Genomic DNA, 56,267 nt, shown 5'->3' on the forward strand with positions numbered 1-56,267 from the left:
TGGTCAGCCGCCCGTCGGCGTCCGCGCCGAGCCGTACCCGCTGGATCGTCGGGGTGCGGTAGCCGGTCACCGCGAACATCTGCTGCCGGGTCACCGAGAGCTTGACCGGGCGGCCGACCTGCTTGGCGGCGAGCGCCGCGACCACCACGGACGGCATAGGATTGATCTTGGATCCGAAGCCGCCGCCCACGTGCGGCGAGATCACCCGGAGGTTCTCGGGCGGCAGGCCGAACAGCGGCGCGAGTGTGTCGCGGATCGTCGACGCGCCCTGGGTGGAGTCGTAGAGTGTCAGCCCGTCGCCGTCCCACAGGGCGACCGTGGCGTGCGGTTCCATCGGGTTGTTGTGCTCGGCCGGAGTACTGTACGTCGCGTCCACCACGATCGGGGCGGCGGCGAACGCGGAGTCCGGGTCGCCCATCTCGGTGTCGGTCGGGTAGAACGGATTGACCTGGTCAGGCCGGTACATCCCCGGATGATCGACGCGCAGCTCGACGTCGTGCGGCTCGGCGTCGTACTCCACCCGCAGCCGCCGGGCCGCCTCCCTGGCATCCTGGAGCGTCTCGGCCACCACGACCGCGATGTACTGGCCGCGGTAGGCCACCCGAGGGGACTGCAGCACGGCCAGTTCGGCGTTCTCCGGCGTGGACAGCCGGGGCGCGTTGCCGTGCCAGATGGCGGCGATCACCCCGGGGAGCTGGACCACGGCGTCGATGTCGATCGAGCGGACCTCGCCGCGGGCGATGGTGGCCGGCACCGGTACGGCGTAGGCCAGGTCCTGCGGGGAGTGCTCGAAGGCGTACCGGGCCCGGCCCGTGACCTTCTCCGGGCCCTCGATCCGGTCCATCGTCGAACCGACGTACGGAATGGCCGCGGTGGTCATGATGCCTCCGTGAGATCTATGAGGGTGCGGACCAGGACGTTTCTGGCCAGCGGCACCTTGAACCCGTTGTCCCGCAGCGGTCGCGCCTGGGCCAGTTCGAGATCCGCGGCCCGCGTGAACTCCGTCGCCGTGGCCGCCGAACCGCGCAGCGCCTCCTCGGCGATCTCGGCCCGCCACGGCACGTGGGCGACGCCGCCCAGCGCGATCCGGCAGTCCCGCACCACACCGTCGGCCACGTCGAGCGCCGCCGCCACCGACACCACGGCGAACGCGAACGACGCCCGGTCCCGCACCTTGCGATAGTGCGACCGGGTCGCGAACGACAGCGCGGGCACCTCGACCGCGGTGATCAGATCGCCTGCCTCCAGCACGGTGTCGCGGTCGGGCTCGTCACCGGGCAGCCGGTGGAGCCCGGGCATCGGCACGGTCCGGGATCCCCGCCGTCCCTCCACGTGGACGATCGCCCCGAGCGCGGCGAGCGCGACGGCCATGTCCGACGGATGGGTGGCCACGCAGTCGCTGGAATGGCCGATGATCGCCAGGTTGCGGTGGTCGCCCTCGCGGGCCGGGCAGCCCGAGCCGGGCTGCCTCTTGTTACACGGCTTGGAGATGTCCTGGAAGTAGGAACAGCGGGTGCGCTGCAGCAGGTTGCCGCCGACCGTGGCCATGTTGCGAATCTGGCCCGAGGCTCCCGCGAGCACCGACTCGGCGAGCATCGGGTGGCGCAGCCGCACGAGCGGGTCGCAGGCCAGGTCGCTGTTGCGCACGCCCGCGCCGATCAGCAGGCCGCCGTCCGCGCTCTCCTCGATGGCAGAGGAGGAGATCCTCGTGACGTCCACCAGCATCTCGGGTGAGGCGACGCCCAGGCGCATCAGGTCGACCAGGTTCGTGCCGCCGCCGAGATACATGGCGTCGGGACGCTCGTCCAGCGCGGCCACCGCCGACCGCGCGTCTTCCGCTCTCCTGTAGTCGAAGGGTCTCATCGCGCCACCTGCCCGATGGCCGCGACGATGTTGACGTAGGCGCCGCAGCGGCACAGGTTGCCGCTCATCCGCTCGCGGATCTCCTCGTCGTCGAGCCGGGGCTCGCCGGTCACGTCCGCGGTGACGCTGCTCGGCCACCCGGCCGAGGCCTCGGCCAGCATGCCGACCGCCGAGCAGAGCTGCCCTGGCGTGCAGTACCCGCACTGGAAGGCGTCGTTTTCGATGAACGCGGCCTGCAGGGGGTGCGGTGTGTCGCCGTCGGCCAGTCCCTCGACCGTGGTGATCTCACGATCGTCGAGGGTGACCGTCAGTGCGAGGCAGGCTTTCATCCGCCGCCCGTCCACCAGCACCGTGCAGGCGCCGCACTGTCCGTGATCGCAGCCCTTTTTCGCCCCGGTCAGGTCAAGCCGCTCACGCAGCGTGTCCAGAAGGGTCTCCCGGGTGTCCACGGTGATCGGATAGCTGTCCCGGTTGACCGACAGCCGGAGATCCACCATGACCGGAGCCGAGACCGGGACTTCTTGCCCTGGGGTGTTCGGTTCGCTTTTCACGGGCGCTCTCCTACCCACTCGTCCTTCCGGCTTATCTCCGCTTTCGCCGACGAGCACTTGACCATTCCATGGTCCGTTGTGGGTCTGAGATGCCGAAATATCGTGAGATCAGGGTGCCTGGATCGGGCCGGGAGCAGGGTCGGGACGTTGACTTTCGCCCTGGTCCTGACCTGGGCCACCCGTCCTGGCCAGGACGTGAGGAAGGCCTTTCCCGACCATGGCGTGGTCGGGAAAGGCCTTCCTCACGCTCGGTCCCCGTTTCGCCGGACGAGTTCCGGAGCCCCGGAGTGAGACGGGGCTCCGGACCGCGCGGGGATCGGGGGACCGGGAGCGGCCGCTCCGGTGGCCGCTCCCTATGACGGGGAAGGGCACAGGGCATTCGATGGAGCGGGTCCGTGGAACTAGGGGTAGCTGACGAGGTTGGCGACGTTGGTGCTGGAGTTCGACGGGCCTCCCGTGTTGTTGATGACGTTCCTGATGGTTCCGACGCCGCCCAGCGACACCGTCACCATGTTGTGGAACTTCACGCCGGGGGTGTTCGGCACCTCGAAGGAGTGCGCCTCGACCACGCCCGGGTTGACGTTGAAGTAGGCGTAGCTGCCCAGACCCCAGGCCTCATGGCTGGTGACCGAGTTGGCCACCTTGTAGGCCGCGTAGCCCTGGGTGCCGCCGTTCATCCACGCCGCCTGGTTGGGCGGATCGTAGGGCAGCTCGTTCTGGTAGAAGTAGGTCCGGCCGCCGTTGCCGTTCCAGATCACCTGATACTTCTGGTAGTGCTCGACGAACAGGCCGTACATCGTGACGTTGTTGCCGTTGACGACCAGGCCGGTGTCGGCGGGGTTGGTCGTCCAGCCGACGGTGTTGGGGTGCTGGCTGTCGGAGTGGTCGGCGCGCCACAGCCACATGTGATCACCGATCACGTCGGAGCTGTTGACCTCGAGGCTCCTGGTGGCCTTGCCCGCGATCGGGCCGCCGATGCGGAAGTACACATCGTGCAGCGACGTCGGGTCGGCCGCGTGACTCGCGCTGGAGCCGGTCGGGCCGACCTGCATCAGCAGGGGCGAGTTGGTCGTGCCGGCCTCGATGAGGAGCCCGGCGATCTTGACGCCGTTGACGTCGGCGACCGACATGGCCATGACGCCGTTGTCCGCCTGCAGGGTGGCGAGGCCGAGGCCGAGCACCACGGTGTCGGGACGGGTGACCCTGATCGTGTCGGTGAGGTGGTAGACGCCCGGGGTGAACAGCAGGTTCTTGCCCTGGGTGAGTGCCGCGTTGAGGTCGGCCGCCGTGTTGTTCGGCTTGGCGACGAAGAACTGGTCGATCGGGATCGACGACCCGGCGGGGGCGCCGTTCGCCCAGGTCGTGCCCTGGCTGTTCGTCCGCAGCGCCGGGACGAACACCTGGTAGGCGCCGGCCTGGTTGATGTAGAGGAACGGCTTCTCACGGACCACCGGCACCGTGCCGACCGTGGTGAACGGCGGGTTGGGGAAGCTGTTCGACGGCGCGCCCACGACGCCCGCGAAGACCATGTTCCAGTTGGAGCCGCTCCAGCTGCCGAACTGGGAGCTTCGCGACAGCCATTGCTGCTGCGAGCCCGACCGCACCTGGCCGTCGATCTTGGAGTCGGAGATGAAGCCGCCGCTCGACCAGCCGCCGTCGTCCAGTTGGAGGTTGCCGCGGACGTGCATGCGGCGGTACTGCGCCGCCTGCGAGACCGCCCACCGGTCGGTGCCCGAGGAGGGATTCACCGAGAGGTTCTCGGCGCCGCGCCAGAAGTTCTGGGTCGCGTTGCCCTGGAACCAGTCGGCCTCGGCGTGCACGCCGCCGTTGATGGTGACGTTGTCGGGCGACAGGCCCAGACCCAGCACCTGCGTGTAGAAGCCGACGTTCACGTCGACGTTGTAGGAACCGGGCTTGAACAGCAGCGCGAAGCGGTTGCCGCCGAACTGGTTGGTCTGCTGCTGGCTGAACACCGAGTTCAGCCTGCTCTGGATCGTCGACGCCGGCGTCGAGGGGTCGAAGACGCTGACGTTGGGGCCGAGGTCGGGGGTACCGGCCGGCGGCGGGTCGGTCGGCGGGGTGGTGCCGCCCGACCCCAGGGTGAACGACTGGGCCGCGGTCCCGTTGCAGGCGTACTGCTGGACCCGCGCGCCGTCAGCCGTCGACGCTGCGGCCACGTCCAAGCACTTGCCGCTGTTGCGGTTGACGAAGTGGTAGGAGCCATTGGCCTCCTCCACCGGCTGCCACTGCTGGTTGTTGCCGCTGGAGTAGGTCCACAGCTGGACGGGGGCGCTGTCGGCGGTCGAGACGTCGGTGACGTCCCAGACCTGCGCGGCGTTGTTGTTGTTATTGACGCGGTAGTAGCCGCCGCTGGTCGCCTGGAGTTGCCAGAGCTGGGCCGTCGTGCCGTTGCACGCGTACTGCTGTACGGCGGTGCCGTTCGCGGAGGCCGCGGCCGCCGCGTCCACGCACTTGCCGCTGTTGTTGCTCACCACGGTGGTCCAGCCGGTGGGCAGGGCGGCCGCCTTCGCGCTCGCCATCGGCATTGAGGTCAGGCCCGCCGCGGCCAGCGCCGCCGAGACCAACGTGAGCGTGATGAGCCGCCGGTTGCGGCGTGGTGTGCGGTGGACCACGCCTGTCTCGTTGTGTCCCAGAGTCACGAAACCCTCCTCTGCCGCGGTGCGGCATCGCTGTCCAGTGGTGTAGCCGGTGCGTAGGTGGTGGACTCGTCCCGTCTTCCCGCGCGCGAACGGCACGGGCCGGCCAGGGCGGGCAGGCACGTCGAAGGTCCATCGGCGAGCGGAGCGTCCGTCTCCGGACGGAGACGCCGGTGCGGCCTCTGATGGAAAGGCGCGCCGGTGGACCCGGCTCCGCTTATGCCGGGATGTTCCGGCCCGTGATCGGTGTGCCGGCGACCGGGGATCTCGGTACGTCCACCGAGAGGAAGCTATGACTGTCAAGTTTAGGTGTCAATACTAGGATAAATATAAGACTTAAATTATTCTTAAGGACCGTTCCATAAGCTCATTCGGCCGTCAGAGCAGGGCATTTCCGCGCATGAGGGCGGCGATCGCCGATGCCGGAACCGAATCACAGGGGCTGACTCAAAGGGAAGGCCCCGCGGATTCCTTCCGCGGGGCCTTCGCCGATCGGATCGATCAGGAGGTACGGCCACGGCGCAGGCCGAGCGCGCCGATCACAACGCCGACGAGCCCGACCAGCAGGCCGGCGCCGCCGAGCAGGCGGGCGGTGCCGTCGGAGCTGTCCGCCGCGAGGGCGACCGGGGCCACCGACGGGGCCGTCGTGCTGGTGGAGGCCGCGGGAGCCGTCGCCGGAGTCGCGGAGGCGGCGGGCTCACTCCCCTCGGCGGGCGCGGGGGTGAGCTTCAGCGTCGGGGCGGGGCGCTCGGCCTCCGAGCCGTCGGCCTTGGGCTCATCGGCCCACTTCACGACCTCGCCGCCGCTGTAGGTCTGGGTCGTGGGGAAGACGAGCTGGTCGGTGTCCTTGGGCAGCGCGCCCATGGACACCTCGAACTCCTGGAACTGACCGGCCTCGATCTTCCCGCCCGACCAGGTGATCGTCGTGACGGCCTCGGTGACCTCGCCGTACTCGGTGGTGACCGGCTTGGGCAGCTTGCCCTCGACGACCTTGACCTTCCAGCCGGGAACCGGCTTGACCGAGACGAACGGCAGCGGGTGATCGAGGGGGAAGGAGACCTCGACCTTGTTGGTCGAGGCGTCGTCACGCTCGTTCGGGACCCGGAAGGCGACCTTCGTGAAGCTGCCCTGCACGGCGGTGCCGGGGTTGATGGTGACGTGTGCGAGGGCCGGCAGGGCCAGGCCGAGGGTGAGGGCGGTCACACCGGCGGTGACGGCCACCAGGCGGCGGCAGGCATGGGAAAGCGACATGGGAGTTCTCCACTTCGGTACTTCGGAATCTGGGGATTTTGGGCTTGCGCGATCACGGCAGGCCGGGCCGTCCGGTCTCCCGGCGCTCCGGGAGACCGTGGTCTCCGGGGGGCGGGCAGGGCTGGACGGGGAGGATCAGGCATGCCGGACCGGCGCCGGGCTGTGCGGTGGCGATGGCCGTACGCCGGAGCGCGCGGCGACCGTGACCGTATGCCGGCCCACGGCGGTCACAGCGGTCACAGTGGCGACATCGGTGACAGCGGTGACAGCGGTGACGGAGGTCAGACGGCGGGCAGTGGAGGACCGCGCCGGCTGACGGAGTGACGGAGGAGAACGTCACGCACCGGGACGGGCGTGACGGGGGAGGGCACGGCGCGCGGGAGGGCGACGGCCACGCGCGGGGGCCTCAGCAGCCGGAACATCGCGCTGAGGCGGTGCCGCGCCGAGTGGAGCAGCGCCCACAGGGCGGCCTCGCCGCGGGCCAGCCACCAACCGGTGATCAGCGTGGCGGTGAGGTGCGCGACGAGCATGCCCAGGCTCTCGCCGAAACCCCTGCCGTGTGAGTGCGGGACCAGCGAGACCCCGGCGGGGCCGTCGAGGGCGAACAGTTCGTGCAGGGCCAGCTGCAGGGCGGAGAGCCCGACGCTGATCGTCGCGGTGGAGCGTTCGCGCCCGGCGAGCAGCATCGTCATGAACATGACCGCCGACCCGCCGGCGGCCACCGCCCACGGCGCGGGCCCCGAACCGCCCGCGGCCACGTGGCCGAGGACGGCAAGCGTCACGCAAACGGCCGAGAAAGCGGCCGCACGCATGAGGCGTAGGGGGAGATGGGCGCGCATGGTGACCCATATGCTCTCATGCCTTTTCGACGCCTGCCGTTCTGAGGTTTTTGTCGCTATGGTTGCCGCGACAAGCGCTTCAAGCCCACGACAAGCGCTTCAAGCCGAGGTGGTGGCTATGCGGCACTTCTTTGGGCTGCTCATCGGGTTGGTCATGACAGCCGTGCTGCTGTTCGGCGGCGGATGGGCGGTGCAGGAGGCCGGGGCGAGCCTGACCCCGCTTCCGGTGGAGAGCGGCTCGAAGACCTGGATCGCGCTGGGGGTCATGGCCGTGATCGGGCTCCTGTTCGGCCTGGTGATCGCCGGCCGGGTCTCCCCCCTGGCCGCCTTCATCCCGTCGATGGTCCTGCTCGCGTGGACCGTGGTCTACGCCCTGGACGTCAGGCGGGCCATGGGCCTGATCCCCGACGACCCTGCCTTCCACGAGGAGCTGCTGCAGGCCGGCCGCGGCATGGGCGTGCTCCTCACCACGGGCGTTTACGCCCTCCTCGGCATCGCCCTGTTCCTGCCCGTCCTCATGCCCTCCCGCTGGGCCTCCCGGGTCCGCGCGGATGAGGAAGAGGCGTATGAGGAGCCCGGCAACCAGGGGTACTACTAACCACTGGGCTCCGTCTTCGACCGGATCGCGCCCCGGCGGGAACGACGCGGATGTGACCACGGCTCCGTGGGGGGAACGGATCACCGCACCCGTGCCGGAGATGGGCCTGATGCCGCGCCTGCCGCTGCTGTACGGTTCGCGATGTGAGGTACTACGTCCGCGTCTGCATTGGTTCGCTGATCTCCCTGGTCTGCCTGGGGTTCGCGCTCTACGCGCTGTATGAACTGGTCCGCGGCGGTAGCTGTGCCTCGGGCGGCAACTACGTCTCCGTGCGCCAGTGCGCGCCGGGCTCGGAGAAGTGGGCCTGGGTGCTGCCCGGCTCGATCATCGGCGGGCTCCTCAGCTTCTTCCTGGGCACGTTCAAGGGTTTCGGGCCGCCGCCCACGGCCGACGCGAGCCCCGCCGGGTTCGCGGCCGGGACGGAAGCCCGTACGGCCACCGGTGCGGCGCCGTCTGGCCAGGCTGACCTCTTCGGTGGCAGAGTGGTCGTGATGCGGGGGCAGCTGATCCCCGAGGAGCGGGGAGCTGCGTCGTCGGGGTCCGGCCGGAACGCCGCGTCCGGCGCCGATCCGCTCGACCAGCTCCGGAAGCTTCAGGCGCTGCTCGACGCGGGCGCGTTGTCCCGCGCGGAGTTCGAGCGGGCGAAGGCGAAGATCCTGGCGGAAATGTGATCGCCGGCCGGGGGTGAGACAGGGGCCGCGGCGTCCCGGCGAGGCGCCGATACGGGCGGCCGAGGCACCGGGTGTGTCATGGCGAGACCACGCTGGCCAGGGCTTTTGTCAAAGTAAAGGCTTACCCTGGGAGTGATACGGCCACCTTGTCAACCGATTTCTGACATACCGTAATGAAATGGACAGTGACAATCTCCTCGGTGAGTTCCTGCGTGCGCGGCGTGAGGTCACCACCCCCAGGCAGGTAGGACTGCTGCATTCCGGTCCTCGCCGGACGCCGGGACTGCGCCGGGAAGAGCTGGCGATGCTGGCGGGGGTCAGCACCGACTACTACATCCGCCTGGAGCAGGGGCGTGAGCGCCATCCCTCCGAGCGGGTCCTCGCTTCCCTGGTGCGGGTGCTGGGCCTCGGCCCCGAAGCCGCGGCACACATGTACGAACTCGCTCATCCGAGGCCGCGGCAGCGCAGAGCGGCCGGTGAGGTGGAGCGGGTCAGCCCGGACCTGCTGAGGTTGATGCGCAGCTGGCCGGACACCCCGGCGCTCGTGTTCGGCCGCTGGATGGACGTGCTGGCCACCAATCCGCTGGCCGCGGCACTCTACGACGGGCTGGAGCACGCGGACAACCTGCTCCGGCTGGTCTTCCTGGAGCCGGCCGCGCGCGAGTTCTACCGCGACTGGGAGAAGGTCGCCCGAGGCAAGGTGGCCCACCTGCGCGCCGCCGCCGGAGCGGACCTCGACGACCCGTACCTGACCGAGCTGGTCGACGAACTCTCGTTCAACAGCGCGGACTTCTGCCGGCTCTGGGCCCGCCACGACATATCCGGCAAGACTCGCGAAGCCAAGCGCTTCCATCACCGCGACGTCGGCGACCTGACCCTCATCGGCGAGGTGTTCAACGTCAACAGCGCCCCCGGCCAGCAGCTGCTCATCTTCCAGGCCGAGCCCGCCAGTCCCTCCGAGCAGGCCCTGGCACTGCTGGGCAGCCTCTCCGTCATGACGGCATGACACGCCGTATCCGCACGCCGCGACTCCCGGCTCCCGGCTCGCCCCTGGATCAGACAACTGTTCATTTTGATGCATTGCACATCTTCTACCCCTTTTGGGACTCGTGCGACGAGTGAACATGAAGGTGCCTCCGCGGATCAGGCCTCTGCCGCGCAATGACCTGACCGTGGTGAGCAGCACACATCCTGGAAGGAAGACATAGTGAGGTTCGTGCCGCGCCTGCGTTCGATCCAAGCGCGCTACACGACGACCGCGACCGCGCTCCTGCTGATCGTCCTGATCGCGGTGAGCGCGAGCTCCGACCTGGCCATCCGATACAGAATCCAGGACGACGCCTTCAACGACGCCGAACGGGTCGCCAGCCAGTGGAGCGCGGCGGTGCGCAACGGCAACATGCCGAGCCTGATCCCCACCTCCACGGGCGTCAATCTCATCCAGCTGGTGGATGCCCGCGGCAAGGTCCTCGGAGCCAGCAGGGAGGCGTGGGGCAAGCCGCCGCTGAGCGTGATCCGGCCTCCCGCCGACGATCGGTTCCAGAGGCTGACCGACGGATGTCTCATACTGATGGCCATCCGGGTCTCTCCCACGGCGGACGCTCCGGTCGTCTACGCGGGCATCGAGGAACCGTCCATCCTTCGCAAGCACCGCCTGGAGTACTTCTTCGCCGGAAGCGCCCTCATCCTCCTGATCTTCGCCGCCTGGATGACGTGGGCCGTGGTGGGCCGGACGCTGCGTCCGGTGGCGGCGATCCGCGAGCGGATGTCGGAGATCACGGTGAGCGATCTGAGCCTGCGGGTGCCCATGCCGCCGGGTGAGGACGAGTTCGCGCTGCTGGCCAGCACCGCCAACCAGACCCTGGCCCGGCTGCAGGAGGCGGTGGAGCAGCAGCGTCAGTTCGCCTCCACCACCTCCCACGAGCTCAGGAATCCCATCGCCGGCCTGCGCACGCAGCTGGAGGAGGCGCTGCTCTACCCCGACGACGTCGATTCGCGCGAGACCATCCAGGGGGCGCTGTCGGCGACGGGCCGGCTGGAGGCGATCGTCAACGACCTGCTGCTGCTGGCCCGGCTACGTGTCGCCGACCCGGCGGCGCGCGAGCTGGTCGACATCGGCAAACTCGTGGAGGAGGAGGCGGAGGCCCAGACCAACGGTGTGCCGGTATACGTTCACGCCTCCTCCGGCGTGTGGGTCTGCGGCTCCCAGATCCAGTTGATCCGGGTGGTGGGCAACCTGCTGAGCAACGCGCGGCGTCACGCCGACGTCAGCGTCAGGATCTCCGTGGAGTCCGTCGACGGCCAGGCCGTCGTGGCGGTGGTCGACGACGGCGCCGGCATCGCACCGGCCGATCGCGAACGGGTCTTCGAACGCTTCACCCGTCTGGACGACGGGCGACGCCGCGACTCCGGCGGCAGCGGGCTCGGCCTGGCCATCTCCCGCGACATCGTCCGCTCCCACTACGGCACCCTGCGGATCGAGGACTCGCCGCGAGGCGCCCGGTTCGTTCTCCGGCTGCCGTTGATGGACGCCGAGCGCACCGTTCCGCCTTCTCCGCAGGAGACCTCCCCCCAGGAAACCCCTCCGCGGGAGGCTTCCCCTCAGCACACCCTCCCGCAGGACGCCTCCCCGCCGGGAGCCTCCGTCGAGGATCGCGGCGTTCAGCCGCTGTAGAGGCGCGTGACGACGCCCTCCATGGACTCCTCGTCGGGGGCGGTGGCGCGCAGGTCGTCCAGGGTGCCGTCGAAGGCGAGGTGGCCGTGGTCGATGACCATGACCCTGCGGCAGAGTTTCTCGATGTCGCCCAGATCGTGGGTGGTGAGCAGGACGGTGGTGCCGCGGTCGGCGTTGAGGTGGCGGAGAAACTCGCGCATCGCGGCCTTGCTCACCACGTCGAGGCCGATCGTGGGCTCGTCGAGCACCAGTACGGCGGGGTCGTGGAGGAGAGCGGCGGTGATGTCGCCGCGCATGCGCTGACCGAGACTGAGCTGGCGGACCGGTGTGCTCATGAACTCCGCGAGGCCGAGGAGCTCGGTCAGCTCGGCGAGCCGCCGCCGGAAGTCGATTTGATCTACTTTGTAAAGATGGCGGACCAGTTCGAAGCTGTCCTTGAGCGGAAGATCCCACCACAGGGTCGTCCGCTGCCCGAAGACCACGCCGATCCTGCGGGCCAGCGCCATGCGGCGGCGCGTCGGGTCGAGCCCCGCCACCTGGATGCGGCCCGAGGTCGGCGCCAGGATGCCGGTGAGCATCTTGATGGTGGTGGACTTGCCCGCGCCGTTGGGGCCGAGGTAGCCGACGAACTCCCCGGCCTCCACGGTGAACGACAGATCCCGTACGGCGTGCACGGTCTTCCTGGCCTTGCGGCGGCCGACGGTGAACGAGCGGCCGACCCGGTTGAGTTCGATCATGTTCAACTTCCCGTCGAGCGGTAGCGGCGGATGCCCGCCCGCCAGGCGAGGGCGGCGGCGACGGACAGGACGACGGCCGCCAGGGGCGCGGCGAAGCGGAGCCAGTACGGCAGGCCGAGGGGGTCCGGCCGGTCCAGGACGAACAGGGCGGGCTGCCAGTTCACGAAGGCCAGCGGCACGATGAACGTGACGCCCTTGACGAGTTCGTTGCCGTACACGCTCAGCGGATACTGGGTGAGCGCGCTGCCGCCGTAGGTGAAGGCGTTGGCCACCTCGGGGGCGTCGGTCAGCAGAAACTGCATCGCCCCGCCGAGGGTGAAGATCGAGGCGAAGATGACCGTCCCGCACAGGATCATCACCGGGATCATCCAGGCCCTGCCGGCGGGCAGGCCGAGCTGGGGCAGGGCGATGGCCAGCACGACGGCGGCCTGGGCCAGCCTGCCGAGGCGCTGCACGCTGAAGCGGTCCGTGGCCATCTGGACGAACGCGCCGGCCGGGCGGATCAGCATGGTGTCGAAGGTGCCGGCCTTGATGTGCTGGCTGAGGCGTTCCACGTTGCCGAAGAGGATGTCGCTCAGGGCGAAGGACAGGCCGGCGGCGCCGTACAGGAACATCACCTCGGCCAGGTCGAACCCGCCCAGGGATCCGACGTGCTCGAAGATCACCCAGATCGCCGCCACGTCAAGCCCGCTGACGATGAACGAGCCGATCACCATCATGATCAGCGGGCCGGGGTACTGCGCGGAGGCCCTCAGCCAGGTCCAGGCGAGCAGGAGATACGTTCTGACCATCAGGCGCCCACCCCCGCGGTCTCCGGCTCGGGGACGCTCACGTCGTCAACCACCCTGGACCACGACCTTCCTGCGGGCCGAGCGGGTGACGAGGGCGCCCAGGAGCAGCAGCGCCACCGCCCAGGCGCTCTGGAAGCCGAGGGCCTCGAGGACGTCCCGCTTGCCGAGATAGACGTCGGCGGGGACCTGCACCATCGCCGACCAGGGGAGGGCGGCCGCCACCGTGCCGAGCCGGCCGGGGAACAGGTTCAGCGGCAGGACCATGCCGCTGAAGAAGAACGTCATCACCAGCGACAGGGACTGGACGCCCCGGTCGTCGATGATCCAGCAGGCGGACAGCGCGATCAGGTAGCGCCAGCCGAAGCTGACGATCACTCCCAGTACGAAGCTGGCGAGGAAGAAGGCCCAGGTCGCCGGGTCGATCGGCACGACGAGACCGAACAGCGCGGCGCCGACGATCGTCGGCGGCAGGCTGCGCAGCAGGAACAGGTAGGCGGCCCGGCCGAGATCGTCGGCGAGGCTCCACATCTGCAGTGACGCCGGGCGGATGAGGTCGATGGCGACGTCGCCGGTGCGGACCCGTTCGGAGATCTCCAGGCCGCCGCCGAAGACCTGCATGGGGCCGATGAAGGCCTGGCTGAGGAAGCAGAAGGTGACGGCGTCGGCGATGTCATATCCGGCGAGTCCCGGGCGGGCCTCCCACAGGGCGATCAGGACGTAGGCGCGCAGGATCCCGAAGACGGTGTTGGTGAAGGCTCCGGCGATGGCGGCGGCGCGGTAGGTGGAGTGGCGGCGGAAACCATACGCGGCGATACGCATGTAGAGCAGGAAGACTTCCTCCTGAGGGCGCTAGGACAACCCTCCTATCGTCCTCGGTGCACCTTGCCCGGGCAATGGATTTTTAGGCATCCGGTCGGCTGACGGAGGAGAGGCAAGTTAAAACTGGGGAAGGTTGATATATATCCGTAATCGTCATGAAATGTCCTATTCAGATAGAATCATGTTCTGGCTAGGGAAAACCCTCTGCGGGGGCGCTCATGCACGATGAGATCGATGTGGACGTCTGTCCTGACTATCCGCTCAGCTGGCAGGCTGCGGCGCTCAGCGCGATCATGCGCCGCACCTTCAAGCCGATGTCCGGCATTCTCCTGAGGACCGGTATCGGCGTCATGGCGGTCTCCCGCATCGCCGCGCTCGCGGGAAAGGTGCCGCTCCGCCTGCCCGCCCACGTGAGCGTCGTGCGGGATGAGGTCGGGGCGTGCTCCGGCGAGTGGGTTCGCGCCGGGCAGGAGCTGGACGAGGGCAAGGTGCTGCTCTACTTCCACGGCGGCGGCTACTTCGCCTGCTCCCCGGCGACCCATCGACCGATCACCTGGCGCCTGTCGGCCGCGGCCCGGCGTCCCGTACTGGCCGTCGACTACCGCCAGGGCCCGGTCCACCGGCTGCCCGAGTCCCTTGAGGACGCGGTCGCCGCCTACCTGTGCCTTCTGGAGCGCGGCTACGCCCCCGCAGACATCCTGCTCGCCGGTGACTCCGCCGGTGGCCATCTCACCCTGGCCACGCTCCTGGCGCTCCGCGACCGAGGCCTGCCGCTGCCCGCGGCCGCCGTGTGCCTGTCGCCGTGGACCGACCTCACCGACGTGCCCCACCAGGTCAACAGCCTGCTCGACCCGATGATCTCGGCCGGACGGGTCGACTGGCTCGCCCGCCGCTGGACCGTCGGCCTCGATACCCGCCATCACCTGGTCTCCCCGGTGTTCGGCGACTACACCGGGCTGCCGCCCCTCATGATCGTCACTGGTTCCACCGAGGTCCTCCGCGACGAGGGCCGCCGCGTCGCCGAGCGGGCCCGCTCGGGCGGGGTGCCGGTCACCTACGAGGAGTGGCCCCGCATGCCCCATGCCTTCGCCATCCTCGCCGACGTCGTCCCCGAGGCCCGCCGGGTCTTCCTGCACATCGCCAGGTTCCTCAGCGCGGCCCAGGTCCTCGCCGCGGACGATCCCGGGGTGCGGGATCTCGCCACGTACGACCCCGCCGTCCAGGACCCCGACATGTACGGTCCCCTGGGTCAGGACCTCGCGGGGGAGCCCGTCGCGTACGACCCCGCCGTCCAGGACCCCGCCGCGGACGATCCCGGCGCGCGGTCCGACGCGTCCGCCGTCCAGGATCCGACCGCGCGACCCGGCTCCGCCGCGGCCTGAGGCCGCCTCCGCCGTCCGGTGCGGCGGAATCCCCGAAGTCGGTGAATTTCGCCGATGTCGTGACGGCGACCGGATTTCACCGGTGTGGTGACGGAGGCCGACAGGGGGCTGTCATAGCTGGTCACGGCGTCACATCCCGTACCAGAAAGCACTCTTCGCACCACGGGTGCCTTACCTTGAGGGATCATTCGCCTTACCTGTCATATCCCTTGTGAGCGGTCGGGAGCGAAGGCCCCTCGATTCCCGCCACAGTGTGCTTGCCATAGCTCGCACACGAGAGGCTCAACCAGGATGGCACGTGGCGGAAACGGCCCCATGAACGGCATGCCGCCCGGTGTGCGGCCCCTGACCGTCGGGGACCCGGTCATCATCGGCCGTTACCTTCTGCTCGGCCGCCTCGGGGTCGGCGGGATGGGCATCGTCTACCTGGCCGAACACCCGCAAGGTGGTGTGGTAGCGCTCAAGACGCCACATCCCATGCATCTCAACGATGCCACGCTTCGAGCCCGCTTCGCGGAAGAAGTGGAATTCTCCCGGCGAGTGGTGCCTTTCTGCACCGCGGCGGTGGTGGAGGACGGCACCGACAAGGACCGGCCCTATCTCGTCTCCGAATACATCCGCGGTCCCGCGCTGTCCCAGGTGGTGTCCGCCCACGGTCCCCTCACCCCGGACCTGGCGTACGGCGCCGCCCTGGGGGTGGCCGCCGCGCTGATGGCGGTGCACGAGGCCGGACTGGTTCATCGTGATCTCAAGCCGGGCAACGTGCTGCTGTCCGACACCGGGCCACGGCTGATCGACTTCGGCATCGCCAGGGACGTGGACACCCTCGCCGCGCACACGCAGGCGGGGCAGGTCATGGGCAGCCCCGGCTGGGTCGCCCCCGAGCGGCTCACGGGCGGTCCCGCGCTTCCCGCCTCGGACGTCTTCGCCTGGGGCTGCCTGATCGCCTACGCCTCCACCGGTCACCATCCCTTCGGCGGCGGCGAGTTCGACGCGCTGACCCGGCGCATCCTGGTCGAGCCGCCGCGCGTCGCCTCGGTGCCCGCGCTGCTGCGTCCCGCCGTCGAGGCGTCGCTGGCGAAGAACCCCGGCCACCGGCCCCGGGCCGACGAACTGCTCGGCGCGCTGCTCGCGGCAGGTGGCGTGGGCGACCCCTGGGATCACCGCGTCGCGGTCGCCGAGGTGCTGGCCGAGATCTGGACGCCGGTGCCCTACCCGCCGGGAGCCGGGCACGTGCGACCGGCGGCCGCCGAGTCGGTGCGAGATCAGCTCTCGGTCCCCTCGAAGGTCTCCCGCCGGGCGCCGCGCAGGAGCGCGCACCTGTCGCAGGCGAGCTTCGCGGCGCTGGCCACGGTCTCCATGGCGGCCGTCACCGTGGTCGCCGCCGCGAGCGGGACCGGCACCGACGAGGGCGCGGGCGTTCCCCAGCGGATGCCGATGGTGATCCAGAGCGAGGGCACGACCCCGAGCTCGGTCCTCCGTGGCAACCCTCCGCCGGAGGGCAGGCCGCAGATGCCCCTTCCGGTGACCCCCGCCACGGTCCTGGTCACCACGACCCAGACCGTCTCGGCGCCCACCCCGGACGCTGGTGACCGCGAGGATCTCTCTCCCGGGCAGCCGTACGGACCGGACGGCCGGCCCGACGAGAACGAGGACGAGGGCGGCAACGGCGGCGGCAACGGGGGCGGGGGCGACGACGAGCCGCAGACCTGTGCGGGCGCGAACGCGAAGAACAAGCCCAAGGCCCGGAGAAACGACTGCCCGGCGACGTCGAGCACCCCCCGGCCCTCCTTCACCCAGATCCCGCAGACCGGCGACGGCGAGAGCCCGTCCCCGACGCCGACCACCCCGATTCCCTCGTCGACGGTGATCACGCCGCCGCCGAGCTCCGGCCCCTCGATACAGATAGGAGATTGATCACTTACTCGGGCGGTTCCAGGTGGGACAAACTGGTGCATCCGTTAAAGTGAACGCCGCAGGTCGAGGCGGAGGGGGAGACCGATGGGCGAGCTTGTTCGGGGTCCGGTGGAGCTGAGCGGTGTCGGCGTCCGAGTGGTCGGGCGGACGCTGCTGGACGACATCGACTGGCGGGTGAACTACGGAGAGCACTGGGTGATCCTGGGGCCCAACGGCGCGGGGAAGACCACGCTACTGTCGCTGGTGGCCGCCGTGCGGCATCCCACCGAGGGAGCCGTCACCGTGCTCGGCCAGCGGCTGGGCCGGGTGGATCTGAGGGAGCTCCGCCGCCACATCGGCCTGGTCGCCGCCAGCCAGCGGCTCGTCGACGAGGAGCTGATGGAGGAGGAGGGCGCCACGGCGCACACCGTCGTCCTGACCGGCCACACCGGGACCAGCGCCCCGCTCTGGGGCCGGTACGGCCCCGCAGAGCACGAGCGCGCTCACCGCCTGCTGGCCGACATGGGCTGCAAGGACCTCGCCGACCGGCCCTTTCGCGTCTGCTCCCAGGGCGAGCGGGCCCGGATCCGCATCGCCAGGGCGCTGATGGTCGACCCGGTGATCCTGTTGCTGGACGAGCCGTTCGCCGGGCTCGACCTGCCCGGGCGTGAGGACCTGATCAGCGCGGTGGAGGATCTCGCCACGACTCGCCCGGCGTTGACCACGGTCACCGTCACCCATCACCTGGAGGAGGTCCCGGCCACCACGACCCACGCCCTGCTGATGCGCGACGCCCGCATCCAGGCGAGCGGTCCGGTGACGGAGATCCTGACAGATGAGAGCCTGTCGGAGTGCTTCGGCAGGCCGTTGCGGATCGACGCCCACGACGGCCGCTGGTCCGCCCGTGCGCTACGTGATCGCTAGAGCGTGTCCGATAAGTGATCATGAGATGATCGTTCATGGTAAGTCGCGGTGAGCCGACCGACGGGGCCTGACGGGGATCGGACCGTCAGTCCTTCTTGCGCTGCCGGATGAGACCCATGAACCCGGGGCTCGGCTTGAACTTGGCCGTCCAGGTCTCGGCGATCTCCAGGGGCTCGCCGGTCTGCGGGTTGCGTCCGGTCCGTGCGGGCTTGTGCACGATCTCGAAGGATCCGAAGCCGGGGAGCGCCACCTTGTCCTCGGCCGCCACGGCCGTCTGGATGGTCCCCAGGATCGCTTCGAGAGCCGCGGCGGTCTGCCGCCGGCTGAGCCCCGCCTCGGCCGCGGCCTTCTCGATCAGCTCGCGCTTGTTCATCTGAATCCTTCCGGCATGAAGACCTCAGGATCAGCTTATGGAGGAAACGCGTTGTGATGTCGCACGGCTCGGCGCCGGATTTCAGGCGGGTTCGAGGCGTGTTCCGGGTGGGCGACGATCAGCGGGGAGGTGCGATGCCGGGGCCGTCGTGCTTGGCGAGTGCCTGTCATCTGCGGTGAGGTGACAGGCACTCGCCCTCGTGTTCAGCGGTCGGACTGGGCGGCCAGCCGTTCCGCCTCCGTGTGTAGGGCCTCGACGAGGATGAGCTCCAGACGGAGGTCTTCGTCAACGAGGCCGACCAGAACTTCCATCGAGCCTCCCTGCATACTCGGACGCCCCAAGGAGCTCAGAAGTTCACATGTGTACCGAACAAGCCTCGACAAGACTCAGCCGTGACCCGACTTTGATCGTCCAGGCGGCCGTCTCACGGCGTCTTCACGAGTTCGGCCAGGTCGACGAGCTTGTCGACCTCGCGCACGTCCGCGCAGTAGGCCATCAGAATCCGCTCCCCGCCGATGCGCCGTGTGACCCGCAGACATGGGCCGTCGTCGAAGACGACGGCCTCCACCTCGATGCCTCCCGGCCCCTGCCAGATACCCATGAGCACGAGGCTACGGAGAGACAGGTAAGACGGGGGTAACCAAACGGGCATATCGTGATGCTCTGTACAGGTCCGGCCTTCCCCACAAGCCGGGATGATTAATCGGGTCGCTGTGGGTAACAGAATGCTGTAATTCACGTAATCAGGGAGAAATCAACATGGCTTTGCCCAAGCTAACCCCCGAACAGCGTCAGGCTGCCTTGGCTAAGGCGGCCGAGACCCGTACGGCCCGCGCCAAGCTTCTGGCCGAGGTCAAGGCAGGCGCGCTCAGCCTCGAACAGCTGCTTGGCCGGGACGACGACATCGCCAAGCGCATCAAGGTGTCCCAGGCACTGCGGGCCCTGCCCGGAATCGGCAACGTGAAGGCTGCCCAGCTGATGGAGCAGGCCGACGTGGACGAGGCCCGCCGTCTCGGCGGACTCGGCACGCAGCAGCGCCGCAAGCTGATCGAGGCCGTCACCAGCTGAGATGGCCGGGCACACCGTTCTCGCGGGCCGTGCCCTCGCTCCCGTGACGGGTTCGGGAGCGGCCCGCGGAACACGAGAAGCCCCGCCGGACGGATTCGGAGATCTGAGAATCCGTGGGCGGGGCCTCGGTCACCGGCCGGTCATCGAACTCGCCCGAGGAGTCGCCTCAGGCTCCCCGGGAACGTCCGGTGAGTCTCGGGGTCCGGGAAGGGACTTCGATGGGCCTCAGTGGGCCTCCGCGAACTGCTCCTCCTCGGTGGAGCCTCGCAGGGCCGTCGTGGAGGAGTCCGGTGCGATGGCGGTGCTGACCAGATCGAAGTACCCGGTGCCGACCTCACGCTGGTGGCGGGTGGCGGTGTAGCCGTGCGCCTCGGCGGCGAACTCGGCCTCCTGCAGCTCGACGTAGGCGCTCATCCCCTCCTCGGCGTAGCCGCGGGCAAGGTCGAACATCGAGTGGTTGAGCGAGTGGAAACCCGCCAGCGTGATGAACTGGAACTTGTAGCCCATGTGGCCGAGTTCGCGCTGGAACTTGGCGATGGTGGCGTCGTCCAGGTGCTGCTTCCAGTTGAAGGAGGGTGAGCAGTTGTAGGACAGCATCTGGTCCGGATACTCGGCCTTGATGGCCTCGGCGAACGCGCGGGCCACATCCAGGTCCGGGGTGGAGGTCTCCATCCAGAGCAGCTCGGCGTGGGGCGCGTAGGCCAGGCCCCGGGCGATGCAGGCGTCGACGCCGTTGCGGACGCGGTAGAAGCCCTCCGCGGTGCGGTCGCCGGTGGTGAAGGCCTGGTCGCGGGGATCGACATCGCTGGTCAGCAGGGTCGCGGCCTGTGCGTCGGTCCGCGCGATGATCAGGGATGGGACGTCCAGCACGTCCGCCGCGAGGCGGGCGGCGTTGAGGGTCTTGATGTGCTGGCCGGTCGGGATCAGCACCTTGCCGCCCAGGTGGCCGCACTTCTTCTCCGAGGCGAGCTGGTCCTCCCAGTGCACGCCCGCCGCACCCGCGGCGATCATTCCCTTCATCAGTTCGAAGGCGTTCAGCACGCCGCCGAAGCCCGCCTCGGCGTCGGCCACGATCGGGGCCAGCCAGTACGGTGCGTTCTCCTCGCCCTCCGACCAGGTGATCTGGTCGGCGCGGAGCAGCGCGTTGTTGATGCGGCGCACGACGGCCGGGACCGAGTTCGCCGGGTAGAGGCTCTGGTCGGGGTAGGTCTGCCCGCCGAGGTTGGCGTCGGCGGCGACCTGCCAGCCGGACAGGTAGATCGCCCTGAGGCCGGCCTTGACCTGCTGCACGGCCTGGTTGCCGGTCAGCGCGCCGAGCGCGTGCACGTAGTCCTCGTTGTTGAGCAGGTCCCACAGCCGCTCGGCGCCGAGCCGGGCGAGGGTGTGCTCCTCCTGGACGGACCCCCTGAGCCGGACCACGTCCTCGGCCGTGTAGGTCCGCTCGATGTCCTTCCAACGGGGGTTGGTCTCCCACTCGTGCCGCAGCTCGTCTGCGGCTCCCTTGAGGCGATCATTCATGTGCCGACTCCTTTTCGTCCCCTGGGTGCCTTGTGCTGAGTGTGTGCCCCCATCGAAAGGGGCGAATAGGTCAATTTTCGCGTAAGAAGCGAAATTTTTATTCCTGCGGCAATACCGTCTGGTATTCAGCGGAGAAGAAAGTAAGAGTTTTCGCTATGGACTAGACCAATCCGAGGGAGACGGGCGCCGGTGCTCGCGGGGCTTTGAAATTTCTCCCGAAATTTCGCTTAGCATCGTGGTATGGCATCTTTGGTCGGTGAAGAACCGCTGTCCTTGACCCAGGAGCTCGATCTCATCGCGTTCGGCCAGCGCCTCCGACACCTGCGCAAGCAACGCGGTCTCACCCTCTCCGACCTGGGCGAACGCGTCAGCCGCGCACCCAGCCAGCTCTCCCTGCTGGAGAACGGCAAGCGCGAGCCGAAGCTGTCGCTGCTGAAGTCCCTCGCCACCGCCCTCGGCGTGCCGGTCGAGGAACTACTCCGCCGCCAGGCTCCCAACCGGCGGGCACAGCTGGAGATGGCCCTGGAGGAGGCGCAGCGCGACCCGCTGTACGCGGGGCTCGGCCTGGCCAGGCTGAAGGTCTCCGCCCGCGTCCCCAACGACGTGCTCGAACACATCCTCGGCCTCTACGGCGAGCTGCGGGCGCGCCAGGCCAGGGGGACCGCCACCCCCGAGGAGGCCAGGGCCGCCAACGCCGAGCTCCGGCGCAAGCAGCGCGAGCAGGGCAACTACTTCGCCGAGATCGAACAGGCCGCGGCCGAGGCGCTCGCCGCGGTCGGCTACCGTACGGGCGCGCTGTCGCAGAGCACCGTCCAGGCGCTGGTGACCCACTTCGGCTACACCGTGCAGACCGTCCAGGACCTGCCGCGTACGGTCCGTTCCATCTCCGACCTGCGCAACCGGCGCATCTACGTCAAGCACGAGCAGGTCGGCATGCACACCCCGCGCACGATCCTGCTGCAGACGCTCGGTCACCTCTCCCTCGGCCACCACAAGCCCCGCGACTTCGCCGACTTCCTGCGCCAGCGGACCGAGGCCAACTACTTCGCCGCGGCCATCCTGGTGCCCGAGGCCACCGCCGTGCCGTACCTGAGGGAGGCCAAGCAGGACCGGGCGCTGAGCGTGGAGGACCTGCGGGACGTCTTCGCCGTCTCCTACGAGATGGCCGCGCACCGCTTCACCAACCTGGCCACCCAGTTCCTCGACCTGAACTGCCACTTCGTCCGCAACAACGCCGGCGGGATCATCTACAAGGCCTACGAGAACGACGGCATCGTCTTCCCCGCCGACGAGCAGGGCGCGATCGAGGGCCAGCGGATGTGCCTGCAGTGGTCGGGACGGCAGGTCTTCCTGTCGCCCGACAGGTTCTCCGTCCTCTACCAGTACTCCGACTCACCCACCGGCACCTACTTCTGCGTCGCCCACGTCGACCCTTCGAGGGAGCGGGACTTCGCCATCACGCTGGGCGTGCCGTACCGCGAGTCACGCTGGTTCCGCGGGCGGGAGACCACCAACCGCACCAAGTCGGAGTGCCCGACCGGCGACTGCTGCCGCCGCCCGCCCGCCGAGCTCACCCAGCGCTGGGAGGGGTACGCCTGGCCGTCGGCCCGCGGCAACTCGCACGTCCTGGCCGCGCTGCCGCCCGGGTCCTTTCCCGGCGTGGACGAGGCGGACGTCTACACCTTCCTGGAGCGTCACGCGCTCAGCTAGAGCGTGCGACGGATCCTCCCGGAGCCGCCGCACGCCCGGCGGAAGCGTGACGGGCCTTTTCCGGAGCCATCGCACGCCCGACATGTCTTCTCTGAGCCGTCACGCGCCCGGCGGCTGGGAGCGTGTCAGTCTGAGCGATGGATGGCCGTAGAACTGGTAGGCCGCCAAGGTGGCGGGTGACTGGGAGCGCAGGGAGCGCAGGACCTCGGCCGGGGGCTCGCCGCCGAAGCAACGGCCGTAGAACCCCTGCGCCAGGCGTCCGCCGACGGGGCCGTCGGACCAGAGCGGGGCGACGACCCCGCTCGCGCCCGCCAGCAGGAACGCCTGGGGATCGCCGCTGCCCTCCAGGAAGACGAACGGCGCGCCGCCCAGACCCTGGCCCGGGGCCGAGGGCGTCGAGTCGGCGGCCGCGAAATGGATGATGTCCGGTGACCGGCCGAACATGTTCAGGATGTCGCCGAACAGGGGAGCGACCTGTGTGGCGCCGTAGGCGGTGACCAGCGAGTGGGCCTCCGCCGCGCTGTACACGACCGCCATGCTGTCGCCCCTCACCCGTACGGGCGGGGGCAGTTCGGGACGCCGCCCGCCGATGGGCCAGCGGCCGGTCATCGTCTGGCAGTTCAGGTAGCGGGGAACGGAGGGGTCGACCGGCTGCTCCAGAACGGCCAGCTCCCAGGGAACGTGCGGCTCCTGGGAGAGGATCAGCACGCTCGGCCGGCGCGGCGCCACCCGCCCGGCCACCGCGTTCAGCAGGTCCCAGAACCCCCGGGGGATCTTCGAGGCGACCCGCCGGCCCACGTCCTCGGAGAGGTGGCCCCGCTCCGTGAGGCGCCGGCCGAACTCCGAGGTCCGCATGCCGAGATCGCTGCTCTCCGCCTGGTCGGGGGTGATGAAGTGCGGGGACTGGTAGGTCCACCACAGCCGCCCCGGCCGGTCGCCGTGGACGATGACCACCGTGATGTCCGCGGGCTCCTCCAAGCCGGTCAGCCGGACCCGGGTGCCCGCGACCGGCTCGGGAGGGACGTTCTGGCCGAGCTTGCCGGGAGAGTCGAGGACCGAGATCGAACGCACGCCGAAGCCGGTCACCTGGCCGTGCACCGAGTGGATCGTCTGGATCTGCCGGACCGTCTCCGGCTGCTCCTGCGGAAGGGCGATCAGGTTGAGCGTCGCCTTCGGGTACGGCGAGGCACCGTCGGCCAGAAGTCGCACCCGCCACCCGCCGGGCGCCTCGAACCCCTCCGCGATGATCTGGACGTCCAGGTCGACGGGCTCACCGGAGGGCGAGGCCGCCGCACCGCCGCCGCCCTGTCCGGGGGAGAGGCCGACATCCACCTCGACGCCCCAGCCCCCGACCACCTCGGCCAGGCTCTCGATCAGCGGAAACGCGTCCTGCGTCCGCCGATCGGCGGGGGCCGCGTCCCGTTCCCCCCGGCGCCTGCGGAAGGCGTCGGTCAGCCGGCCGATCATGGAGGGGCCGCGATCGGTGGCCGGAGCCGCGGGCGCGGAGGGAGGCTGCTCGAGCGAAGACGCGTGCGGACCGCTGGACAGCAGCCAGTCGGCGCCTCTGGAGCCGGCATGGGGCAGGCCGGGGTCGGTGGACCCGGCCGATGACGGTCCGGTCGATGACGAGGCGGCCGACGGCGAGCCGGGGCTCGGGGCGGCCGGTGGCCAGTCGGGACCGGCGGAATCTGCGAGCGACGGGACCAGCTCCTCGGCGGTGACGTGGTTGTTCAGGCGGAGCAGCATGGCGAGCCGTTCCCAGGCGGGACCGTACTGGGCGATGAGCATGATGACGGCGTCGGCGAGCGACCCGGGAGGCTGTTTGCCCTCCTCCGCCAGGAGAAGGTCCAACCGGCCGCGGAGCTCCTCGGACGCGCCGCCCATCAAATGGTCGAGCTCGTCACGGACAGTGTGTGCCGCCCTCACCACGGCTACCGGGTTCATCCCGCCCCCTTGCTGCGATATAGACCGATCTTCCCACCTCTCCGAGGGGGACGGGAGCCGGTGCTCAGTGCGAATCGGCGCCACATAAGGTGATACCCGTAAGTTCCGAGGTGATGGGAAGGATGAGCCGTGCTGCCTGAAGTGGGGGCATGGCTGCGTGGGCGTACATCATCATCGGATGACTGGTCGTTGGCGTGGCTGCTGGAAGCCAAGGGAGACATGACGGTCAGCGTCGTGCTCCCCGCTCGCGACGAGGAGGAGACGGTCGGGGAGATCGTCACCGCGATCCGGCGTGATCTGATGGAAGCGGCGCCTCTCGTCGACGAACTGGTGGTCATCGACTCCCGTTCCGTCGACGACACCGCCGCGCGCGCCGCGCGGGCCGGGGCCAGGGTGATCGCGCAGGACGAGATCCTGCCCGACCTGAAGCCGCTGGACGGCAAGGGGGAGGCGCTCTGGAAGTCCCTCGCCGTGACCTCCGGTGATCTGCTGGTCTTCATCGACGCCGACCTGCGCGAGTTCCGCACGTCCTTCGTGACCGGGCTGCTCGGCCCGCTGTTCGACGATCCGGACGTGGTCTACGTCAAGGGCTGCTACGACCGGCCCCTGCAGAACGTGCAGAGCGGGGGCGGCCGGGTCACCGAGCTCGTCGCGCGGCCTCTGCTCAACCTGCACTGGCCACTGCTCGCGGGGTTCGTGCAACCTCTCGCGGGGGAGTACGCCGGGCGGAGGTCCGTGCTGGAACGGGTCCCGTTCGTCACCGGCTACGGCGTGGAGCTGGGCCTGCTGATCGACCTGCTCGACCTGGCCGGGCTCGACGCGCTGGCCCAGGTCGACCTGGGCCGCCGGGTCCACTCCCACCAGTCCACCGAGGCGCTCGGCGGCATGGCCGCCCAGATCCTGCAGACCTCCTGGTTCCGGCTGGAACGCCAGAACAAGATGATCTCCCTGCACACGCCCTCCACCCGCCTGGCCCAGTTTCGCAGGGGCCCGGACGGTGCGAGTGGCCCGGAGGGATCGGGCGGCCACCACGCGACCGTCCGCGACGTGGCCATCGCGGAACGCCCACCGATGGCCACCGTCCCCGGTTACCGTTCCCGGCCGGCCGGCTGACCCGTTCGCCGTACCCGGCACCGCATCAGGTCGTTGATCTCAGCAGGCCGTGGAGTCGCCTTCGGCGCTCATCCCGGTGGCGGCATTGCTCGCGAACCCTTCGCGGTCTTGTCGCGTCAACGCTGGGGCTGGAGGCCGGGGAACGAGAAAGGGACCGTTCCGGTGCGGAACGGTCCCTTTCTGGCCACCCTGATGATCAGCTCATGGTGAAGCGTCCGTAGTGGCCGCCGAGCCGTTCGCGGTAACCGGGCTCCTTGTAGGTGGTCACGCTGAACTCCGGAGCTTCCTCGATCTCCTCCTTGGTGCACCCGACGTAGACCTTGCGCTCCGTCGGGTCGATCCCCGTGATCAGGCCGGCGGGCAGCACGATTTTCTTGTCGAAGACCCAGAAGCCGATGTCAACGACCATGTAGCTGTCGCCCACCACCGTGCTCTCCTCCTCCACCAGGCCGATTTTCCCGTCGGTGGCCTCAACGTCGAAGCCGATGAGGTCCAGCGTCTGGTCGCCGCCATAGACATCTGAACGGTAGGTCCACAGATTTTCGCTCGTCATGTTCAAACTCTTCTCACCTGGAAGGGACCTCACACCTGTCCGCCTACCCGTCGCGGCCCAGCTAAACGGGCCGAATGAAAGATCACCTGTAGCCGGGGGCCGTTCCCGGCCCGCTGCCAGGCCGGCACTCTCACGCCTCATCGTCGCCCGGAGAGTCACGCCCTGCGTCGCCTGGAGAACCGCCATCCCGCCAAGGCGAGCCCGAGGCCTGCCACGGCCGTTCCCGCGTAGACCCAGAGCGGGGCCGGCTCGCTGTCGGAAGCGTCGGGTGAGGGAGCGGGGAGTGCCGCCGCGGGGCGGGTGGCCGTACCGAGGGCGGTGATGAGTTCGGCGGTGAGCGGCTCCCCGTTCGGGATCGGGTCCCTCGCGCGCAGGGGGCCGCCGCCCGGACGGAGCATCCGGTTGCCGGCGCACAGCGAGGTGTGCAGGGCCACACCGGGATCGATCGCGAACAGGCCGGACTCGCCCGAGGAGGCGAACACCAGATACCGCGATCCGGTGACGAAGCGGTACCCGCACGCGGCCTCGTCGGCGTTGGTGGCCAGCTCGAACTCGGCGCTCGCCTTCCCCTTGTAGACCTGGTCGGCCCGGAAGGTGTGGACGACCGGCGGCGTGGGGCCGAGAGGGCCGCCGTCGAGCCGGCGGGCGGCCGTCACCGTTCCGGTGAAGACCGCCGCCGCCTTCTTCATCTGTTCCGCGGGGGGAAGGGGAGCACAGCTGCAGGCGCACGCCGTACCGGGAGCGATCACCAGGGTCGCGGTGACGAGCAGCAGGATGACGAGCAGCCGATGCTTCATGCCCTCATGACGTACGCCTTCGCGGAGCGGTTCGATCCGGACTGTGGCCCGGCATTACCGGTAGGCGTAGACCTTGGGGGCCGGAACGCTGACCTGGAGTTCCCTGTGGTTGCCTGCGGAGTCCCACAGCGACCTGTACGCCTGGACGTTCTTCTGGCCGGCCTGCGCCCGATGATCGAACACCACCCAGTTCACCGGCTTGAAGTAGTCGCCGTTCTCGTCCGGGGTGGTGAGCGAGCCGGTGTAGCGGTAGGTGCTGTGACTGGCGGGCAGCAGGGCGTTGAGGTTGATGTGGTAGACGTCCTTGGACGCGCCGAGAACGGGCGGGGACGCGATCAGGCGGTCGTGCTGGGACGGCTCGGAGAGCGTCTTGGCGTCGAGGAGGACCGAGAAGACCACGTAGGCCTTCGGCAGGGTCGCCCTCTCGTGGACCAGGTGCGCCTCCAGGGGAGCGAAGGGCTGACCCGCGAACTTGTGCTCGGCATGGCCGTGGAAGTGCACGTTGCTCAGGTTGTACCGCTCGCCGTTGAAGGTGATGTACGGCTGGGGGCCCTGGCTCGCGATGACGAACCGGACGTCGTCATGCTCGCTCGGCCGGCCGCCGAGTGGCGGCTTGTCCTGGAAGAGGACCGTCCCGTCGACGCTGTGCGGATAGTGGATGGAGAGTGTGGACCGGTTGCCGGGGCATGCGGCCGAACGGTCGATCTCGATGGGGCTCTCGACGGCTTCGTCGGTCCCGGTGCTGTGGCATCGGGGACTGTCCTGGGCCTGTGCGGGAGCGGGGGATCCGACGAGGAGAAGCGGAAGAGCGGCGGCCGCCGCCATCCGGGCAAGACGATGACGCAAGGGGGGCCTTTCATACAAGGGTGTCACCGAATGGGGTTTTTGCGGAGAGTGGAGGGATCCCGTCCGCATAAAGGTGACATAAGGGCGTGGGCGACATTAGCACCAAAATGATCGTCTCTGGCGTGATCATTTGAGATCAAAACGACCATAAATAAACGGTCGATTACGTGCCATCAGGGCACCGCGTCGGATGACGGAACGCCGTCCGTCGCGGGCGCCGTACCCGTGACGGGGCATCGCGGAAGCCCGGTGGATTCGCGGAAAGGGGGCGGGCGATCCCATGCCCGGACGCACCCGCACCCCGTCTCGCGGCAGGCGAGTGATCGGACACCGATCACGGGGGCAGCGGGTCCACGGGGTGTCTACGGGGCGGGCGGCTGGGCGCGCGGGAGGTCCGGGGCCACGATGGGCGTCCGCGGCACCGTGTTATTCGGGGTGCGGGGCGAGTCGGACGGCGTCGGTCACGAGGACGCCTTCGGCGGTGAGGACGGGACGGTCAGGGCCAACAGGGCGGTGTCGTCGTTCAGGCCGGGTCCGAAACCGCTCAGCACCCGCGCGACGGCCTCGGTCATATCCGGGGCGCGGGCTCCGGACAGGGTGGCGGCCAGCTCCTCCAGGCGGTCGTCGCCGAACAGGTCACCGTCGGGCATCCGTGCCTCGGTCAGCCCGTCGGTGTACAGCAGCAGGCCGTCGCCGGGCTCCAGGCGGACGGCGACGGTGGCGAAGTTCGGCTTGCGCATCAGCCCGACCAGCAGCCCGCCGGCCGGATGGACCGGCTCGACCGCGCCCGAGCCGCGGATGACCAGGGCGGGCGGATGACCGCCGCCGGTCAGCGTGATCTCCACCGTCCCGGTCCCGGCGCCGGGAGCGGCGACCGTCAGCAGGCCGAACAGGACGGTGCAGTAGAAGGGGAAAGCGGGGCTGTACTCCGCCAGCAGGGCCTCGTTCAGGCTGTCGAGCACGCGGGCCGGGTCGGGGTCGCCGTGCGCGGCGGCGCGCAGGGTGTAGCGCACCAGCGACGTCATGGCCGCCGCCTCGGCGCCCTTGCCGCACACGTCGCCCAGGAAGAACGCCCACCGGTCGTCGGCCAGGCGGAACAGGTCGTAGAAGTCGCCGCCGACCTGGTCGGCGGAGGCGGTGTGGTAGTACGCGGCGACCTCCATCCCCGGCACCGCGGGCAGGGCCGGGGGCAGCAGGCTGCGCTGCAGGGTGGACACCAGGCGCTGCAGGCGTTCGCGTTCGCGATCGGCCTCCTGGCGGGCGTGGAGCAGTTCGCGTTCGTAGGCGCGGCGGTCACGGGCGTCGAAGACGGTGGTGCGGATCAGCAGGGGCTCGCCGTCGGCGCCGGTTTTGAGCGTGGAGGTGACCAGGACGGGCAGCCGGGTGCCGTCGGCGGCCCGCAGCTCCAGGGCCACTCCGCCGATCTGGCCCTGCATGCGGAGCAGGGGGGCGAAGTGGGTCTCGTGGTAGAGCTTGCCGCCGACGGTGAGCAGGTCGGCGAAGCGGCGCCGGCCCACCAGTTCCTCGCGGGTGTAGCCGAGCCAGGTCAGCAGCGTGGTGTTGATTTTGGCGATCTGACCGTCCAGGAGCGTGGACAGGTAGCCGCAGGGCGCGTGCTCGTACAGGTCCTCGGCGCTGTCCTCCAGCAGCGCGCTGAAGCGGGCGTCCCCGATGGGCAGGCCGGATTCGGTCGGGTTCACGGTGCGCCCGCCGTCACACATCACCGCCAGTCCGACGCGAAGGAGACGATCGCCTGGGTGGTCGCCTCCGGAGCGCTCAGCTGCGGGCAGTGTCCCGTGGCGTCCAGGGTGACCAGGAGGCTGCCGGGGATCTGGGCGTGGACGAACGCGCCCACCTGCGGGGGCGCGATGACGTCGCTGGCGCACTCGATGACCAGCGTCGGCACGGTCACCTTGGCCAGGTCGGCCCGGTTGTCGGACAGGAACGTGGTGCGCGCGAAGGCGCGTGCGATCCGCGGGTCGGTGCGGCAGAAGCTGTTGGTCAGCTCCTCGCCCAGCTCGGGACGGTCCGGGTTCCCCATGATCACCGGTGCCATCGCCGCCGACCAGCCCAGATAGTTGCTGTCCAGCGACTCCAGCAGCTCTTCGATGTCGGCCCGGCTGAAGCCGCCCCGGTAGTCGCCGTCGTCGACGTAGCGCGGCGAGGGGGTGAGCAGGATCAGCTTGGCGAACCGCTCCGGCTCCCGGATCGCCGCCAGCACCCCGATCATGGCGCTGACCGAATGTCCCACGAACACCACCTGCCGCAGGTCCAGCTCCCGGCAGATCCGCAGCACGTCGTCGGCGTAGCCGTCCAGCGCCGCGTAGCGCTCCGCCTGCCAGGCCGACAGATCCGACCGGCCCGCCCCCACGTGGTCGAACAGCACCACGCGAAACTCCTCGGCCAGCGTCGGCGTCACCAGGCGCCACATGTTCTGGTCGCAGCCGAACCCGTGCGCGAGCATCACCACCGGACCGTCTTCCTTGCCGGTCAGCACGACGTTGTTTCTGCTCCTTGCACTCATGTGGCGCATCCTTTCATTCGCTGTGGCGTCATACTCCTGCCCCCGGCCACGATTCGAATGCGAGTTCGCCGCCAGAGATGCGGGCGTTTGGTATGCTCTCTATTTTTCGAATGTGTGTTCGCCGATGGAGGCGTACGGGCCCCGCACGCCCTCCGGTTACGGAATACTTGCTGGCTGACATGACAGACTCAACGGATAGCCGCAGAGCGCTGGATCTGGACGCGCTCGCGGTCGGCGACAGGTTCCAGCTGTTCAACTTCACGCGCAGAGACGATCACGTCGCCTACCTGTGGGTGCTCCGGGCCATGGACCGTCTGCGGGCGGTGCACCGGGTCCAGGTGGACAGCGAGGACGTCGCGGCGGCCTTACGGGAGCTGGCGGCGGCCCACGACGAGGTCCCCCAGCTGGACGCGGCCCTGCGGAACCGGCTGGACGCGCTGGCCGACGACAAGATCATCCATCGGCTCGAGGACGCCTCCCGGGCCGGGACGCTGGCGCGCTACCGCAACAGGCAGTCGGTCTACCAGTTCAGCGAGCTCGGCTACCGGGCGTTCACCGCGGTGGAGGACGTGCTCGCCGTCAGGGTCCGTGACGTGAACCTGTCCCGGCTGGTGTTCTCCGACATCCTCGACGACCTCCGGTCGCTGGCCACCGCGAACCGCGGCGGCGACGAGGACCAGGTCTACCGGCGGCTCTCCCGGCTGGACCAGGTCATGGAGGACATGGTCCGCCGGTCCGCCCGGTTCCACGTGACCCTCGGCGAGATCGTCACCTCGACCGAGGCCTCGCCCGAGCTGTTCCTCCGCTACAAGAACGCCCTGCTGACGCACATGAGCGACTTCATGGCGGAGCTCGACCGCTACCTGCCCCGGCTGGACCGGGCCGTGCGGGAGGTCGAGGCGAGCGGCGTCAACACGATGCTGATCAGGGCCGCCGACGCCGACGACAGGCCGTTTCTGAGCGGCATCGAGCGGATCGACGACTGGAAGCGCCGGTGGGAGGCGCTCCGCGTATGGTTCACCGCGACGCCCGGCTCCGCGTCCGGGGCGGCGGACCTGCGCCGCGCGACCAGGTCCGCGGTGTCGGGTGTGATCGCGCTGCTCCGGCAGCTCACCGAGGCTCAGCGCGGTGGCGTGAACCGGGCCTCCGAGCTGCGGCACCTCGCCGAATGGATCTACAACACGCCGGACGAGGACGCCGCCTACGCGCTGACGACGGCCGCGTTCAACCTGAGCTCGGCGCGGCATCTCGGCGGAGCCCACGACGACGCCGAGCAGATCTCGCCGCGGGCCACCTGGTGGAACGCGCCAGGCATCGAAGTCGCCCTCACCCCGTTCCGGACGGGCAGGCAGGCCGGTCCCGGTCTTCCGCAGCCGGTCCGCACCGACACGGGGGTGCGGGCGGATCTGCGGCGGCGGCAGCTCGAGGCCAGGGCCGCCGAGCGCGAGGCCGCCCAGGACCTCGCCGGCAACGGAGCACACGACCGGATCCTCAACGAGGCCGAGACCCGCGTGCTGCTGGCCCTGCTGACCCGCGCGCTGGAAGCCCGATCGGTGGTCGCCGGCCGGTTGACCTCCGGATCCGGCAGCGACGACACCGTGGTGATGCGCCTGGTGCCGGAACCCAAGGGCAGCAGCGTCCGCACCCGGCACGGCATGCTGCACCTGCCCGGGTTCGCCCTGGAGATCGTCTCGCGTGTCGGGAGGACGGATGGCTGAGCCCCGTGCGGCGGCGGACGTCCCGGTCAGCGACCTCGGCTCCTACCAGGACGCGGTGCGGCTGGTGCTCACCAGCGACCTGATCACAGCGGTTCATCCCCGGCCGGGACTCCTGGACCGGGTGCTGCTCTGGGCCGATCAGCTCACCCGGGACTTCCGCGACCTGTTCGGTTACACCCTGATCGCGACGACCCACCAGGTGCGGCTGGTCCGCCGGCTCGACACCCTGAACCCGTCACGGGTGAAGATCTTCACGAACAGGGCGGGTAAGGCGTTCGACCGCAGGCGGCTGGCCTATCTCTGCCTGGTGCTCGGCTCCTTCCAGAGGTCACGGGTGGAGATCAGCCTGGCCGACCTGGTCCGCCTGTTCGGGCCGGTGGCCAACTCCATCGAAGGCCTCGGCTTCGATCCGGTGGTCCCCGGTCACAAGGGGGCGGTGGTGGACGTGCTCGGCTGGCTGGTGGAGCGTGGAGCGCTGCGCCTGTCCGACGGGTCGGCCGAGGCGTGGGCGCGGGGCGACGGCGGCGACGCCCTGTACGACATCGACCACGACATCTGCACGGCGATCTTCAGACCGGCTCGCCCCGTACAGCACCTGACCAGCGCGGCGGGGCTGCTGGACGGCCTCAGTGCCTCCGCCGAGAGGCGGGTGCGCAGGCTGCTGCTGGAGCACCCGGTGGTCTACTACGCCGACCTCGACGCGGAGGCGGCCGCGGTGCTCCGGCGCGACGACGTCGTCGAGAACCTGGCCCGGCTCACCGGCCTGGCCGTGGAACGCCGGGCGGAGGGCGTCCTGCTCGCGGACCCGGGGGGAAGGTTCACCGACAAACCCTTCCCGGGCAGGGGCGGGGCGGTCAACCGAGCGGCCGGCCTCCTGATCGCCAAGATCGCCGACGCCCTTGAGGAACCGGGCGCACTCGCGGAGGTCGAGCCGCCGGTCGAGACCGAGGTGCAGCGGGACCTGCTCGCACGGATCGACTCCGCGCTGCCGCAGGCCGGTGTCGTCCACGATCTGGCCTGGTCGTCGGCCGAGCGGCCTCCCGCGCCGCCGCAGCGTCCCGAACGGCTGGTCCTGGTGGAGCGGCACAGGCTGGAGGCCCTGATCGAGGAGCTGTACGAACAGTTCGGCGCGGCCTCCTTCACCGGCGCCTGGCAGCAGGACCCGTACGGACTGCTCGACGCCGCGGTCGTCCTGCTCACGGATCTGCGCTTGATACGCCCCGTTCCCGGCGGAGTGCTGCTGCTTCCGGCCGCGGTCCGCTACCGCAACATCACCCTGGCGATTCCGGCACCGCCCGAGGGCCAACTCGACGTCTTCGAAAGAGAGGATTCAGTATGACGCGGTTCAAGCCGTCCCGAGCCGGTCTGATCAACATCTGGGACTACACGGACGAGGAGTTCGTGTTCGCGGACGGCAGGCTGGTGCTGCGCGGGCACAACGGCTCCGGGAAGACCAAGGCGCTGGAGGTGCTGTTCCCCTTCGTCCTGGACGGGGTGGTCGACGCCCGCCGGCTCGACCCCTTCAGCGGTGAGAACCGCACGATGAAGTCCAACCTCCTGTACCGGGGGCAGGAGTCGGAGTACGGATTCGTCTGGATGGAGTTCGCGGCGGGCGAGCGGACCGTCACGCTGATCATCGCCCTGCGCGCCCACAAGGATCGGCCCGCGGTCAAGACGTCCTTCTTCGTGACGGCGAAACGGCTCGGCCTCGACTTCGGACTGCTCTCCGAGGACTCCCGGCCGCTGACCGAACAGCAGCTGAAGCGGGCGCTCGAACCCGAGGCGTGGCACGACAGCGCCACCGACTACCGGGACGCCGTCGACGCCGCCCTCTTCGGCCTCGGGCGGGAGCGCTACACCCAGCTGCTCGACCTGCTGCTCGCGTTGCGCAGGCCGCTGCTGGCCAAGGACCTCGACCCCGGGAAGGTCTCCGACACCCTCACCTCGGGGTTGAGCCCCGTCACCGAGGACCTCGTCGAGCAGGCCGCGCGCGACTTCGAGAACCTCGCGGCCGTCCAGCGGCTGGTCGACGACCTCACGGCGGCGGACGGCGCCGCCCGTGCCTTTCTGGACTGCTACGCCGATTATCTCCAGGTCGGCGCGCGCTTCCACCTCGACCGGATCGCGGCGCGCACCGAGCAGGTGGTGAGACACGCCACCGCGATCAGCGAGGCACGGACCGAGATGCGCCGCGCGGGCGCCGCCCAGGACGAGGCCAGGGAGGCCTGCAAGGTCGCGGGCATCGAGCAGAACAGGTTCGCCGGCAGGTTGGAGGGCCTCAAGAAGCACGAGGCCTACACCGCCCAGGGGCAGCTCGACAGTCTGCGCGGGCAGGTCGCCCAGGGAGCCCAGGAGATCGCCCGGGAGCGCGAGGCGAACACCAGGGCCGCCGAATACATCGTGGATCTCGGCCGCGAGGCCGACGGGATCGATCAGCAGCTCAAGAACGCTCGCGAGGCGGCCGAACGGCAGGCCTCCGACATGGCGGAGGCCGCCGGGCTCGCCGGGCTCACGACCCCGGACGACGGCGACCCGCAGGCGGTCCGGGCGCAGGTCACCGCCCGGTTGGAGGACGTCGAGGACGTACGGCGCCGGCTGGAGAAGGTCGACGCGGCGGAGAGGGAGCGCGGGCGCGCGGAGCAGGCCGTACAGAAGGCGGGCAAGAGGATCGAGGCCGGCGAGCTGGCCTGCGGGACCGCCGATCGGGAGCTCGGCGAGGCCCGCGCCCAGGCGGAGGAGGACCTGCGGGTCTGGGCCGGCAGGTGGTCGGGGGACCACCCGGATCCGGTGGTGGGCGTCGATGACGTCGCCGTGCTCGGCGAGAGCCTGGCCCGCATCGGGGAGGCCGGGGCCCCGAGCCTCGCCGAGGTCTTCGGAGACCTGACCGAGGCGCGGCGCACGACGCTCGTCACCCACGTGGCCGGGCTGGAGGCCGGGCTGCGCGAGTCCGCGGCGGAGCTCGAACGGCTCACCGCGCTGCGCGACGAGATCGCCGCCGAGCGCGACGACGCGCCGCCGCTCGCCGCCACCCGGCAGGCCGCCCGGACCGAGCGGCAGGGAGCCGCGCTCTGGCAGCTCGTCCGATTCGCCGACGGGGTCTCGGACGGAGAGGCCGCCGCCGTGGAAGGGGCCCTGGACGCGGCCGGGCTGCTCACCTCCTGGATCCACCCCGATCCGCGGCTCACCGCGGTCGCCCTGGAGCAGGCCGACCCCGACGCCTACCTGCTTCCGGTCCCGGCCGAACGGCGGCCGGCGGGACCGACCCTGTCGGGCATCCTGGTTCCCGAGGAGCACGACCTCGTCCCCGCCGAGGTCATCTCCGAGGTCCTCGACTCGATCGCGCTGACCGACGAGCTCACCGTCGCCTCCCCGGCGCCCGCGATCAGCAGGCGGGGCCAGTTCAGCTCCGGGGTTCACCTGGGCGCGCAGCCCAAGACCGCACCGGAGTACATCGGCGCCACCTATCGGGCGGCTCGCCGGCGGGCGAGGATCGCCGAGTACGAACGGCAGGCGCGGGCCCGCTCCCAGGAGCGGTCGGACGGCGAGGCGGAGCGCGACGCGCTCCGGCGGCGCCTGGACGACGTCGGCCGGGCCAGAAACGAACTCCGGCCCATCGCCAAGGGCATTCCCCGGGCCGTGGCGGCGCTGGCCGAGAAGTCGACGCTGCTGGCGGCCTCCCGGACGGAGTGCTCCGAGGCCGCGACCGCCCTGGACGGCGCCACGGCCGAGACGGACGCCGAGCGGCGCCGGCTCCGGCAGACGGCCGCGGACCGGAACATGCCCGCCGTCGCGGCGGAGGTCGAGGTGGTCGCCCGGGCGATCGCCGATTTCACCAGGGCGGCGGAGGGGCTCAGCCAGCGGCTCACCGGAATCGAGACTCTCAGGCAGGACCTCGCCGGGCGCCGCCGTACGATCGCGCGCCTGGCCGCCGAGCACAGGGGCGCGGCCGAGGCCCTCGTGGAGAAGGAGGAGGCACACCTGAGCGCGGCGGAGCGGCTGGCCGCCCTCGAAGAGACGCTGAGCGCGCCCCTCCAGGAGATCCTGGGTCAGATCAGCGAGGCGGAGCGGTCGCTGAGAGAGGCGAAGGCCACCTGGCAGGCGGAGGACGAGCGGGCTCGCAGGGAGCACGACGCCCTGGTCGAGGCCGAGTCGGCGCACAAGCACGGCGGGATCTCCCTCCTGGCGGCGCTGGAGGAGCTGCTCGATCAGCTCGCGTCGTTCGCGCCGTTCGCCCATGCGGACCTGCGGCCGGTTCTCAAGATCACCGCGGCGCCGTCCTGGCCGGACCGCACCCGGTGGGCCGGGTCCGAGCAGATCGCCGCGGAGATCATCGAGCGGCTGTCCGAGCAGGAGGCCGCCCCGGCGGTCCAGGCCGTCCTGCCGGACGGCGTGGCCGAGCTCCTCGGCCTCTACGACGCGGCCACCGCGGGCCGGCCGGCGGGGGAGACGGCGCGCAAGGGCGTTCGCGACCGGATGACGGAGGCGCTCAAGGAGTTCAACGACGCGCTCAACGCCTGCGAGGAGGACTACCGGCTGGACTGGGAGCCCGGAGACTCCGTGGTCGTCGTGCAGGTCCTCGACGCGGACGGCCGCCACCCGGTGGCCGCGTTCGCGCGGCGCATCGCCGAGCGCGCGGCCGAACAGGGGTTCCTCCTGGAGGAGCGGGAGCGGACGGTCCTGGAGGACGAGCTGCTGGCCGGGCTGGCGCAGCAGATCTTCGACCGGGTCCTCGTGGCCCGCGACCTCGTCAGGGGCATGGACGCCGACACCAGGTCCAGGCCGATGTCGACCGGTACGACGGTGGGCATTCGCTGGGTCGTGTCCGACGGGATCACCGACCTGCAGAGGGAGGTCTCCGAGCTCCTCGGGCAGGACGGCCTCGGCCCCGAGCAGCTGGCCGGCCTGCGCCGCATCCTGCGGAAGATGATCCATGAGTATCGGGCCGGTCATCCCCGGGCGACCTACAAGGAGGTGCTCTCCACGGTCCTGGACTACAGGACCTGGCGGTCCTTCGAGCTGCGGCTGAAGGTTCCCGGAGAGGACGACGTGAAGCTGAGCAAGAAGCGTCACTCCCAGATGTCAGGCGGGGAGAAGTCCGCCGCGATCCATCTGCCGCTGTTCGCCGCGGCGAACGCCATCTACTCGTCCGCCTCCGGCACCTGCCCCCGGATGATCGCGCTCGATGAGGCGTTCGCCGGCATCGACGACATCTACAAGCCGGATCTGCTCGGGCTCACCGTCCGCTACGACCTGGACGTGTTCATGACGGGCCATGACCTGTGGGTCCGGTATGCCACGGTCCCCGCGGCGGCGCACTATGACATGCACAGCGACAAGGCCTCCCACACGGTCTCGGCGATGCTCGTCCTGTGGGACGGCGGCGAGCTCATCGACTCCGGGGCGGGGTTCTCCGGCAACGACGAGCTGGCCAAGGAGCTGCTGGGGTTCGCCCCGACCCGGCGCGTGCCGATCGAGGCCGGGCTGCTGGAGGCGGGGGAGGGGCCCGACGAGGACGCGGACGAGGAGTAACCGGGCCGGGTTCGCCGAGCCTGGGACACCATGCCCGGCTCGGCGAGCAGGCCGCGCTGGTGGTAGTGGCGAACGGCCCACATCGTCACACCGGCCTGGGCGGGAGAGAGACACCTTATGGTCGAACGCCTGCGCCGGTACGTCATACCGGTAACCGAATTCTCAAGCTCGGGCCTCGCCCCGGTGGAGGTGGTCCAGAACGGCCAGTTCGTCCTCGGAGAGGCGCAGCGCGCCGGCGGCCACGTTCGCGACCAGGTGATCCGGGTTGCCGGTACCGGGGATGGCCAGCACATGCGGCCCGCGGTGCAACGTCCACGCCAGCCGTACCTGCACCGCGCTCGCCCCATGCGCCCGCGCGACGGCAAGCACCTCGTCGCTGGCGGTGCCACCCGCGCCGGCTTCGCGCCCCGTACCGGCGATCGCATAGAACGGCACGAACGCGACACCCTGCTCACCGCAGGCGCGCAGGAACTCGTCGTACTCGGGCCGCACGCCGATGCCGTACTGGTTCTGCACGCAGACCACCGGTGCGATGGCCTGGGCTTCGGCGAGGTGCTCGGGGGTGACGTTGGAGATGCCCAGGTGTCGGATGAGCCCGGCTTCGCGGAGCTGGGCCAGCGCGCCGAAACGCTCGGCGATCGAGTCGGTTCCGAGGACGCGCAGGTTCACCACGTCGAGGTGGTCACGGCCGAGCTGACGCAGGTTCTCCTCGACCTGGCCGCGCAGCTGCTCCGGGGTGGCATGGGGCAGCCACTCGCCCGACGGGCCTCGGCCCGGCCCGACCTTGGTGGTGATGACGAGATCATCCGGATAGGGGGCCAGTGCTTGGTTGATCAGTTCGTTGGCGGAACGCAGCGGCGAGAAGTAGAACGCGGCGGTGTCGATGTGGTTCACACCGAGTTCGACCGCGCGGCGCAGCACGCTGATCGCCCGGCCACGGTCGCTCGGAACGGCGTCGGCCCGGAGCGCCGCGCCGTCCTGCGTCAGGCGCATCGCGCCGAAACCGATCCGGTTGACCTCCAGGTCGTCGAGCTTCCAGGTGCCTGACGCGGCCGCGGTAATCATCTGCAGGGTCATGGTCGAATGATCTCCCCGATATAGGATGGTCGCCATTGATTAAGGTATATCTGAATCCTTGGAGTGGTCCTCTGGAGGAGCTGGCGTTTTCCGCGAGCGATCTGGCGCAGACGCGGTTCGCCGTCTCGCCGATGTGGGAGGTCGGGACCAGCTTCCGGCTGCTGAGCTCCGTCTCCGCGCATCCCGTGCACCGGCCCTGGCTCGAGCAGGTACGGCCACGGGTGGCGGCCGCCGGCCTTGACCGGGGCTGGCTCGCCGAGCTGATCCCGCCCTCGGGTTACGTTCCCGACTTCCTCAACCCGGCGCCCGCCGGGCCGGCCCCCACACTGGCGGAGGAGCTGGCCGGGATCCTGGCGGCTCCCGTCGCCCGGGTATGCCAGGACCTTGATCGCCTGGGACGCGAGCAGGGGCGTCGCGGCCTCCGGCTGCGGACCCTGTACGCCGAGCCGCAGGCCCGCCTGGTCCGGGTCTCGGAAGAGATCGAGACCTACTGGGAGCTGGCGCTCGCCCCCTACTGGGCGCGGATCCGGGCGGTGCTCGACGCCGACGTCTTCTACCGGGCCCGGCAGGTCGCCGAGCATGGCGCGGGCCATCTCTTCAACGATCTGCACCCCTCGGTGAGCTGGGACGACAACGCGCTACGGCTGGCCCGCCGGCAACGACCCCTGTCCCGGAAGACGGCGGGCGCGGGGCTGTTGCTGATTCCCTCGGCTTTCACCGGACCGGGCCCGCTCACCCGGGTGACGCCGCCGGAGCCGCCGCAACTGGCCTACCCGGCGCGCGGCGTCGGCTCCCTGTGGGAACCCCGGCCCATCACCAGGACCGGCGCCATCGCCGCCGTGCTCGGCCGCTCGCGGACCCTGCTGCTGACCGAACTGGAGACCCCTGCCTCCACCACCGAACTGGCCCGCCGTACGGGGCTCTCCCCGGCCGGGGCGTCCCAGCACCTCACCGCGCTGCGCGACGCGGGCCTGGTCAGCGCCCACCGAGCCGGTCGCTCGGTGCTCTACGCCCGCACCTCCGTCGCCGAATCCATCCTCGCCGCCCGCCCATAGGATTCCGCCGGTCTGCGCGTGCCCCGAACACGAGCGGAGACCCGCCACCGGTGCTCTGCCTGATCGGGCAGCTGCTTACCTCGGGGTCTCGATCAAGGCCCGGCACACCGCCGCCTGCCTCCCCGGCCGTCAGCACATCATGCCGTCGCACCCGGGCACCGGGTCTAGAGGGCCGCGTTTGTGTAGCGGTCGGCGAGGGTGCGCAGGAGAGCTCGTAGTTCAGGGGGGTCGATGACGGTGAAGGCGACATCGAGGCTGCCGAGGAAGGCGGCCAGGTTGTGGAGCGAGTCGGCCCCGGTCTCCAGGATGCTGTTCTGATCGTCCACGCCCCGCAACAGGCCCGCCAGCGGGGTCAGCCGTTCGGCCATCGTCTCGACGGGGGCGTGCAGCCGTATGAGGGCCTGGTGTTTCCAGACCGTCGAGCTCGACCCGCGCACGACGTGCGCGGCGGCGTCGCCGCCCGGGGGCTCGCGAGGAGTGAAGCGGGGGCCGTTCGGGGTGCGGGGGCGGATGCGGTCGGCGCGGAAGGTCCGCCAGTCGCGGCGGTCGTTGTCCCAGGCCAGCAGATACCAGCGTTGCCCGGTGTAGACCAGGCGGTGTGGTTCGGCGGTGCGGGCGCTCGCGGTCCCGTCGTGGCCGCGGTAGTCGAAACGCAGCTGCTCGTGGTCACGTATCGTGGCGGCGATCACCGTCAGGGTTTGTGCGTCCACGGTGGGACCGCGTCCGGCCACCGAGATCGTGGCCGCGCGTACCGCGTCGATCCGGTGGCGCAGCCGTGACGGCAGCATCTGCTGCAGCTTGGTGAGCGCGCGCAGCGAGGTCTCCTCGATGCCGGTCACGGTGCCGCCGGCGGCGGCGTGCAGGCTGACGGCGACCGCGATCACCTCCTCGTCGTCGAGGAGCAGCGGCGGCAGGGCCGCTCCGGCGCCGAGCCGGTAGCCGCCGGCCGTCCCGGTGGTCGAGTGGACCTGGTAGCCGAGGATGCGCAGCCGTTCGATGTCGTTGCGGACGGTCCTGGTGGTCACGGCAAGCCGGTCGGCCAGTTCGGCGCCGGACCAGTCGGGTCGCGCCTGCAGCAATGACAGCAGCCGCAGCAGCCGCGTCGAGGTTTCCAACATCGCTCAAGTCTGCCAGGCATTGAGGAACCGGAGGTTCCACAAGGGTCCGTAGTGTACTCACCATGACGCACCACACCGGCGACAGCCGGCAGGTGTCCGCGGCAGCGAAGGGAACACAGATGTTGCGAGGATTCGCCACCGTCAGTTTCTGGGCGGACGACCTGGAGGCGGCGAAGAAGTGGTACACCGAGTTGCTGGGTATCGATCCCTACTTCCAGCGCCCGGTGGAGGGCCCGCCGGCGTACGTGGAGTTTCGCCTCGGCGACTACCAGCACGAGCTGGGCCTGATCGACAGGCGCTACGCCCCGGACGGTGCGGTGCCCGGTACGGGTGGTGCCGTCATGTTCTGGCACGTCGACGATGTGCCCGCGGCTCTTGAGAGGCTGCTGTCCATGGGGGCGAAGGAGTACGAGGCGCTCACAGTTCGCGGAGAGAGCGGATTTGTCACCGCCTCCGTGGTCGACCCGTTCGGGAACATCCTGGGCATCATGTACAACCCTCACTACCTGGAGGTCCTGGGCGCGAGCGGACCGGCGTGACCCGTGCCGGGGGCGTGCCGCCGGTGACGAGGTGACGAGTGGCCGCCGGTGAGAGCCGGCTGAAGGCGACGAGAACCGGCGGGAAGCGACCGGTCGCGGTGGGCTCCCGGGGCTCGGGAAGCCACACGGTTCCCTGAGCCCCTCCTCGGGGTCGCCGCCGGATCATCGGGGCCGGACAAGCTGATCTTCGGGAGCCCGGCAAGGACTCGACCTCCCCGATCGGTCAGGGGAAAAGCGCGGGAAGACCTGCGACGTAAGCGATTGAAAGGAGGAGGGGAGCCCGGGCCTTCACGGCGCCGTGCCCCTGACTGCCATGGCAGAACTCAACGGCGCGGAAATCATCGTCTTCGAGGACGCCTCCCGGTGGGAGGCCTGGTTGGCCGACCATTACGAACTGCCGACCGGTGTGTGGCTGAAGATCGCGAAGAAGGGCTCGGGAATTGCCTCGGTGGCGCTTACGGAAGCGCTCGATGTCGCCCTGTGTTACGGCTGGATCGACAGCCACAGAAAGTCCTACGACGAGGCGTATTTTCTGCAGAAGTATTCGCGCCGCCGATCGAAGAGCCGGTGGTCGAGGGTGAACGTCGACAGAACCGAGGTGCTTGTCGCCGCTGGGCACATGAGAGAACCCGGTCTCGCGGAAATCCTGGCCGCCCAGGCGGACGGAAGATGGGAAGCGGCATACGAATCGCAGAAGAACGCCACGGTCCCGCCCGACCTCGCGGCCGCATTGGAGCGGAACGAGCAGGCGAGGGCCTTCTTCGAAACGCTCGACAGGACAAATCAATATGCCGTGTTCTTCCGCCTCATGACGGCGAGGACACCCGATAATCGAGCAGTCCGCCTCCAGGAGATGATCGCCCAGCTGGAAGCGGGAAAGAAGTTCAGCTCGCGGGCTCCGGCGAGAAGCGGTCGCGCAGCAGGATGATCTTCCCGTCGCGGACGCGGTGGATCTGGGCGAACGGCATGGTCGAAGGCGGTGTCGGGCTCGGCTGAACGCGTCGGGGCCGGAGACGGTGTGCGGCACGCACAGGGGTTCAGGGAAGGGCGGAGACGGCAGGCGCGGAACGCGGGACGGTGGCTCGCGCGGGACGCCAGGCGCTCACCAGAGCCAGGGCCAGCAGCAGCTCGGCGATGTCGCCGCCGTAGTACATGATCTCCGCGGCCCCGCGCAGCTGCTCCGGGGGCACCGGCACGTCAACGAACAGCCCGGCGTACATCAGCTGCGACAACGTGGCGTGTACGGCGACCGCCACCCCCAGCACGACCAGCCGGACCGGCACCGACGGGCGCCGCGGCGCCGGATCCGGACCGGCGATCACCCAGGCGAACAGGCAACCGGCGAGCAGGAAGTGCACGTGCACCAGGTGGTGCAGCGGCGCGTTGGCGGAGGCGATTCGATACAGCGGGGTGCAGTACAGCGCGGCCATGCCACCCACGCTGAGCACGAGCGCGATCCACGGATTGGCCGGCAGGTGCATCACCCGGCTGCGGAGCAGAGCGCCGACGCGCCGCCCCTTCGCGGGCGGCAGCGAGCGCAGCAGTAACGTCATCGGGGCGCTCAGCACCAGGCCCAGCGGCGCCAGCATCCCGATCAGCAGATGCTGCAGCATGTGCCCGCGAAAGTCCGTCTCGGCGAAGGCGGCGACCGGCCCGGTCACGCCCCCGGCGACCAGGGCGACGCCGGCGGCGAAACTCGCCGTCCGCCACCGGCTCCAGCCCTTCGCCTCCCTGCTCCGGAGCGCGGCCGGCAGCCCGTACGCGCCCAGCACCACGGCCAGGACGACGAGCGGCAGCAGCGCCTGCATGCCGCCGCCGTGATGATGCGCCTCGTGCGCCAGGGCGGTCATGGCGCCGGCGCTCCGGAGACGCGCCCGTCCGCGCGGCACAGGTCGATCGGGGCGCCGCCGCGCTGCAGCAGCCACCCCCCGGCCGCCAGCACGGCGCCCAGGAGCAGGAATCCCAGGTCCCACCAGATCTGGTACGGGCCGGTGCGCACGTGGTGGATGCCCAGGAGGTGATGGTCGATGACGCCCTCCACCAGGTTGAACACCCCCCACCCGACCAGGATCCAGCCCCACAGCATCCGTGACCTCCACACCCGGCCGCGAGAGTGGACGACGCGCGAGTAGAGCAGGCCAAGGCCGATCAACACCGCCAGCCAGGTGAACGCGTGGAAGAACCCGTCCCACAGCGTGTTCATCCGCAGCCCCGGAACGGTGTCCACCGGGTAGTACTTCACGCCGATGTTGTCGGTGTCGGTGCTGGACAGCATGTGATGCCACTGCAGGATCTGATGGAGCAGGATGCCGTCGACGAACCCACCCAGCCCGATGCCCAGAACCGTGCCGGGCACGGCGATCCGCCGCCTGACCCTGTCCGTCTCGGCCGATCCGGTCGCCATCACGCCCCCTTCCTCTCCAGCTCGGGTCCGGCGTGACGACACCGGGCGTCTCATGAGCACTCAAGACGGGCGTTGTACGGCCCGGCCGTGCCCTTGGGGGCGGCAGGAGGCGCCCCTGACGGGCCCATCGGTCGCTCGCCACGGCCGCGGAACCTCCGTCCCCGTCAACCGAGATCAACTATCTGCGGTGATCCCGCGGTCCGGTGCGGGGAAACGCCGCAGTGCTCGGCTCTTGGCCCGGTGGTTACCCAACGCCTACCAGCGCTCCATGACGTTGGCACGTGATCGACGTCACAAAAACTGACCGATCGGTCAAATGCTGTCCGATCGGTCAGCTAGGCTGGGTGAGGGGGTGGGTGACTTGTCGAGAAACGTCCGTTCGCGCACGCGTCGAGAGATTCTCGACGCCGCATCCGGGCTTTTTGCCGTCGCGGGTTTCAAAGGCACCTCCCTGCAGGACATCGCCGCCGAGGTGGGCTGCTCCAAGGCGACGCTGCTCTACCACTTCGACGGCAAGGACGCGATCCTCGTCGAGATGCTCGCCCCCGCGGTCGGGGCGTTCGGCGTGCTCGACAGGCAGCTGGCCGGGCTCGCCGACGACACCGTCCAGCTCGCGGCCGTGAAGGGCTACGTCGACCTCGTGCTGTCCTTCCGGCGAGAGGTCACCGTTCTCCACGGCGACATCCCGGGCCTGCTCAGGCATCCCGCCCTGGCCGACGTGCAGGGCATGGTGGACCGCCTGCTCGACGCGCTGGCCTCCCGCTCGCCCGATCCTTCGGCGCAGGTCACGGCGCTGATGGTCCTGGGCGCCATCCCCATCGTCTGCATGAAGCCCGTCGCCATGAACGACGACGAGTTACGCGACGTCCTGGTCCGCAGCGCGGCCGGGGCCCTCAATGCGCGCGGCGCCTGATATCGGGCGACCGTTCTACTCCCCTCGACCCTGACAGGGACACTCCATTGGCTACTTTGCTGTACAGGCTCGGCCGTGCCTCCTTCCGCCATAGACGGCTGGTGCTGGCCCTCTGGCTCGCCGTGCTGGCCGTCACGGGCATCGGCGCCGTCGTCTTCATGGGCCCCACGGCCAGTAACTTCACCATGCCGGGAACGGAGTCGCAGCGGGCGCTCGACTCCCTGGCCAAGCACTTCCCCCAGGCCGCCGGCGCCACCGGCACCATCGTCGTCGCCGCCCCCGAGGGCGCGCAGCTGACCGCCCCGCAGAACCAGGCCGCCGTCCAGGCGCTCACGAAGGAGGCTGGAACGCTCCCGGGCGTGGTGGCCGCCGTCGACCCGTTCAAGATCGGGGCGCTCTCCCCTGACGGCCGCTACGCGCTGATCCAGGTGCAGTTCGCCGGCCGTAGCGACGACGTGACCGACGCCCAGCGCGCGGCGTACGAGAAGGCGGGCGGCGCGGCCGAGAGCGCCGGCCTTCGGGTGGAGCACGGCGGCGAGATCATGTCGGGCGAGCCCGAGATCGGCTCGACCGAGGCGCTCGGCGTCGCCGTCGCGGCGGTCGTGCTCATCGTCACCTTCGGCTCGCTGGTGGCCGCCGGAATGACCCTGCTCAACGCGCTCATCGGCCTGGGGGTCGGCATGGCCGGGCTGTTCGCGCTCAGCGGCGCCGTGCAGCTGACCGCCACGGCTCCGGTGCTCGCGCTGATGCTCGGCCTGGCCGTCGGCATCGACTACTCGCTGTTCATCACCTCCAGGCATCGCCAGAACCTGCTCGACGGGCTGGAGCCCGAGGAGGCCGCCGGCCGGGCGGTCGGCACGGCGGGATCGGCCGTCGTCTTCGCCGGCGCCACCGTCGTCATCGCGCTCGCCGGGCTGTCGGTGGTCAACGTCCCGTTCCTGACCGTGATGGGCCTGGCCGCCTCGGCCACCGTCGCCGTCGCCGTGCTGGTGGCGATCACGCTGCAGCCCGCGCTGCTCGGCTTCGCCGGCCGCAGGATCCTGGCCCGCCGGCACCGTGCCGCCCCGGAGGCGGGAGCCTCGGGACGTGCGGGCTTCGGCTTCCGCTGGGCCTACCTCGTCACCCGCTGGCGGGCGGTGTTCATCATCGCCGGAGTGCTGGGCCTGGCCGCGCTCGCCGTACCCGCCAAGGACATGCGGCTGGCGCTGCCCGACGCGGGCACCGCCTCGGAGAACAGCGCGGCGCGCAAGGCGTACGACCTCATCGCCGAGGGGTTCGGACCGGGCTTCAACGGCCGCCTGGCCGCGGTGGTCACCGGCGACTCGCCCGAGGCCACCGGCCTGGCCGCGAAGCAGGCCGCCACCCTCATCCAGGGCACCAAGGGTGTCGTCGCGGTGACCCCGCCGCAGCTCAACGCGTTGAAAACCACCGCGCTGCTCGCCGTCATCCCGAGCACCGGACCCACCGACGCCGCCACGGAGACTCTGGTCCAGGACATCAGGGCCAAGGTCGCGAACCTCGACGGCGCCGAGGTGGCGCTGACCGGCCAGACCGCGATCGGCATCGACGTCTCCGAGAAGCTCTCCGCCGCCCTGCCCATCTACCTGCTGCTCGTGGTCGGACTGTCCGTCCTGCTGCTGATGCTGGTCTTCCGGTCGGTGCTGGTCCCGATCAAGGCGGCGCTCGGATTCCTGCTCACCGTCGGCGCCACCTTCGGCATCACCGTCGCGGTCTTCCAGTGGGGATGGCTCGCCGGCCTCCTCGGGCTGGACACCCCGGGGCCGCTGGTCAGCTTCCTGCCCATCCTGCTCATCGGCATCCTGTTCGGCCTGGCGATGGACTACCAGGTCTTCCTGGTCTCCCGGATGCGGGAGGACTTCGTCCACGGCAACACCGCGGAGCAGGCCACCATCTCGGGGATGGGCCACGGCGCCCGCGTCGTCACCGCGGCCGCGCTGATCATGATTTCGGTCTTCGCCGGCTTTGTGCTGCTCGACGATCCGATCATCAAGTCCATGGGGTTCGCCCTCGCCATCGGCGTGGTCATCGACGCGTTCGTGGTGCGGATGACGATCGTGCCGGCCGTCATGTCCCTGCTGAGCGACAAGGCGTGGTGGCTGCCCCGCTGGCTGTCGCGGGTCCTGCCCAACGTCGACATCGAGGGTGAGCAGCTCCGCGTGCACCTGGACGGGGAGGCTTCGAAGGTGGCGGTCCACAACTGACCCGTCTCCCACCGGCCGGGCGGTGTCACGCCGCCCGGCCGGAACGCGTTGGATCACCACGTCCGTGAGGCGGACCGGCCCACGCCTGCGAGGTCGCCGGACTTGATCAATGCTGTCCCGGCATACTCCTGTGCCGTCTTTCCGGGCAGCGGGGTGGCCCATGGCCGTGGAACGGTCATGGGGAGGGCGCCGCGAAGGCGAGGAACGCGGTGGCGGCGCCGCAGGCGAGGGAGATGGGCATGCGCATGAACACTCCAGCCACGAGAATGCGATGAGTGTTCTTTACGCTACTCACTGTCATCGGGTGCTCGATGGCGGGGCCGGGGGTCATCTGCGGAGACGGGCGCGACATGCGGATCTCCACCGTAAAGGAACGAGGGGCAGGCGTCCGCTCGCCCGTTTCCGCGAATAGATCGATATGGGCCTGCGCGCCGTGGCCAACCCCGCTTGTCGGTGAAATTTGGGACTTCTATCGGAGAAATGAACCCCATGGGGGTATGTTAGGGTCATCGCGTCGGGATACCCCGCCCTGGTATCAATGAGGGCGGGAAGGCGTGTGTGTGCGGCGTCACGGGCAACGACCCTCGCGGGTTGGGACCGAGGGCGGGGGTGCCTGTGAGCTTGGCGGGATGACCTGCGGACGCCGCGTCTTGTTGGTCTCCGCCGGGATCGGCGGGGCCGGCGGCGTGACGGGTGTGACCGGTATTCGGATCGAGTCGGCCGATGATTCGGTCGTCGAGGGCGGAATACCATAGGGGGGTACCGTGTTATAGGAGAAGAAGCTGCGCACAGGGGGAGAGATGCACGGATACGCCGACAACAAACAGGACCACGTGCGGCGGCTGCGCCGGATCGAAGGTCAGATCCGCGGTCTGCAGCGGATGGTTGAAGAGGACAAATACTGCATCGACATCCTCACCCAGGTGTCGGCGTCCAACCGGGCGCTGCAGTCCTTCGCCCTCTCCCTGCTGGAAGAGCACATGGCGCACTGTGTGGCCGAGGCCACCGCCAAGGGCGGCGCAGAGGCCGAGGCCAAGATCAAGGAAGCCTCCGACGCCATCGCCCGCCTCGTCCGCTCCTGACCGTCACATGGATCAACACGTAACCACCACGCAAGAGGAGCGATCATCATGACCACCACCACCTACACCGTCAAGGGTATGACCTGCGGCCACTGCGTCAGCTCGGTCACCGAGGAGGTCACCGAGATCCCGGGTGTCACCGGCGTCGAGGTCGACCTGGCCACGGGCCTGGTGACGGTCGGAAGCGACGGCCCGATCGACGACGACGCCGTCGCGGCCGCGGTCAAGGAGGCCGGATACGAAGTGGTGGCCGTGCCGTGAACACGCCCGCCAAGCTCGGAGCCTACGCCCTGGGTCTCGCCGTGATCTTCGGCGGAGCGCTCGGAGCGGGCAACGCGGTGGGCTCCGCCGGCGTCGTGCCCATCGCGGACGATCACGGCGCCCACGCGGCCCCGTCCCCGGGCCGGGAAACGAACGATCATGGAGCCCACGCGGAAACGGCTCCGAGCCGGGCAGCAGTCGAGGCACCCGCCCCAGGAGGGCTTCAAGTGTCCCAGGACGGTTACACCCTGACCCCCGAGACGACGGAGATCACGCCGGGCGAGGCCACGGACTTCCGGTTCAGCGTGATCGGACCCGACGGCGGGCCCGTCACTCGTTACCAGACGAAACATGACAAGAAGCTGCACTTCATCGTGGTCTCCCGCGACCTGGGCGGCTTCCAGCACCTGCACCCCGAGCTGACCGGTGACGGCGTGTGGTCGGTGAAGCTGACCCTGCCCGAGGCGGGCGCCTACCGGGCGTTCGCCGACTTCGCCCCCGAGGGAGGCCCTGACCTCACCCTCGGCGCCGATCTGCGGGCGGGCGGCGCCTACGAACCCGGGCAACCGCCCGAGCTGAGCCGTACGTCCACGGTCGACGGCTACACCGTCACCCTCGACGGCGACCTGGTCCCCGGAAAGTCGAGCAGGATCACCCTCAGGGTCGGCAGGGACGGCCGCCCGGTCACCGACCTGCAGCCCTACCTGGGCGCTTACGGCCACCTGGTCGCGCTGCGCGCGGGAGACCTGGCCTACCTGCACGTGCACCCCGACGGGGAGCCGGGCGACGGCAGGACCCAGCCGGGTCCGGAGATCACCTTCTACGCGGAGGTGCCCAGCCGGGGCGACTACCGGCTGTTCCTGGACTTCCAGCACGGGGGAGTCGTGCGCACCGCGGACTTCACCCTCCACGCCGGTCAGGGCGCGGCACCCACCCCCGCCCCCTCGACCGGCCCGTCCGAGCACGGCGAGCACGACCATTGACGCCCGGTGCGACGAGAGGAATCCGGTACGATGAGCGAAAGGAGCAGGTGATGTCCTCCCTCACCGATGACAGGCCGCAGAGCACGGTCGAACTCTCAATTGGCGGCATGACCTGTGCCTCCTGCGCCAACCGGATCGAGCGCAAGCTCAACAAACTCGACGGTGTGACCGCGACCGTCAACTACGCCACCGAGAAGGCCAAGGTCACCTTCGGCGAGGGCATTGATCCGCAGGAGCTGATCGCCGAGGTCGAGAAGACCGGCTACACCGCCGAGCTCCCGCCGAAGCCGGAGCAGCAGGGCGACACGACGCGGGACGAGCCTGCGGACGAGCTCCAGCCGCTGCGACGGCGACTGATCACCTCCGTGGTGCTCGGGGTGCCGGTGATCGCGATGGCGATGATCCCGGCGCTGCAGTTCACCAACTGGCAGTGGCTGTCGCTCACGCTGGCCGCGCCGGTCGTGGTCTACGCCGGCTGGCCGTTCCACAAGGCCGCCTGGACGAACCTGCGCCACGGCGCCGCGACCATGGACACCCTGGTCTCGCTCGGCACCCTCGCCGCTCTCGGCTGGTCGCTGTGGGCGCTGTTCTTCGGCAGCGCGGGCACCCCGGGCATGATCCATCCGTTCTCGTTCACGATCGAGCGCACCGACGGCTCGGGCAACATCTACTTCGAGGCGGCCGCGGGCGTGACCGCGTTCATCCTGGCCGGCCGCTACTTCGAGGCCCGGGCCAAACGCCGCGCGGGCTCCGCCCTGCGAGCCCTGCTGGAGCTGGGCGCCAAGGACGTCACCGTCCTGCGCGGCGGATCCGAGACGCGGGTCCCGTCCGATCAACTGGCCGTCGGAGATCGATTTGTGGTCCGGCCCGGCGAGAAGATCGCCACCGACGGCGTGGTCGAGGAGGGTTCCTCAGCGGTCGACGCCTCCATGCTCACCGGTGAGTCGGTGCCGGTCGAGGTACGGCCCGGCGACACGGTGACCGGCGCGACCGTCAACGCCGGGGGCCGCCTGGTCGTCCGCGCCACCCGCATCGGCTCCGACACCCAGCTCGCCCAGATGGCCAGGCTGGTCGAGGACGCCCAGACCGGCAAGGCCCAGGTCCAGCGGCTGGCCGACCGCATCTCCGGGATCTTCGTCCCGATCGTGATCGCACTGGCCGTCGGCACGCTCGGCTACTGGCTGGGCACCGGTGGCGGCGCCGGGGCGGCCTTCACCGCCGCGGTCGCCGTGCTGATCATCGCCTGCCCGTGCGCCCTGGGCCTGGCCACCCCGACCGCGCTGCTGGTCGGCACCGGCCGCGGAGCCCAGCTCGGCATCCTGATCAAGGGTCCTGAGGCGCTGGAGTCCACCCGCGCCGTCGACACCGTCGTGCTCGACAAGACCGGCACCGTCACCGAGGGGAAGATGACCCTCGCCGGCGTCCACCTCGCCGACGGTGAGGACGCCGCCGAGGTGCTGCGCCTGGCGGGCGCCCTGGAGCACGCCTCCGAACACCCCATCGCCCAGGCCGTCGCCCGGGGAGCCGCCGAGCGCGTGGGCGCGCTGCCCGCCGTCGAGGACTTCGCCGGCATCGAGGGCCTCGGCGTCCAGGGCGTCGTTGACGGGCACGCCGTGCTCGTCGGCCGTCCCGCACTGCTCGCCGAATGGTCACAGCACCTGCCGGCCGAGCTGGAACAGGCGCTCACCGCGGCACAGGCGGCGGGCCGTACCGCCGTCGCGGTCGGCTGGGACGGCAAGGCGCGCGCGGTCCTGGTGGTGGCCGACACGATCAAACCGACCTCGGCCGAGGCGATCCGGCGGTTGCGCGCGCTGGGGCTGACCCCGGTGCTGCTCACCGGCGACAACGAGGCCGTGGCCCGGTCGGTCGCCGACGAGGTCGGCATCGACGAGGTGATCGCCGAGGTGCTGCCCGCCGGCAAGGTCGACGTCGTCAAGCGGCTGCAGGCCGAAGGCCGCAGGGTCGCCATGGTCGGTGACGGCGTCAACGACGCCGCGGCGCTGGCTCAGGCCGATCTCGGCCTGGCCATGGGGACCGGCACCGACGCCGCCATCGAGGCCTCCGACCTCACCCTGGTCCGCGGTGACCTGCGGGTGGCCGCCGACGCGATCCGGCTGTCGCGCCGGACGCTGCGCATCATCAAGGGCAACCTGTTCTGGGCCTTCGCCTACAACGTGGCCGCCCTGCCCCTGGCCGCGCTCGGCCTGCTCAACCCCATGATCGCCGGAGCCGCGATGGCGTTCTCCTCGGTCTTCGTGGTCGGCAACAGCCTGCGCCTGCGCCGCTTCACCTAGGAGAGCGCCAAGCCGGCCGGAGGCGGTACGTACCGCCTCCGGCCGGCTTGGCATTCCGTCACGCCCGGACCCGCAGGGGCGAGCCGACTCCGATCCGCTCGGCCACCATGTCCTGGAAGTGGGCGCAGCCGGTGAAGTCCGCGTGGTCGCAGTCCAGGGCGCATTCGATGAGGTGGAGGGAGGACTGCGCCTCGGCGATGCGCCGGGTCAGGTCCGCGTGCCGGCGGAGCAGGATGTCGCGTCGCCCGTCCGGATCGCCGGTGGCGATCATCTCCCTGATGTCGTCGAGGCTGAATCCGGCCTCCTTCGCCCGCAGTATCACCGCGACGCGGTAAAGATCATCGCGGCCGTAACGACGGCGATCGCCCTCCACCCGTGCCGGTGCCAGCAGGCCCATGGATTCCCAGTGCCGCAGCACATGTGCCGCCAGGCCGAACCGCTCCGCGATCTGACCGATGGCCATCGACGTGACGTCTCCACTTGACTTCATGTCGACATTAAGTCGCATCCTCGATGACATGTCCAACATCACCGTTACAGGCCACAGCACGGGCCATGAAGATGATCCGGCCAACCGGTTGATCCGGCTGCTCGACATGGTCGACGCCCTTCCGGACTCGGTCGAGCTGCGCGTCCGTTCCTACGAGCTGCTTCACCTGGTGCCCGGTGCGCACGTGATCGACGTCGGCTGCGGCGCCGGATGGGCCGTCGGGGAGATGGCCGAACGCGACGTGAGGGCGATCGGCGTCGACATCAGCGAGCAGATGATCGCCATTGGCCGGCAGCGCCGGCCCGAGGCCGATCTCCGCGTCGGCGACGCCTACGCGTTGCCGTTCCAGGACGGAGAGGTGAACGGATATCGGGCCGAGAGGGTCTACCACGAGCTCGACGACCCGGCCAGAGCACTCGCCGAGGCGCGGCGGGTGCTCGCCCCGGGCGGGCGCATCGTCCTCATCGGCCAGGACTGGGACACCTTTGTCATCGACTCCGACGACCCGGCCCTGACCCGGACCATCGTGCATTCCCGCGCCGACGGCGTCCCGAACCCTCGGGCCGCCCGTGGCTACCGCAACCTGTTGCTCAACGCCGGGTTCGACGACGTCGAGGTGGAGGTGCGCACCGGTGTGTTCACCGACGGGTTGATGATGCCCATGCTCTCCGGGCTCGCCCACGCCGCCCGCTCCGCCGGGGTGATCACCCAGGGCCGGGCCGACGCGTGGATCGCGGAGCAGACCGGCCGCGCACGGAACGGGCGGCTCTTCCTCGCGATTCCGCTGTTCGTCGCGGCGGCACGCCGCCCCTGACGATCAGGTTCGAGCTCGTGAGGACGACCTGTACGGCGAGCCGCCGGCCGGATCTTCCCGGCCGGACGTCGTCACGAGGCCGTGGCCGCGAGATTGCTCAGCAGGGCCAGGGCGTGCTCGGAGGGACTGGCGGGCTCGGCCTGTAGAACGATCAGCTGCTGGCCGGGGGCGCTGTTGATGTCGAACACCTCGCAGGTGAGGGTCAGGTCGCCGACCTCGCGGTGGCGGAGTCGCTTGGTCTCGCGGGTCTTGCCGGATATGTCGTGGCGGGCCCAGAGCCGGCGGAACTCCGAGCTTCCGTCGGAGAGCTCATCGATCAGCTCGGTCAGGTACGGGTCGTCGAGGTCGGCACCGGCGGCGGCGCGCAGGTGGGCGACCTTGCTGTGGGCGACCTCCTCCCAGTCCCGGTAGAACTCGCGCGCGGCGGGTTCCAGGAAGACCAGCTGGAGCAGGTTGTCCGTGTATTCGTGGCCACTGTGGAGAGCGTCGGCCAGAGAGTTGGTGGCCAGCACGTCCATCCAGCGGTCGCACACGAGAGCCGGGGTGTCGGGCCAGCTGCGCATCAGCCGCAGCAGGTCCGGGCTGACCTGCCGGGCCTTGTCGGCGGCCCTGGGCTGCCGCGGCCTCGGGTGGGCGAGTTCGTACAGATACGCCGCGGCGTCGGGCCCGAGGCCCAGCGCCTTGACCAGCGAGGCGAGCACCCGCTCGGAGGGGTGGCGCTCGCGCCCCTGTTCCAGGCGGACGTAGTAATCGGTGCTGACACAGGCCAGCATCGCCAGCTCTTCCCGGCGCAGCCCCGGCGTCCGGCGAGGACCGGAGTGCAGCAACCCCACCTGCTGGGGAGTGGTGACCTCGCGCCGCGCACGCAGGAACTCACCAAGGAGATTGTCACTGTCCATTTCGGCACGTTACGTCAGAAATCAACTGGCAGGGTGGTCGTATTACTCCCAGGTGGGAACGCTCCCGCAGGGGAGGTGCCCAGGTCGGCGCGGCATGGGCACCGGGTGGAACGATCAGTCGGCTCCGCTGAGGGCCGTGGATCGTCGTGGTCTTCGCACGCCGCGGCGGAGGAGCAGGGCGACGGCGAAAACGGCGCCGACGAGCAGCGCGATGGACGCCCCCGCGGCGACGTCGGCGACCATGGAGATCCAGATTCCGGCGAGCCCGCAGGCGACGCCGATCGCGGCCGCCAGCGGGAACAGAAGGGCGAGGCGGTCGCTGAGCAGCCGGGCGGTGGCCGCGGGTCCGACGAGCAGGGCGAGGGTCAGGATGGCGCCGAGCGCGGGGACGGTCGCCACCACGGCCATCTCGACGAGCGCGAGCAACGCGAGGTCCAGCAGCACCACGGGCAGCCCCGCCGCCGCGGCGCCGTCGGGGTCGAAGGCCCGCAGCAGCAGCTCCTTGCCCAGCATCGCGAGAGTGAGCAGGACCACACAGGTGACGGCGGCTGTCGTGGCCAGGTCGAAGGTGTCGACGGTGAGGATGTCACCCACGGTGTAGGCGGTCAGGTCCTTGGTGAAGCCGGACTGCGCGGAGATCAGGACGACTCCGAGCGCGAAGCCGCCGGCCAGGGCGACCCCGGTGGCCGCGGTGAAGTCCTGCCCCCTGCCCCGGCCCAGCATCACGACCCCCGCCACGATGAGCAGGCCGAAGACGCCGCCGCCGAGGAGCAGGTTGATACCGAGCAGCGCCGCGATGACGATGCCGGGGAAGGTGGCATGGGTGAGTGCCATGGTGAAGAACGACAGCCTGCGAGCGACCACGAAGACACCGACGACCCCGCCCATGGCTCCGACGAGGGCGGCCTCCAGCAGGGCTCGGTGCATGGCGGAGTCGAACCAGTTCATCCGGTCACCCCCGTCGAGATCCCGGCGGTGGCCTGGTCGAGGGGTCCGGCCGCCGCGCGTCTCCGGACGATTCGGCGGCGGGCCACACCGCCGAGCCCGGCCAGCAGGTAGAGGCCGGTCAGGACGAGGACGACGGTGCCGCCCGCGGCCAGCCGTACCCCGTGGTGGATGGAGGCCTCGTAGCTGGTAGCGAGGCCGAACCAGCCTCCCAGGACGCCGATCACGACGGCCAGCGGCACGATGAGCGCGAGCCGGTCGGACAGCGCGCGGGCGGCCGCGGCGGGCACGATCAGCAGCGCGATGACCAGGATGGTGCCCACGGCGCGTACGGCGGCCACGATGACCACCGCGACGAGCAGGTTGGTCGCCACATCGAGCAGCCCCGTACGGTAGCCGGCCGCCTCGGCCGTTTCGGGGTCGAAGGCGCGCAGCAGGAGCGGGCGCCGCAGCAGGGCCAGCATGACGATGACGACGACGGAGATCAGCGCGGTCTGCGCCAGCTGCTCCCCGGTGACGGTCAGGACGCGGCCGAACAGGAAGGCCGTCAGGTCGGTGGTGTAGCCGCTCTGCCGGGAGACCAGTACCACGCCGAGCGCGAACAGCGAGGTGAGCAGCATGGCCAGGGCGGCGTCCTCGCTCACCTTGCGCCTGCGGGTGAGGAGGGTGAGCAGCGCCGCGGTCACCATGCCCGCGGCGAGCGCGCCCCAGAAGATGCCGCCCTCACCCGCCGCCAGATAGCCGATGACCACGCCGGGGAAGACGGTGTGGGTCATGGTGTCGGTGACGAAGGCGAGCTTGCGCAGCAGGACCAGCACGCCGACGGTGCCCGCCAGCGCGCCGAGGATGATCAGCTCGATCAGCGCGCGGGCCATGAACGGGGTGGCGAAGGGCTCGAAGAGGTTCATGACTGGGCCACGATGACCCGGTCCCCGCGCAGCTCCAGCGCGTGCCCCCCGTAGGTCGCCCGCAGGCACTCGGGAGTCAGGACCTCCTCGGCCGGGCCGAAGCCGAACTGGTACCGGTTGAGCAGGCACACCTCCTCGCACGCCAGGTGGGCGATGGCCAGGTCATGGGTGCTGATCACCACGCTCGCGCCCCGGCCCTTGAGGACGGAGATCGCCTCCAGCAGGGCGTGCTGGCTGACGGCGTCGACGCCGTTGAACGGCTCGTCCAGCAGCAGCAGCCGCGGCTGGGCGGCGATCGCCCGCGCCAGCAGCACTCGCTGGCGCTGCCCACCCGACAGCGTGCCGAACCGGTGGCGCGCCCGCTGGGTGAGGCCCACCTGCTCCAGCGCCTCCGCCGCCGCCGTGCGATCGGCCCTGCCCGGACGCCTGAGCCAGCCGATCTTCCGGTAGCGGCCCATCATCACGACCTGCTCGACCGAGACGGGGAAGTCGGGGTCGAGAGTGTCGGCCTGGGGCACGTAGGCGACGTCGCGACGTGCCAGGGCGGGAGTACGGCCCAGCACCTCGATCCTGCCTCGGACGACCGGGACCAGGCCGAGGATCGCCTTGATGAGGGTCGACTTGCCTGCCCCGTTGGGGCCGATCAGCGCGACGGCCTCGCCCGGGTGGACGATGCCGTGGATCTTCTCCAGCACCGGCACGTCGCCGTACGCGATGCTGGCGTGCTCCATCCGCAGCGTGACGTCCCGCTCCCGGGGCGCGCCGTCCTCGGGTCCGACGGTTTCGGACGTGGCGGCTTGGGGTCCGGCGGCATCGGGCGGGACGGCTTCGGGCGGGGCGTCCGGGGGAACGCCGTCCGGAGGAGAGGCCGGGGGGGCGGTGTCAGCCATTGAGCGTGCCGACGATGACCTCGGTGT

At 70.0% G+C, this 56,267-nt stretch carries 52 protein-coding genes (2 of these 52 running past the window's edge); 23 read left to right on the forward strand and 29 right to left on the reverse strand.

The annotated features are described in order from the left end of the window. The 6 genes from CHC08_RS16810 to CHC08_RS16835 form a co-directional block, all read right to left on the reverse strand. Window positions 1-880: the 5' end (the start) of a xanthine dehydrogenase family protein molybdopterin-binding subunit gene (locus tag CHC08_RS16810; protein ID WP_089208223.1), read on the reverse strand. It extends 1,211 nt beyond the left edge of the window; 880 of the gene's 2,091 nt are visible here — the first part of the coding sequence; its start codon is at window positions 878-880; its stop codon lies off the left edge, out of view. Continuing rightward, window positions 877-1,863, reverse strand: coding sequence for an FAD binding domain-containing protein (locus tag CHC08_RS16815; RefSeq protein WP_089208224.1), 987 nt, complete (start codon window positions 1,861-1,863; stop codon window positions 877-879). Before CHC08_RS16815 ends, CHC08_RS16810 begins: the two co-directional genes overlap by 4 nt. After that, a complete protein-coding gene (locus tag CHC08_RS16820; RefSeq protein ID WP_089208225.1) occupies window positions 1,860-2,360 on the reverse strand; it encodes a 2Fe-2S iron-sulfur cluster-binding protein in 501 nt (166 codons plus the stop codon). The genes CHC08_RS16815 and CHC08_RS16820 overlap by 4 nt, the downstream gene beginning before the upstream one ends. A gap of 455 nt (window positions 2,361-2,815) precedes the next feature. Then, window positions 2,816-5,074, reverse strand: coding sequence for an RICIN domain-containing protein (locus tag CHC08_RS16825; RefSeq protein WP_218825337.1), 2,259 nt, complete (start codon window positions 5,072-5,074; stop codon window positions 2,816-2,818). A gap of 498 nt (window positions 5,075-5,572) precedes the next feature. Beyond that, a complete protein-coding gene (locus tag CHC08_RS16830; RefSeq protein WP_089208226.1) occupies window positions 5,573-6,322 on the reverse strand; it encodes a YcnI family copper-binding membrane protein in 750 nt (249 codons plus the stop codon). Window positions 6,323-6,603: 281 nt separating this feature from the next. Further along, the gene (locus tag CHC08_RS16835) at window positions 6,604-7,104 is read right to left on the reverse strand and encodes an MFS transporter (protein ID WP_245878366.1); all 501 of its coding nucleotides are present in this window, start codon (window positions 7,102-7,104) and stop codon (window positions 6,604-6,606) included. Window positions 7,105-7,279: 175 nt separating this feature from the next. On the opposite strand from CHC08_RS16835, the gene CHC08_RS16840 reads away from it, so the two are divergent. From CHC08_RS16840 to CHC08_RS16855, 4 genes are all read left to right on the forward strand, one after another. Next, on the forward strand, window positions 7,280-7,759 hold the full coding sequence (locus CHC08_RS16840; RefSeq protein ID WP_089208228.1) for a hypothetical protein: 480 nt from the start codon (window positions 7,280-7,282) through the stop codon (window positions 7,757-7,759). A gap of 143 nt (window positions 7,760-7,902) precedes the next feature. Continuing rightward, window positions 7,903-8,430 carry an SHOCT domain-containing protein gene (locus CHC08_RS50710; protein WP_089208229.1) on the forward strand — a complete coding sequence of 176 codons (528 nt, stop codon included), beginning with the start codon at window positions 7,903-7,905 and terminating at the stop codon, window positions 8,428-8,430. A 178-nt stretch (window positions 8,431-8,608) separates the two neighbouring features. Beyond that, window positions 8,609-9,436: a helix-turn-helix transcriptional regulator gene (locus CHC08_RS16850; protein ID WP_089208230.1), complete on the forward strand. Its 828-nt coding sequence runs from the start codon at window positions 8,609-8,611 to the stop codon at window positions 9,434-9,436. 210 nt (window positions 9,437-9,646) lie between these two features. Next, window positions 9,647-11,104 (forward strand): sensor histidine kinase, encoded by a 1,458-nt coding sequence (locus CHC08_RS16855; RefSeq protein WP_143653241.1) that lies wholly within the window; start codon window positions 9,647-9,649, stop codon window positions 11,102-11,104. On the opposite strand, the gene CHC08_RS16860 is transcribed toward CHC08_RS16855, so the two are convergent. From CHC08_RS16860 to CHC08_RS16870, 3 genes are read right to left on the reverse strand one after another with little or no spacing between them, the layout of a single operon-like run. Then, the gene (locus tag CHC08_RS16860) at window positions 11,092-11,841 is read right to left on the reverse strand and encodes an ABC transporter ATP-binding protein (RefSeq protein ID WP_089208232.1); all 750 of its coding nucleotides are present in this window, start codon (window positions 11,839-11,841) and stop codon (window positions 11,092-11,094) included. The two genes, CHC08_RS16855 and CHC08_RS16860, sit on opposite strands and share 13 nt — an antisense overlap. A gap of 2 nt (window positions 11,842-11,843) precedes the next feature. Next, a complete protein-coding gene (locus CHC08_RS16865) occupies window positions 11,844-12,632 on the reverse strand; it encodes an ABC transporter permease (protein ID WP_089208233.1) in 789 nt (262 codons plus the stop codon). A 45-nt stretch (window positions 12,633-12,677) separates the two neighbouring features. Next, window positions 12,678-13,451, reverse strand: coding sequence for an ABC transporter permease (locus tag CHC08_RS16870; protein ID WP_089208234.1), 774 nt, complete (start codon window positions 13,449-13,451; stop codon window positions 12,678-12,680). Window positions 13,452-13,669: 218 nt separating this feature from the next. On the opposite strand from CHC08_RS16870, the gene CHC08_RS16875 reads away from it, so the two are divergent. From CHC08_RS16875 to CHC08_RS16885, 3 genes are all read left to right on the forward strand, one after another. Continuing rightward, window positions 13,670-14,833: an alpha/beta hydrolase gene (locus tag CHC08_RS16875; RefSeq protein WP_245878367.1), complete on the forward strand. Its 1,164-nt coding sequence runs from the start codon at window positions 13,670-13,672 to the stop codon at window positions 14,831-14,833. A 315-nt stretch (window positions 14,834-15,148) separates the two neighbouring features. Beyond that, window positions 15,149-16,750: a serine/threonine-protein kinase gene (locus CHC08_RS16880; RefSeq protein ID WP_179282076.1), complete on the forward strand. Its 1,602-nt coding sequence runs from the start codon at window positions 15,149-15,151 to the stop codon at window positions 16,748-16,750. Window positions 16,751-16,834: 84 nt separating this feature from the next. Next, window positions 16,835-17,653 carry an ABC transporter ATP-binding protein gene (locus tag CHC08_RS16885; protein ID WP_089208236.1) on the forward strand — a complete coding sequence of 273 codons (819 nt, stop codon included), beginning with the start codon at window positions 16,835-16,837 and terminating at the stop codon, window positions 17,651-17,653. Between the two features lie 85 nt (window positions 17,654-17,738). Here the strand turns inward: CHC08_RS16885 and CHC08_RS16890 are convergent, their stop codons facing one another. Beyond that, on the reverse strand, window positions 17,739-18,026 hold the full coding sequence (locus CHC08_RS16890) for an HU family DNA-binding protein (RefSeq protein ID WP_089208237.1): 288 nt from the start codon (window positions 18,024-18,026) through the stop codon (window positions 17,739-17,741). A gap of 424 nt (window positions 18,027-18,450) precedes the next feature. After that, entirely contained in the window at window positions 18,451-18,627 is a 177-nt protein-coding gene (locus CHC08_RS49610; protein WP_162641846.1) for a hypothetical protein, read from the reverse strand. 158 nt (window positions 18,628-18,785) lie between these two features. Here CHC08_RS49610 and mihF point away from each other — a divergent pair, with 158 nt between their 5' ends. Then, the gene (gene mihF, locus CHC08_RS16900) at window positions 18,786-19,094 is read left to right on the forward strand and encodes an integration host factor, actinobacterial type (protein ID WP_089208239.1); all 309 of its coding nucleotides are present in this window, start codon (window positions 18,786-18,788) and stop codon (window positions 19,092-19,094) included. A 225-nt stretch (window positions 19,095-19,319) separates the two neighbouring features. On the opposite strand, the gene aceA is transcribed toward mihF, so the two are convergent. Further along, window positions 19,320-20,612 carry an isocitrate lyase gene (gene aceA / locus CHC08_RS16905; RefSeq protein WP_089208240.1) on the reverse strand — a complete coding sequence of 431 codons (1,293 nt, stop codon included), beginning with the start codon at window positions 20,610-20,612 and terminating at the stop codon, window positions 19,320-19,322. Window positions 20,613-20,852: 240 nt separating this feature from the next. On the opposite strand from aceA, the gene CHC08_RS16910 reads away from it, so the two are divergent. Continuing rightward, the gene (locus tag CHC08_RS16910) at window positions 20,853-22,322 is read left to right on the forward strand and encodes a helix-turn-helix transcriptional regulator (protein ID WP_369986512.1); all 1,470 of its coding nucleotides are present in this window, start codon (window positions 20,853-20,855) and stop codon (window positions 22,320-22,322) included. 99 nt (window positions 22,323-22,421) lie between these two features. Here CHC08_RS16910 and CHC08_RS16915 read toward each other — a convergent pair whose 3' ends face one another. Next, complete coding sequence (locus tag CHC08_RS16915) at window positions 22,422-24,266, reverse strand: CHAT domain-containing protein (RefSeq protein WP_143653242.1); 1,845 nt, start codon at window positions 24,264-24,266, stop codon at window positions 22,422-22,424. Window positions 24,267-24,395: 129 nt separating this feature from the next. On the opposite strand from CHC08_RS16915, the gene CHC08_RS16920 reads away from it, so the two are divergent. Next, window positions 24,396-25,379 (forward strand): glucosyl-3-phosphoglycerate synthase, encoded by a 984-nt coding sequence (locus CHC08_RS16920; RefSeq protein ID WP_089208242.1) that lies wholly within the window; start codon window positions 24,396-24,398, stop codon window positions 25,377-25,379. Window positions 25,380-25,575: 196 nt separating this feature from the next. Here CHC08_RS16920 and CHC08_RS16925 read toward each other — a convergent pair whose 3' ends face one another. The 5 genes from CHC08_RS16925 to CHC08_RS16945 all read right to left on the reverse strand — a co-directional run bounded on the left by CHC08_RS16925 (window position 25,576) and on the right by CHC08_RS16945 (window position 30,099). Further along, entirely contained in the window at window positions 25,576-25,932 is a 357-nt protein-coding gene (locus CHC08_RS16925; RefSeq protein ID WP_089208243.1) for a hypothetical protein, read from the reverse strand. A 155-nt stretch (window positions 25,933-26,087) separates the two neighbouring features. Further along, the gene (locus CHC08_RS16930) at window positions 26,088-26,729 is read right to left on the reverse strand and encodes a hypothetical protein (RefSeq protein ID WP_089208244.1); all 642 of its coding nucleotides are present in this window, start codon (window positions 26,727-26,729) and stop codon (window positions 26,088-26,090) included. Between the two features lie 54 nt (window positions 26,730-26,783). Next, a complete protein-coding gene (locus tag CHC08_RS16935; RefSeq protein ID WP_179282077.1) occupies window positions 26,784-27,575 on the reverse strand; it encodes a carbonic anhydrase family protein in 792 nt (263 codons plus the stop codon). Between the two features lie 461 nt (window positions 27,576-28,036). Next, window positions 28,037-29,275 carry a PP2C family protein-serine/threonine phosphatase gene (locus CHC08_RS16940; RefSeq protein ID WP_245878368.1) on the reverse strand — a complete coding sequence of 413 codons (1,239 nt, stop codon included), beginning with the start codon at window positions 29,273-29,275 and terminating at the stop codon, window positions 28,037-28,039. Window positions 29,276-29,295: 20 nt separating this feature from the next. Then, window positions 29,296-30,099 carry an alpha/beta fold hydrolase gene (locus CHC08_RS16945; RefSeq protein ID WP_089208247.1) on the reverse strand — a complete coding sequence of 268 codons (804 nt, stop codon included), beginning with the start codon at window positions 30,097-30,099 and terminating at the stop codon, window positions 29,296-29,298. A 179-nt stretch (window positions 30,100-30,278) separates the two neighbouring features. On the opposite strand from CHC08_RS16945, the gene CHC08_RS16950 reads away from it, so the two are divergent. From CHC08_RS16950 to CHC08_RS16960, 3 genes are read left to right on the forward strand one after another with little or no spacing between them, the layout of a single operon-like run. Next, the gene (locus CHC08_RS16950) at window positions 30,279-31,817 is read left to right on the forward strand and encodes a TIGR02677 family protein (protein WP_089208248.1); all 1,539 of its coding nucleotides are present in this window, start codon (window positions 30,279-30,281) and stop codon (window positions 31,815-31,817) included. Then, window positions 31,810-33,156 carry a DUF2398 family protein gene (locus tag CHC08_RS16955; RefSeq protein WP_089208249.1) on the forward strand — a complete coding sequence of 449 codons (1,347 nt, stop codon included), beginning with the start codon at window positions 31,810-31,812 and terminating at the stop codon, window positions 33,154-33,156. Before CHC08_RS16950 ends, CHC08_RS16955 begins: the two co-directional genes overlap by 8 nt. Next, window positions 33,153-37,346 (forward strand): SbcC/MukB-like Walker B domain-containing protein, encoded by a 4,194-nt coding sequence (locus CHC08_RS16960; RefSeq protein WP_089208250.1) that lies wholly within the window; start codon window positions 33,153-33,155, stop codon window positions 37,344-37,346. Before CHC08_RS16955 ends, CHC08_RS16960 begins: the two co-directional genes overlap by 4 nt. A 162-nt stretch (window positions 37,347-37,508) precedes the next feature. Here CHC08_RS16960 and CHC08_RS16965 read toward each other — a convergent pair whose 3' ends face one another. Further along, on the reverse strand, window positions 37,509-38,423 hold the full coding sequence (locus CHC08_RS16965; RefSeq protein WP_089208293.1) for an oxidoreductase: 915 nt from the start codon (window positions 38,421-38,423) through the stop codon (window positions 37,509-37,511). 35 nt (window positions 38,424-38,458) lie between these two features. Here CHC08_RS16965 and CHC08_RS16970 point away from each other — a divergent pair, with 35 nt between their 5' ends. Then, window positions 38,459-39,478: an ArsR/SmtB family transcription factor gene (locus tag CHC08_RS16970; protein WP_245878369.1), complete on the forward strand. Its 1,020-nt coding sequence runs from the start codon at window positions 38,459-38,461 to the stop codon at window positions 39,476-39,478. A gap of 164 nt (window positions 39,479-39,642) precedes the next feature. Here the strand turns inward: CHC08_RS16970 and CHC08_RS16975 are convergent, their stop codons facing one another. Then, complete coding sequence (locus CHC08_RS16975; protein WP_089208251.1) at window positions 39,643-40,596, reverse strand: helix-turn-helix transcriptional regulator; 954 nt, start codon at window positions 40,594-40,596, stop codon at window positions 39,643-39,645. A gap of 62 nt (window positions 40,597-40,658) precedes the next feature. Between CHC08_RS16975 and CHC08_RS16980 the strand changes: the two genes are divergently transcribed. Further along, the gene (locus CHC08_RS16980; RefSeq protein WP_420823569.1) at window positions 40,659-41,135 is read left to right on the forward strand and encodes a VOC family protein; all 477 of its coding nucleotides are present in this window, start codon (window positions 40,659-40,661) and stop codon (window positions 41,133-41,135) included. 313 nt (window positions 41,136-41,448) lie between these two features. Further along, window positions 41,449-42,063, forward strand: a complete 615-nt coding sequence (locus CHC08_RS16985) for a YdeI/OmpD-associated family protein (RefSeq protein WP_089208295.1) — start codon at window positions 41,449-41,451, stop codon at window positions 42,061-42,063. 109 nt (window positions 42,064-42,172) lie between these two features. On the opposite strand, the gene CHC08_RS16990 is transcribed toward CHC08_RS16985, so the two are convergent. Together CHC08_RS16990 and CHC08_RS16995 are read right to left on the reverse strand one after the other, a co-directional pair. Further along, on the reverse strand, window positions 42,173-42,985 hold the full coding sequence (locus tag CHC08_RS16990; RefSeq protein WP_089208296.1) for a cytochrome c oxidase assembly protein: 813 nt from the start codon (window positions 42,983-42,985) through the stop codon (window positions 42,173-42,175). Next, entirely contained in the window at window positions 42,982-43,539 is a 558-nt protein-coding gene (locus CHC08_RS16995) for a DUF2243 domain-containing protein (protein ID WP_089208253.1), read from the reverse strand. The genes CHC08_RS16990 and CHC08_RS16995 overlap by 4 nt, the downstream gene beginning before the upstream one ends. Window positions 43,540-43,891: 352 nt before the next feature. Between CHC08_RS16995 and CHC08_RS17000 the strand changes: the two genes are divergently transcribed. Together CHC08_RS17000 and CHC08_RS17005 are read left to right on the forward strand one after the other, a co-directional pair. After that, a complete protein-coding gene (locus tag CHC08_RS17000; protein ID WP_245878370.1) occupies window positions 43,892-44,452 on the forward strand; it encodes a TetR/AcrR family transcriptional regulator in 561 nt (186 codons plus the stop codon). 47 nt (window positions 44,453-44,499) lie between these two features. Continuing rightward, the gene (locus CHC08_RS17005; protein ID WP_089208254.1) at window positions 44,500-46,674 is read left to right on the forward strand and encodes an MMPL family transporter; all 2,175 of its coding nucleotides are present in this window, start codon (window positions 44,500-44,502) and stop codon (window positions 46,672-46,674) included. 175 nt (window positions 46,675-46,849) lie between these two features. On the opposite strand, the gene CHC08_RS52415 is transcribed toward CHC08_RS17005, so the two are convergent. Then, a complete protein-coding gene (locus CHC08_RS52415) occupies window positions 46,850-46,975 on the reverse strand; it encodes a hypothetical protein (protein WP_275937179.1) in 126 nt (41 codons plus the stop codon). 499 nt (window positions 46,976-47,474) lie between these two features. On the opposite strand from CHC08_RS52415, the gene CHC08_RS17010 reads away from it, so the two are divergent. Genes CHC08_RS17010 through CHC08_RS17025 form a run of 4 tightly spaced genes read left to right on the forward strand, consistent with a single transcriptional unit; the run spans window position 47,475 to window position 51,294 of the window. Beyond that, window positions 47,475-47,756, forward strand: coding sequence for a metal-sensitive transcriptional regulator (locus CHC08_RS17010; RefSeq protein ID WP_089208255.1), 282 nt, complete (start codon window positions 47,475-47,477; stop codon window positions 47,754-47,756). Between the two features lie 48 nt (window positions 47,757-47,804). Then, window positions 47,805-48,017 (forward strand): heavy-metal-associated domain-containing protein, encoded by a 213-nt coding sequence (locus CHC08_RS17015; protein ID WP_089208256.1) that lies wholly within the window; start codon window positions 47,805-47,807, stop codon window positions 48,015-48,017. Then, window positions 48,014-49,000: a hypothetical protein gene (locus CHC08_RS17020; protein ID WP_089208257.1), complete on the forward strand. Its 987-nt coding sequence runs from the start codon at window positions 48,014-48,016 to the stop codon at window positions 48,998-49,000. Before CHC08_RS17015 ends, CHC08_RS17020 begins: the two co-directional genes overlap by 4 nt. Before the next feature lie 50 nt (window positions 49,001-49,050). Further along, on the forward strand, window positions 49,051-51,294 hold the full coding sequence (locus CHC08_RS17025) for a heavy metal translocating P-type ATPase (RefSeq protein ID WP_089208258.1): 2,244 nt from the start codon (window positions 49,051-49,053) through the stop codon (window positions 51,292-51,294). A 58-nt stretch (window positions 51,295-51,352) separates the two neighbouring features. Here the strand turns inward: CHC08_RS17025 and CHC08_RS17030 are convergent, their stop codons facing one another. Then, the gene (locus CHC08_RS17030) at window positions 51,353-51,784 is read right to left on the reverse strand and encodes a helix-turn-helix domain-containing protein (protein ID WP_089208259.1); all 432 of its coding nucleotides are present in this window, start codon (window positions 51,782-51,784) and stop codon (window positions 51,353-51,355) included. A gap of 28 nt (window positions 51,785-51,812) precedes the next feature. Here CHC08_RS17030 and CHC08_RS17035 point away from each other — a divergent pair, with 28 nt between their 5' ends. Next, complete coding sequence (locus tag CHC08_RS17035) at window positions 51,813-52,598, forward strand: methyltransferase domain-containing protein (RefSeq protein ID WP_089208260.1); 786 nt, start codon at window positions 51,813-51,815, stop codon at window positions 52,596-52,598. 71 nt (window positions 52,599-52,669) lie between these two features. On the opposite strand, the gene CHC08_RS17040 is transcribed toward CHC08_RS17035, so the two are convergent. From CHC08_RS17040 to CHC08_RS17060, 5 genes are all read right to left on the reverse strand, one after another. After that, the gene (locus CHC08_RS17040) at window positions 52,670-53,497 is read right to left on the reverse strand and encodes a helix-turn-helix transcriptional regulator (RefSeq protein ID WP_089208261.1); all 828 of its coding nucleotides are present in this window, start codon (window positions 53,495-53,497) and stop codon (window positions 52,670-52,672) included. A 114-nt stretch (window positions 53,498-53,611) separates the two neighbouring features. Beyond that, the gene (locus tag CHC08_RS17045; RefSeq protein ID WP_089208262.1) at window positions 53,612-54,445 is read right to left on the reverse strand and encodes a metal ABC transporter permease; all 834 of its coding nucleotides are present in this window, start codon (window positions 54,443-54,445) and stop codon (window positions 53,612-53,614) included. After that, the gene (locus tag CHC08_RS17050; protein WP_089208263.1) at window positions 54,442-55,350 is read right to left on the reverse strand and encodes a metal ABC transporter permease; all 909 of its coding nucleotides are present in this window, start codon (window positions 55,348-55,350) and stop codon (window positions 54,442-54,444) included. The genes CHC08_RS17045 and CHC08_RS17050 overlap by 4 nt, the downstream gene beginning before the upstream one ends. After that, window positions 55,347-56,240 carry a metal ABC transporter ATP-binding protein gene (locus tag CHC08_RS17055; protein ID WP_245878371.1) on the reverse strand — a complete coding sequence of 298 codons (894 nt, stop codon included), beginning with the start codon at window positions 56,238-56,240 and terminating at the stop codon, window positions 55,347-55,349. The genes CHC08_RS17050 and CHC08_RS17055 overlap by 4 nt, the downstream gene beginning before the upstream one ends. Next, window positions 56,233-56,267, reverse strand: partial view of a metal ABC transporter substrate-binding protein gene (locus CHC08_RS17060; RefSeq protein WP_245878372.1) — the final stretch only. The gene runs 937 nt beyond the window's last position; the window shows 35 of its 972 coding nt (coding positions 938-972); its start codon lies beyond the right edge, outside the window; the stop codon is at window positions 56,233-56,235. Before CHC08_RS17060 ends, CHC08_RS17055 begins: the two co-directional genes overlap by 8 nt.

The organism is Streptosporangium subroseum (genome assembly GCF_900188345.1).
GTDB lineage: Bacteria > Actinomycetota > Actinomycetes > Streptosporangiales > Streptosporangiaceae > Streptosporangium > Streptosporangium subroseum.

Coding starts and splice junctions, on each gene's coding strand:
- CHC08_RS16815 (WP_089208224.1), bottom strand. CDS start 1,863: ATGAGACCCTTCGACTACAGGAGAGCGGAAGACGCGCGGTCGGCGGTG.
- CHC08_RS16820 (WP_089208225.1), bottom strand. CDS start 2,360: ATGGTGGATCTCCGGCTGTCGGTCAACCGGGACAGCTATCCGATCACC.
- CHC08_RS16830 (WP_089208226.1), bottom strand. CDS start 6,322: ATGTCGCTTTCCCATGCCTGCCGCCGCCTGGTGGCCGTCACCGCCGGT.
- CHC08_RS16840 (WP_089208228.1), top strand. CDS start 7,280: ATGCGGCACTTCTTTGGGCTGCTCATCGGGTTGGTCATGACAGCCGTG.
- CHC08_RS16850 (WP_089208230.1), top strand. CDS start 8,609: ATGGACAGTGACAATCTCCTCGGTGAGTTCCTGCGTGCGCGGCGTGAG.
- CHC08_RS16860 (WP_089208232.1), bottom strand. CDS start 11,841: ATGATCGAACTCAACCGGGTCGGCCGCTCGTTCACCGTCGGCCGCCGC.
- CHC08_RS16865 (WP_089208233.1), bottom strand. CDS start 12,632: ATGGTCAGAACGTATCTCCTGCTCGCCTGGACCTGGCTGAGGGCCTCC.
- CHC08_RS16870 (WP_089208234.1), bottom strand. CDS start 13,451: ATGCGTATCGCCGCGTATGGTTTCCGCCGCCACTCCACCTACCGCGCC.
- CHC08_RS16875 (WP_245878367.1), top strand. CDS start 13,670: ATGCACGATGAGATCGATGTGGACGTCTGTCCTGACTATCCGCTCAGC.
- CHC08_RS16880 (WP_179282076.1), top strand. CDS start 15,149: ATGAACGGCATGCCGCCCGGTGTGCGGCCCCTGACCGTCGGGGACCCG.
- CHC08_RS16885 (WP_089208236.1), top strand. CDS start 16,835: ATGGGCGAGCTTGTTCGGGGTCCGGTGGAGCTGAGCGGTGTCGGCGTC.
- CHC08_RS16890 (WP_089208237.1), bottom strand. CDS start 18,026: ATGAACAAGCGCGAGCTGATCGAGAAGGCCGCGGCCGAGGCGGGGCTC.
- CHC08_RS49610 (WP_162641846.1), bottom strand. CDS start 18,627: ATGGGTATCTGGCAGGGGCCGGGAGGCATCGAGGTGGAGGCCGTCGTC.
- mihF (WP_089208239.1), top strand. CDS start 18,786: ATGGCTTTGCCCAAGCTAACCCCCGAACAGCGTCAGGCTGCCTTGGCT.
- aceA (WP_089208240.1), bottom strand. CDS start 20,612: ATGAATGATCGCCTCAAGGGAGCCGCAGACGAGCTGCGGCACGAGTGG.
- CHC08_RS16910 (WP_369986512.1), top strand. CDS start 20,853: ATGGCATCTTTGGTCGGTGAAGAACCGCTGTCCTTGACCCAGGAGCTC.
- CHC08_RS16915 (WP_143653242.1), bottom strand. CDS start 24,266: ATGAACCCGGTAGCCGTGGTGAGGGCGGCACACACTGTCCGTGACGAG.
- CHC08_RS16925 (WP_089208243.1), bottom strand. CDS start 25,932: ATGACGAGCGAAAATCTGTGGACCTACCGTTCAGATGTCTATGGCGGC.
- CHC08_RS16930 (WP_089208244.1), bottom strand. CDS start 26,729: ATGAAGCATCGGCTGCTCGTCATCCTGCTGCTCGTCACCGCGACCCTG.
- CHC08_RS16945 (WP_089208247.1), bottom strand. CDS start 30,099: ATGAGTGCAAGGAGCAGAAACAACGTCGTGCTGACCGGCAAGGAAGAC.
- CHC08_RS16950 (WP_089208248.1), top strand. CDS start 30,279: ATGACAGACTCAACGGATAGCCGCAGAGCGCTGGATCTGGACGCGCTC.
- CHC08_RS16955 (WP_089208249.1), top strand. CDS start 31,810: ATGGCTGAGCCCCGTGCGGCGGCGGACGTCCCGGTCAGCGACCTCGGC.
- CHC08_RS16960 (WP_089208250.1), top strand. CDS start 33,153: ATGACGCGGTTCAAGCCGTCCCGAGCCGGTCTGATCAACATCTGGGAC.
- CHC08_RS16965 (WP_089208293.1), bottom strand. CDS start 38,423: ATGACCCTGCAGATGATTACCGCGGCCGCGTCAGGCACCTGGAAGCTC.
- CHC08_RS16975 (WP_089208251.1), bottom strand. CDS start 40,596: ATGTTGGAAACCTCGACGCGGCTGCTGCGGCTGCTGTCATTGCTGCAG.
- CHC08_RS16980 (WP_420823569.1), top strand. CDS start 40,659: ATGACGCACCACACCGGCGACAGCCGGCAGGTGTCCGCGGCAGCGAAG.
- CHC08_RS16985 (WP_089208295.1), top strand. CDS start 41,449: ATGGCAGAACTCAACGGCGCGGAAATCATCGTCTTCGAGGACGCCTCC.
- CHC08_RS16990 (WP_089208296.1), bottom strand. CDS start 42,985: ATGACCGCCCTGGCGCACGAGGCGCATCATCACGGCGGCGGCATGCAG.
- CHC08_RS16995 (WP_089208253.1), bottom strand. CDS start 43,539: ATGGCGACCGGATCGGCCGAGACGGACAGGGTCAGGCGGCGGATCGCC.
- CHC08_RS52415 (WP_275937179.1), bottom strand. CDS start 46,975: ATGACAGTGAGTAGCGTAAAGAACACTCATCGCATTCTCGTGGCTGGA.
- CHC08_RS17010 (WP_089208255.1), top strand. CDS start 47,475: ATGCACGGATACGCCGACAACAAACAGGACCACGTGCGGCGGCTGCGC.
- CHC08_RS17015 (WP_089208256.1), top strand. CDS start 47,805: ATGACCACCACCACCTACACCGTCAAGGGTATGACCTGCGGCCACTGC.
- CHC08_RS17025 (WP_089208258.1), top strand. CDS start 49,051: ATGTCCTCCCTCACCGATGACAGGCCGCAGAGCACGGTCGAACTCTCA.
- CHC08_RS17030 (WP_089208259.1), bottom strand. CDS start 51,784: ATGAAGTCAAGTGGAGACGTCACGTCGATGGCCATCGGTCAGATCGCG.
- CHC08_RS17035 (WP_089208260.1), top strand. CDS start 51,813: ATGTCCAACATCACCGTTACAGGCCACAGCACGGGCCATGAAGATGAT.
- CHC08_RS17040 (WP_089208261.1), bottom strand. CDS start 53,497: ATGGACAGTGACAATCTCCTTGGTGAGTTCCTGCGTGCGCGGCGCGAG.
- CHC08_RS17045 (WP_089208262.1), bottom strand. CDS start 54,445: ATGAACTGGTTCGACTCCGCCATGCACCGAGCCCTGCTGGAGGCCGCC.
- CHC08_RS17050 (WP_089208263.1), bottom strand. CDS start 55,350: ATGAACCTCTTCGAGCCCTTCGCCACCCCGTTCATGGCCCGCGCGCTG.
- CHC08_RS17055 (WP_245878371.1), bottom strand. CDS start 56,240: ATGGCTGACACCGCCCCCCCGGCCTCTCCTCCGGACGGCGTTCCCCCG.